Below are 57010 nucleotides of genomic sequence, written 5' to 3'. Positions count from 1 at the left end.
CCCAGCCACCGAGGTGCCATGCATCCGTCAGATCGTCCAGTGCCTCACGGCCGAGCATGGTCGTCCCGTCCTGATCCTCGAGCTCGACCCTCCCGTTACGCGAGATGTAGCGCAGATGACGGCGCACTGCGCCCATGCCCTGTGCGCCGGACGCCTTGTTCGTGATCTTGACCATCACCTCCGGGGTACGCCTGAGCGTGCGGGCAAGCTGCTCGCGCATGCGTCGTACATCGCGTTGCAGTTCGCCGCGTGACATGCGCGGTGCACGCACATGCCGTAGCGCATCATGAAAGAGCCGGTCTCCCCAGTTCAGCAGCATCTGGTCGACCCAGGTTTTCGGGAACGACATGCTAGCGGCTCCAGCGATCGAGGTTGGCGCGCAGCACCTGCATGACCGTGCGCAGGTGCGTATCAATCACGGCACGCGTGTCCTCAAGCACGCGCCCCGCCTCGCGCGCGCCACCGTGCGCCTGCAACCGTCCGAGCAGCGTCACGATCGTGGCCAGATGCTGGTTCGAGTCTGCAAGCAGTCGCATCTCGCGCTCGCCCAGTTGCGGCTCATGCACGAGCTGCGCGCGGATCACCGCAACCATCCAGCGATTGACATTCATTCCACCAGTCAATGCACGTCGTCTGGCCACTTCGAGTTCTTCCTGGGTGAGACGGATCTCGATGCGTTCGCGATGCCCGTCGACCGGAAGGCGAAGATGCCCGGACACAGGCACCCCGTCTTGCGACTCGCCCTGGCTCAGCACACCGTGGACCAGTTGCCGGACAGCGTCGGCCGCCGTTACGCCATGAAGCGCACACCATGCCTCCCAACGTGATTTCGCTCGCCCAAGATCCACACACAGTCGCGCACGTGTGGGCATGCCTGTGCTCCTACAGAGACGGTGGCGCGGGTTCTGTCGGGCCACGCTCTACCTCACGGCTCGGGACGCGCTCCGTAGCCGTGCGGGTCCGGCGGCTGCGCGTAGAGGGCGCCTCGGGATCGAATACGTGCGGTCGTGGAACCGTGACACCCTCGGACTCGAGCGCGCTCAGCAGCCGTTGCGCGCGCTGCTGCACGCGTGCAATGGATCGCTCGCTGAAACCTTGCTGCCGCATCGCGGCGGTCAGCACCGCCATCTGCACGACGCGCTCCCCGGGAGACGCGATGGAAGGCTCGCGCCGACGGGCGGTCTGCGCCTCTTCGGGCGTCGCCGGCATAGCAGCTTCACTTCTTCCGGCTTCGCCCTGTCTCTCTGTCGCCCTAGGGCGCGACGGTGTCCGCTCCTGTCCCACGACATCGACCTGCCAGGTATTGCGATAGACCTCACTTTCCTCTTCGCCGATCACGTTTCCCGTCGCGTCGAGAACCGGGACCTTCACTGTCACGAGACGCCGGCCAAGGTTTTCGAGCATGACCTGCTGTCCGGCGAGCACGCCGGAGTCCGCCACGGCCCGTTCCAGATCCACACCCCAGACAACATGGTCCGCACCACCAGTATCGCGATAGACGACGTAATACGAATCGCTGCGCGCAGGATTGTGCTGATATGGCGCACCGCCATGCTCGACCAGTTCGCCCATATAGCGCTGCCGCTCCTGTCCCTCGGACTCGGCAACGCGCGGCCCCGTTTCGGAGGCTGGAGCGGTTCGGGGCGGCTCCGCCGGCGCGGGCGGAGCCAGCGCACGAGCCTCTGGCTGCCGGGGAGCATCGCGCCTCGCCGGTTGCGCCGCCTGTGATTCGGTGGGGCCAGGCGCCACCTCGGGCGCTTCTGGTCGATTCGCAGGATCCTGCGCGGCCGCGGTCGTTTCCATCACGTCGATGCGGTTCGTCATCCGGTCACGGCGGCCTTCGGCCAGACGGGCGAAGTCGACTGCCTTCGGCTCGTATCCGCTCACCTCGATGCCGAGCAGCGTTGCCTGTACCCACACCTCTCGCCGGAACTGCTCGTGACCCGACACCCGGATCCGCCCCCAGGCCTTCGCACGGGCCATGTCGACCATCGACTCGACGACATCGGGCCGGTTGTGCTCTGTGACCAGATACCGGCCGATGTCCTCGAACGCGAGCTGATGCGGCGCATCCTTCAGGAAATACTGGTTGCCCGCCCGCAGGTAGCGCTTGCGCACCGTCTCCGGCGGACTGCCCAGCGGTGCCCAGCGCGTTGCGGATGCGTCGTCGGTGCCACGGGACGCCGCCTGAGACGCCGGTTGCCGTACAGTGGCCTGCGACGGGGCGTCCGCCTGGATGGCCTGATCGCGCAGCCGCGCCCGCGCTGCATCGAACTCGCGGCGCCGGCGCGCGGCCAGTGCGTCGGCCTCGGTCTGATCGAAACGCCTCGCGCCCGCGGCCCCGCCCTGCGGATCCGGGATGGGTGGCGGGTCCGGCTCGATCACGTTGATGACAGGTTCGTCGGCATGCGGGCCGGAAGAAGTTGCGGTTTCATCCATCATGGATCTCCCTCTGATCACTGCACTGGCGGGCAGAGCGTCGCACGCTCAGCGTTGCTGCCCCTGTCCCTGCTCCTGCTCGCGGCCGGTGCGCTCTTTCGACTGCGCGAGTGCCGCAGCCCGTGCTTCCCTCACCCGGGTCCACGACGTGGCCTGCAGCTGGTCAAGAGTTGCGTCGAGGTCGTTTCCGAAACCCACCTCGCGGGCAGACTTCTTCAGCGATGCCACCGTGCGCTCGAGCTGGTCGCGCGCACGGTCCCACGGATACACTTTCGCCCGTGCGCCGTCGTAGCCGACCTGCACCTCCGCCCCATTGAGGCGCTGGTTCTCGTCCATCCACCGCAGCCGGTCCGAGACGAACTCCATGTCCGACTTCTCATGGAACACAACGCTACGCGTGGACACCTCCTGGATCAGATAGTGCTCCGTGTTGAACACCTCACCGCGGTACGGGCCACCGTTCTCGCGGGGCGTCGCCATACGGATCTGCGCGCCGAAGCGGTGCTGCGCGAGTGCCCTGATCTCGCCTGGTACCTCGTCCAGTCCGTACAGTGGTTCGCCCACCTGCCGGCGCGCCGACGCGTCCACGCCGCGCTCCGGTGCGGGAGCTGGCTTCGACGCATCCACTTCCCGCCGGTCCGGGTCCGGCGGCTGCGACTGTGCCTGGGCAGTTGCCGGCTCTGGTGCCGATGCCGTGCTCTCCTGCCGCGTCGGTTCCAGCGCATCCTGATGGCCGGCCCGACGACGCGAAGTACGGTGCCGACCGGAAACCTCTCCATCTCCCACGAGTTTCTCTTTCACATTGCCCATTGCATGGTCCTCCTTCAGTGCATGATCTTCCTTCAGTGCGCCGTCCGATCCCTGTGCAACCACGGCCTGTCCGTCGGCTACATCCCGTTGCGGTGCTCCGTACAGCGACTCCCGTAAAATCTCACCAACGACACCGGGCCCGGAGAGCACCGCCATGTCGTCGAAATCAGTCGGCACCTCGCCGGCAATCCGTGCCTGCGACGCGAAGCGTGGCTCGGCCAGCAGCGATGACGTGCCGAGCGCGGCCTGCTTCGCATGCTCATACCCGGCACCGAGATCGGCGAGCACCAGCATCTCCGCTTCCGGGTACCGGCCGCGCCACATCGCCGCCACCGGCCTCAGGTTGCCGCTCGACAGTGCGGCGACGCTGAACCAGCCGGTCGACTGCCATGCTGCCAGCGCCGTTGCCACGCCTTCGGCGATCAGGATGGGCGTCACGGCGCCATCACGGAACCGGTCTGGTTCCACCACCCAGTAGCCGCCCGACTTCGCGCCACCTGCGAGAGCCGACTTGCGCCCTTCGGCATCGATCAGTTCCAGCGTCGAGAGGGTGTCGCCGATGCGGACCGGCACGACCAGCACGCGGCCCGTGAGCAGCTCTTCGGCACTACGCGGCGCGTATCCGAGCAGCGCGTGCAACTCTTCGGCCTCCAGCTCGCGCAGCGTCGGAACTGCCCTCACCTGCTTGCGTCCGAGATACGGATGTCCGGGGCTCACCGGCCGCGCCCACTTCCAGATTGCCAGCGCCTCCCGCGCGACCGCAGCCTGTTGCGCGCGCACGCGAGCCTCGACCCTGCCGTCCTGCCCCGCCCCGTCCACGGATTGACGGGGCGGCGACACGCGCAGCCGCTCCGCAGGATCCATCGCTGCGCGCGAGCCCCTGACATCGAAACCGTGCTGCTGTGCGAGCCAGAAGAGAGAGGCAAGCGTCTTGCCGCCTGACTCGCCAGCCGAGCGCCACGTCACCCGCGCCGCACGCTCGCTGTAGTTGTGGGCGGTTCGGCTCCACTCGTCCCAGATGTCGAAGCCCGCTTCGCCAAATCCCTGCTTGAGCGCGAACGCCATATCGACCCACGTCATGTAGTCCCCGGCAGGGATCATGGCGAGTGCCGCACGGGCGCGTTCTTCTTCGCTCAGATATTGGGCATTCATCGGCGTTCTCCGTGAAGCGGCACGACGTTCGAGCCGTCAGCCGTGCGCGATGCCGCTCGCCCACGTGGCGTACGCGGTGCGCCGGAGGCGCGCCTGGTCTTGCGCCCAGGCGCCCTTTCAGTGGGTCGCAACTCCGCGACGTCGAGATCGGTCGGCGACAGCCGCCGCGCCGCCATGGCAACGCGCGTAGCTGGCACACCCAGCAGCATGAAATGTCGCTCGACGTAGGCGGCCGCCTCTTCGTCACTCACGTCGTTGAGATCCCGCGGCAGGTCGCGCGGATCCCAGGCCTGCAGCACTTCCAGATACTCAGGGGGAATGTGCATCACACCGGCTTCGTCCACGTCGTCCGGTTGCACATCCCTCACCCGCCGCTCGACCTGGGTGATGAAACGCACGAGATCCATCGCTGGAATTGCTGGCGCAGCCACCAGGCGTGACGTGAAAACGGGATCACGCCAGTAGCAGATCCGCTCCGCCAGGATCGGCTTCGTGTTTTCGAGCAGGATGATTTCGCTGTCCCGCCCGAGCTCCTTGAGTTCCTGTGGCAGCAGCAGCGGCCGGCGCTGCTCGGAGAAACTCTCGCTCGACCCGCCGCGACCGCCGAAGATCGCGTTCGATCGGCTCACGCTGCGCGAGCGGTCTGTGAAGGTACCGAGCATCTCCGAGTATTCGTTCGCGTCCTTCTGCTCACGCGGCGCGTAGATGATCTGCATCGCGTGATTGGTGACGAACGTCCTGGCATCCGCCCGGCCATAGACCGACTCAAGCTGCGACACCGACTGCACGATCGAGAGCAGCCTCAGGTTGTATCCCGCCATATAGGAAACAGCGCGGGCGATGATGTGGATCTTGCCGACCGACGTGAGTTCGTCCATCAAAAGCAGGCACTGGTACTTCAGCTCCGGGTTGTCCTGCGGCAGTTCCTTCGTGTTCAGGTTGACAACCTGCGAGAACACGAGGTTCACCAGGAGCGCGGCCTCCGTCAGATGGTCCGGTGTAATGCCAATATAGACCGACATGCGGCGCTTCCGGACGTTACGTGGGTCGAAGTCGCTGGCACTCGTCGCGGCGTCGACAATCGGATTGGCCCAGATCGTGAGCGGCGCATTGAACGTCGCGAGGATGCTGGCGAGCACCTTGTCGTCGTTCGCGAGAAAGCGGTTGAGCGCGTCGGCGCACGCGCCACTGAGCAGCCGCCGGTTCTGCAACAGCGCCTGCTGCAGGTATGCCTTGACGGGCATGCCGTTTCCCGATGACTGCCGCAGTACCTCACCCATCGTCACCGGGTAGTCGGGCACATCGGTGTTGCCGGTGCGACGCACATCGCGCCACTCGCACAGCAGCAGCACGATACCGAGAAAGAGGTTGCGTGCCTGGTCCTTCCAGAAGTCGTCGTGACCGCCGACCGGATACAGCGCGTAGCCAATCGCCAGGATGTCGCCAACGCGGAATACGCTGTCCGGGATCGCCGACAGCGGGTTATACCGGTGCGTACGGCCGTCCTCCGCAAACGGGTTGAACAGGTACACATCGTGCCCGTGCGCACGTCGGAATCCCGCAGTGAGATTGAAGTTCTCCTGCTTGATATCGAGCACAATCACCGAATCCGGGTAGCTGAGCAGATTGGGCACCACGATGCCCACACCCTTGCCCGAACGGGCCGGCGCTGCGAGCAGCACGAACTGCTGCCCGGTGAACCGCAGATAGCGGCCACGCCAGATGCCCACGACCAGCGGCGGGTCGCTGTACGCGCCTGAAGTCGCCCTCGTGTTCATAGCAGTCCTGCCCGGCGGATGTCCGCCTCGTTTGCGAACCGCGCGCTGCCGTAGAGGCGCCGGCGCCTGGACTGTTCCAGAAGCGTGTAAACGCCGAGCGCGGGCGCGCCGAACGCCAGCAGCAGGCCGAACAGCGCGGCCCCGGCGAGCCGCCGCCCCTGCTTCGGCAGGTGTCCGTCGTACCAGGCCATCGCCGCATCCGGCCACGCATGAAACCCGGCATGAAGCGGGTTGACGTGCTGACTCGCGACGAAGAAAAACGAAGCCAGCCAGAGGGCAAGCGTCAGCCCGGCCGCCGCAGCGGCCATGACCGCAAGCGTGACCAGCACAAGCATCACGTGGTAGCCGATCGCCTTGCTGGTCGACCGTCCCGTTGCAGTTCCCTTTCCGATGTCCATGGCCTGTTACCCCTTCACCGGAAATCCGCGTGATAGTCCGTCTGATGGCGGCGCAGCGGATCGAACCAGACCTCCGTCATCGACCAGCGTCGGCCGGTCTGAGCGCCAGATTCATCGAAGAGTGCGGTGGCCTCCATGTGCGCCACCACGTCGATCGTCATGAAGAGCAGCCGACGCAGTGCGACGTCGTCCCATGTGGCGGCTTCGGGATGTTCCTTCGCCATCAGCGAGAACCGCTCGATGGCGACCGATGCGCTGGACGCGTGATAGCTCGTGATCGAACCGGAGTGCCCGGTCGTCAGCAGCTTCAGGAAGTCGTACGCTTCGCTGCCTCGCAGTTCGGCGAGCAGCACTCGATCAGGGCGCATGCGCATCGAGCTTGCGATCAGATCCGCAGGTGTCACCCGTGCGTGGCCGTGGCCACCCTTGCTGTAAATCAGGTGGACGCAGTTCTCGATGTGATGGATAAAGAGCTCGCGCACATCCTCGATCGTCACGATCCGTTCAGTAGCCGGGATGGACCGGCACAGCGTCTTCATGAAGCTCGTCTTGCCCGAGCCCGTACTGCCCGCGATCACAAGGTTCAGCCGGCCGCGCACCGCCCGCTCGAAGAACGCAGGGAACTCGCGCGCTTCGAGGCACCTGGCGAGATCACGATCCAGTTGACGCAGTGCCGGCATTGCCTCATCGAGTCCAGCCGGGCGGTGCCACGTGGTCTGCGCGAACAGGCCCTCGTTGCAGTAGGCGTCGAGTGTCTTCTCGCGCGACGACGGACGGCGGATCGTCACCGATACGGTACGCGGCGGCACCACCGGCGGGATCACGATCTGGACGCGCGCATCACCGGGCAGCAGCGCGGAGAGCACCGGATGCAGCGCCGAGACCTCCTGGTTCGTGAGGGTGGCGATCGCCACCGCGAATGACATCAGGCGCTCGAAGTCGAGGTCCGCACAGTCGTGTGCCTGCCATCCGAGATGGGTTTCGGTCAGCACGCGCTGCGGCCGGTTGATCACCAGCTCCGTGAGCGCCGGGTCTGCGAGCAGCCCCGCGAGTGGGCGCATCAGCTCGCGCACCGAAGCATCCTCTGCCAGCCTCGGCAGCAGGCCGTCGGCCGGTACCGGCGCTTCGCTCAGGATATGGGCCGACGCGTTCATCGCGTACCCCCTGGCTCCAGCGCGTAGACCGGACTGAAGTCCAGATCCCGGGCAACGATAATCGCGAACTCGGCCCCCTGGTTCTGTGTCAGTGTGGGCGGAATGTTGATCGTGCTGTCAAGCACGCGCGAGGCCATGTCATTGCCCTGCTGCTGCGTGTTCTCGAATACGACCGAGCCGTTGCTGTTGCCGCCACGCGTCGCGAGATACCCGATCGCATCCTGCGTCATGCCAAGCAGCATGGCCGCGCCGATACGCTCGCCCCAGTGATTGTTCACGTAGCCGCTCACGCCGATGCGCCCCAGCGCGTCCGCCGCGGGAGAATCGATCTCGACGGTCACACCTTCGGGGGTCTTGATGCGTGCCGACAGGATGAATACCCGCTTCTGTCCGGGCGCCAGGTTCGAGCGGTACTCGCTGTTAATCTGCGAGCCGCGCTCGATCAGCACGACACGGCCGTCATCCGAATAGACGTTCTTCGTCACCGTGCAGGTCGAGATACCCGCCTGGGTCGAATCAAATGCCGTATCGCCTGCACAGTCGATCTTGGCGCCTTCCGCGAGGATCAGGCTGCGATTGCCGAGAAAGCCCGCGCGCACTTTGGACGTCACCGTCGGCGTCAATGCCTGGGCCAAAGGACCGCTTCCCTGAGACTGGCTGCCGGATACGACAGTCGCTCCCGGCGAAACGCCTGGCGCAGATGCCGTCGGGCCTGCCCCTTCGTCGGCAGGGCCATTGCCTGCGCCCGTACCTCCGGTGGCGAGTAGCGGTGCGTCGTAGTAGCTGCGAGCTGGTGCAGTGTGTACGGGTGCCTGCCGCGTCGATACCGCAGCGGGAGCCGACGCAACGGCGGCTGCTCCCGCCGGGCTGGTTGCGGCGGCAGCAGCCGATGCCGGTGGGTTCCCGTCGCCGAACACCCGTCCCTGGGACGGCTGACCCTGTACGGCATCCCGTCTGGCCTTCTCCGCCGCATCGTGCCGCACAAGAAACCCGTGGATCGTCCAGGCCGCTCCACCGATCACGAGAGCCACGATGACCAGCGGCGCAAGCCACCAGGCACGGGCTCGGCCACCCTGCTGCCCCAGTTCCGGCATGCCGCGATCGATCGGCTGGTTCGCAAGGTCACCGTTTATGGTATCGGTGACCTTCGCCGGGTCAGTATCAGGCGCAATAACATTGCGCGACGTTTCTTCATTCATGACCGTCGCTCCGCAAGACACGCTTCACACCGCTGACCGTCGTACCATCCGCCGGTGGCACGCCGTCCACATCGAACGCGTCGTTCCACAGACCGACTACCTCGTCACCGAGGCGCAGGACGAAGCGCCGGGCCACCTCGTGCACGACGATCACGTCGTCTTCCATGTGCCGGTCAACCACGCTTTCGCTGCTGTCATCGGCGACGCGGAAGATCGCCGGAATGCGGCGGTTGTTCGGAATGCGGATGTAGGTGAAGCGCCCGTCATCCCATGCCGCCGTCGGCGCGATATCCTCCGAGTGCGGCATCACCTGCATCGAGTAAGCCGTGTTGCGCACCGCCGGCGCCTGGTCGAGACGCTGGCGCACGAGGGCGGCGTCGTCTGCGGCCTTTGTCTTCACCGCCTGTGTGTCCGGATAGACGAACGTGATGCGGTACATCTCGTCGTCGTTGCCGAAACGGGCCTTCAGCGGCAGTGCGACCAGGTCGAAGCTGTAGCTGTGCCGGTCCGTCCGGATTTCGAGGTTCGTGTCGTGCGCAGCACGCTGCGGCTTGAGGTAGACGTCGTGGTCGCCGCGGTTTGCGACCACCTGCCATCCGTCCCGGTCGCCCGGGGCTACGACGAGGATGTGCTCGGACGGATCCAGCGCAATGTGCGTGGCGAAGCCGCGTTGCGCGATGACCCGCACCACCTCGTCCTGCCGGTACACGACCTGCCGTACGCGCGAGTCACCCGACCAGCCAGGCACGTCGTAGGCAAAGGCGCCGGCGCATCCCCCTGCCAGCCCGGTCACCAGCGCGGCGGCCCTCACCAGTGTGTTCAGTCTCATGGCGCACCTCCCGCAGCAGGTGACAATGTCGGCGACGCCGCCGCAGGGGTGTATTCGGGATCGCGGCTATACGCCGTCACCCTGAAGCCGAAGGGATTCTCGATGGCCGTGCGCTCCCGCGTGAAGACGGACGGCCGGTATGTGAAAGCGAGCGTGATGACGAAGCGCTGCGGCGGCTCCGCGTTATCGATGCCGTTCTTCCAGGTCGTGCGTTCGATATGCACGACAGCACGGCCGGGTTCGTCCGGCACGAGCGTCGTCGAGAGGATGCGGATGCGCCGCTGCGTGTTCGCCCCGAGCTGCCGGTCCAGCGCGTCGGGGCCGCTGTAGATCGACCGGTAGTTGCGCGCGACCCGGTCGTCGCTCATGTCGAGCACGCGGTCGTAGTCCATCTGCAGCAGGCCCCAGTCGTAGCGCTCGCGCGAGCGCACGTAGACTTCCACCCAGTGCTTGTCCTCGATGTCCCGCATGTGCATCTGCTTCGCGTCGAGCACGTCGATCATCTGTGCTTCACCGGTCAGACGGTCGACCTCGATCGGCAGCGGCACCACCCGGTAGAACGGGACCATCACGGCCAGTGCGACAGCACACAGGATCGCGACCACAACGGAGCCCATGGCCACGTGCCACGCACGACGCTCCGAGCGCTCCTGCAGGTGCGTGACCGACACCTCGAAATCGAGTGCGCGGCGATAGTCATGTGATTCACGGGAGTCACGCTCACTGCTCATGACCGCCTCCATCGGACGGGGGAACCGGTGCTACGCGGTTCACTGGAAAACGGTGCAAGCCGTCTGGTAGGACAGGTTTGGGCGGGCTTCCCGAGCAGCCATTAATCAGTAAAACTAATTGAATGGTAATGATGGCCACAACAGAACGGATCATGTCAGCCTCCCCAGTTTCCGAACTCAGTTACCAAAGGCCGCAGGCACCATCTGGTCCTGCAGCCGTGCGGTATTGCCGGCGCGCTTGAGCACAAGCTCCTGCTGCTGCTCGGCAATCAGCCGGTCCTCGGAATCTGCGAGCATCCTGAAAAGCTGCAGCTTCGTCATTTCATTGCCAACCGCCGTGCTCTCAATCTGGATGCGCGCCTGCAGTTCCCCGATGCCTTTCTGGTCCTGGGTCACATCGATCTGCTGCATCAGGCCCTGGATCTGGTCGAGTTCCTGGAGCTCCGTCTGATACGCCTGCGTGCCGAAGGCCTTGTCCTGAAACGGCTTGTTCAGCGCGCGCTGGCAGACCTGCAGGTCAATGCCGCGCTGGTCCTCGCAGTTGTAAATTTCGCTCGCCGAGCGCAGCGTCTGCGCGGTGCCCGTCAGACCCGCATATCCACCGTTCTGGATCGCCGTGTAGACTGACTGCCAGTTCGACGGCAGCGAGTTCGACAGGACCGGATTGCTCATCAGTGCGCCGAAGCCGCGCGTACCGCTGAGGGACTGGTACAGCTGGAGTTCCTGCTGCACTTCCTGTTTCAGTTGCCCGACCGTCGCAATGGCCTGAACTACGTTTTGCGCGTCGTAGACCGGAATGCCCTGCGCACGGGCCAGCGGCATCGTTGCGACGGTCAGCACTGCCGCTGCAACGGGGACAAGACCGGTTTGCATCAGTAACCTGATCATGATGGTGACCCTCCTGAGTTGTCCTGGTCGCCGAGGTGCTCGCGGGCGACACGCTGGTAGGCGGGTATCGAGCGATCTCTCGCGCCGCCGTCCGAAATCTTTCCGCCGGGCCGACTCGGACCGTGCCCAAGACTCACGAGCGAGCCCAGGCCCCGAACCGCACCGCGTGACGCAAATCCGGCGACGAAGGCACCAAACCCGGACAGCGTGGCACCGCCAGCGAGCCCCGAGGCGACAGCCGGCAACTGCCAGCCGATGGTTGCCAGCAGCAGGGACGTGATAAACAGACCGAATGCAGCCCCCCACGGCGCAATGGCGGTCAGTACAGCCTGGCCCGCTGCTGATAGCGCCGAAGCGTTCGCGTCTGGCGATGAAGTGGTGACGTTGAACGGCACGAGGTCGGCTGAGAACGCCGTGAGTGCCATGCCAAGAAATGCTGCGATGAGGATCTGCAGCAGCGCATAGTTGGCAATCTTCGCGGTCCACGCCTCGAAGAATCGGGCGGTTGGGCCGAATGCGCCACAGGCAATGAACAGAGGTCCAAGACCGAGCACCAGATCCAGCAGCATCCTCGCCATCGTGACCTCGAAGGCCAGGACCATCAGGAAAATGGCTCCCCCCAGCCCTACGAGGAACCCGCCGACCAGATCACCGATGCCGGCAACAAAGCCACTGATACTCAGGCCTTCGTGCGTCGCCTTGTCGAAGTAGGCATCCATCACGATGTCGATCTGCCGGTCGTAGCAGTCAAGGGTCTGGTAAATGGCGGATGCACTCGTGCCTGTCACGCTGGTGCCACTCACCGTTCCGCAGCCCGCGTTGCCTGCACCGGCATTGGCCGCCGCCGTCTGGATCGTCTGGGCGAGGCCCGTCGTTGCGCCTTCGACTACCGTGACGACCTGGGACTGGTAAATACCCGCGCCGAGCGCAAAGGCAAGCATGATGGCCATCTTCAGGCCACGCCACGCGAATGCAGGTACCGACTCATGGGCCTCGCCGCGTACTACGGCGAACCCGTACGTGAGGATCCAGATCGACAGGGCCGTCGTGACAACAGGTACCAGCGCGCTGGACAGGGCTGAGGACACGCTCGTGACATACGTTGACATGCCGTTCTCGAGCGTGCCGCCGACTGCAGCGAAAAGGCCGCTCATCGTGCTGCCCTCCTCGACACACGCGGGGTCGGTGCATTCAGGGCGCCCCCGGTCGCACGACGCTTCGCCAGCCGCTCATGAAACACGGGGAGCCACACACCGGGATCGTCGCCCACCTCGGCACGGATCCCGTCGAGCAGTTCGACGTTGTCCGTCGTCCCCGACAGGACGTCGAGCACGTCGCCGAGCCCGGCGAGATCCAGCCTGCCGATGGCCGCACGGTGGCCCTGCTTCACAAGGAACAGGCGGCTGTTCTCGCCGAGTGAGCGGACGATGTTGAATTCGGCCTCGGTCAGCTTGAAACCATGCACGTAGTCGTCGTAATCGGCGCGCGGATTCGGCAGGAAGAAGAACGTCGCGGTCTGCTCGACCAGCGCCCGCGCGATGTCGCTACGCAGCACATCGGCCGGGGACTGCGTATCGAAAATACCCAGACCATTCTGCTTGCGGATCGTCTTCTGCTTGTCCTTTGCGAAATCCGTGAAGACCGGATCGCCCAGGCGCTTCCAGAATTCGGTCATCACATAGACAAGGCGGCGCCCGTCGATCAGGCTTTCGGTCAGCTGCAGCAGGTACATCGTGACCGGTGTCGACACCTCCGGGTCGTCGAGTAGCTCCGTATCGTCGAAGCCGAATAGCTGGTTGTGGCTGAAATCCAGCAGGTCCGACGGGTTGTCCAGTACCCACCCGAGCCGCCCGCCCGCGCACCACTTCGTGAGGCGTGCATGCAGGCTGTTTTCGCCCACGGCCGGGAGCAGTTGCCGGACCATCGACAGGCGCCGCAGCGGGCGCTCCATGCGGGAGACTTCTCGGACCGCCCGTGATATGTCGAGTTCGTCCTTCGCCGACAGCAGCGTGCCTGTGTCGACCAGACGGCGCACCAGCCGCTCCCAGAAGTCCAGCACCGCCTCGTCCGGATCGAGCTGAAACGGATTGAGTCCCGTCGGGACACCCCGTCGAAACACCGTGTAACGACCTCCCATCGCCCGGATCGCGATCTCGGTGCCCCGGTCCTTGTCGTAGACGACGCCGGTGAGGCCATACTTCATCGCCATCGCCAGCAGGAACAGTTCCAGAACCGTCTTGCCGGCACCGGCCTGCCCGATGATCTGCGTGTTGGCGAGTGCCTTCTCGTCAGCAGACTCCTTCTTTTCCGGCGTCGCATGGAAGTTCAGGTACAGGGGCTGGCCACTCGGCGTCTTCACGATCGTGATCGCCTCGCCCCACGGATTGCCGTCGCGCTTGCCGGTCGCGAAGTTGTGCAGGCTCGCGAGCCCGCAGAAGTTGCGCGAGGTGAGCTTTGCCTCCCGGGGCCGGTAGCGCCAGTTACCAGGCAACTGCGCGAACCAGGCTGCGTCCGCTACCAGATCGACCCGCGCCGTCTGGAAGCCCACGTCCGCAAGCTGCGTGCGCGCCTTCGCTACGTGCCGCGCGACTTCGTCCGGGCGGTCACCGAGCACGGCGAGCGAATAATGATACTCACCGAGGACGAAATCACCATTGATCAGATCGTCCAGCGCCTGGTCCATTGCCTGAACCTGCGAGACTGCCACGTCCTCGCCTGCAATCATCTGGTTGCGCTGACGTTCGAGTGCCTCTTTCGCTGTGGGACGGTCGAGGATCGTGAAGCTCTGCGTCTCGATGTACTCGAAGTCACCGTAGAGCAGACCATCAAGCATCCCGGGCTCGGTTTCTTCCGGGTAGTCCTTCAGGTCCAGCAGCGCCGCATAACGCGTTGCCCCCGGCATCCGAATCTCAACCTTCTCGGTGTGGAAGAAAAGCCGCGACGTCGGCAATGCCTCGGCAATGCGGCCAGATGGCACCGGCACGGGCTCCCATGCGGCGTTAATGAGATAGCCCAGGAACTCCAGCGCCGCGGAGAACCGGACAGGACGCCGCGTGTAGCGGACCTGCTTCCTGTAGACGCCAAGCGCCGCCGGATCCCACGGCTTAAGGCCGGATTCGACCTGCGCGGCAAGCTCCGCCATCACCTTCAGGGCCTCATGCTGGTCCCGCCGGATATCATCGGAGGTACGCCGCGCCGCCTGGCTGAAAAGACGTCCCAGGCGCGTGCGGCGCGGCCGGTATACGAGCGTCAGGAAGAGTTCGTTGGCCATCATCCGGTAGCCGGCAAAGCTCGCGTAGTAGCGCGTCGCGAGTTCCTGGCAGAACCGGTTGCCGTACGGCGTGGCGAAGTGGTCGGTCACGCGCCGGCGGATCCTGTGCGACCACAGCCCGACGTGCCCGCCTGGCAGGCTGCGCACGAGCTGGTTGAATCCTTCGTGACGCACGAGGATGTCGCCCGGATCAGCAGCCTCGAAGGCAATGCCGGCGATCTTCCAGACACGCAGATAGTCCCCTTCGCGCGTGCGGATCACGTAATCATTCACGTGCGACGAAAACGGCACGAAGTCCGCGAGCACCACCTCACGTTCGGCCACGTCGATGAATTGCGGCTGCGCGCTCATGTCAGCCCCTCCTCTTGACGCGAACCGGCACGTAGGCGTGCGCGCCCCAGAAACGACGGTTGCGCTGGCGGATTGCCATGCGAGCGCACAGGGCACACTGCGCCAGACGCTGGTCGTCATGGCGCGTGATCGAGCGCATCGTCACGAAGACGGGGATGAGGAGCAGCACGATGCCGACACCCACCGGCGGACTCGCAAGCAGCGCCCAGATCGCGGGGATCAGGATGCCGCCGCCGACCATGAGGAACGGCACGAGCGGCACACCCCAGAGCATCGCGGGTCGCGTGCAGCCCTTGAAAACTGGATCCCTGAGTGGATTCACGCGCGGATTCATGTGCGCCTCCGCATCAGCTCGTCGGAATCAGCATCGCCGCGATCACCGTGGCGCAGCCCACGAACAGGCCGCCGATGAACACGTTGGCAATGTCGCCAAAGCGCGCGTGCTGGAACATCATCTTGAAGCCCGCCCAGATGATCGAGATCGAGCACACCACCGCGCCCACGCTAAGGAGCGTGGTCTGGATCGTCGTGAGCAACGTGTTGACCTGCGAGAGCTGCGCGTAGGCCGGTGTCACCGTCAGCATCACCATGGGCACAATCGCGAGGCTGCGCCAGGCATGTCGCGCCGATCCACGTGTCCGAAACTGCGGTGAAATCCGTCTGTATTTGATATGTAGTCCTGATTTCATGGATTGCTCCTGTCACACACGTTGTCCCTGCTTTCTCAGAACACCACAGCGCTTTCCTGTGTCATGTCGTCTGCCTGTCCGGCCTTCTGGTCCGTCCTACCGCCCGTGGGGGACCCGAGGCCAGCGCGACCACGGGACGGGTCAGATCGCGCCGCCTCCGGTCGGGAGGGAATGACGGGAATGGGCGAAACATCGGTGGCAATCGCCGGAACCACCGGATCGGGCCGTGCAGCCTGAGCGACGACCCGCTGCACATAGCCCGTACGGAACCCGCTGGAAAAGTCGCCGCTCGCGTAGCACGAGAGCCCCGCGCGCAACGCGTCTTGCGCCTGGGCGTGGGTCCGTGCATTTGCCCGCGTTTGTGCCTGTTTCGCGCGCTCGAAGCACTCCAGGAGGATCGCTGCGCCGGCGGCGAGATTCCGGCATGGATCGAAGACCGTCTCCGGGGTCAGGCCGAAACGGATCCAGTTCGACCGGTTCACCTGTGCGAGACCCGCGCTGTAATTCCACCCGGCGGCATCCAGCGCGCGTGCTGTCGCTACGGCTTCACCAAGGTTCACTGGTTGCCGCTCGAGACGGCCATGCACCACCCCGATCGCGTACGGGTTGAAGCCTGACTCGACCGGCACGACTGCGGCCATCGTGGCGGGCGCCACGGCAGGCGCGCACTGCTGAGCCAGGACTAGGAATGCGGCGAGCGGAATCATTCGCCACCACCCTGACCGCCCGAGCTTTCGTACTCGCGCTCCAGAAAGAGGCGGGCCGACTGTGTCGGGTCGTACGGGATCGCCGTACCACCAGCCCCGTAGAACTCCGTGATCGTACGGTCTGCACCTCTCGCGTCCCACCACACACGTGTGTACAGCGAGCCGTCGATCTCGACGCTGATTGCACCGCGCGCATTGCACAACAGCTCACTCTGCTCGGAGCCGCCCCGGTACAGCAGGTCCTCGCGGCAGTACCCCGCACTGGCAAACATGTTCACGGCCGAAGTCCCCTGCGAGCCACCCGCTCCGAAATCGCACGTCGGAAAAGGATCACCGTGCCGCAAAGCGGCCCACAGCTTCTCGATCGGCGGGACACACTCGCCGTACTGTTCAGGGCCGCCGGGACTGGAAAGGCACAGGATCACCTGGCAGCCCCAGTCGTCGGCATGGGCTGTGCCGGGCACCAGGATCGATGTGCCGAGGAATGCGGCAAAGACGACCGACCAGCGGCGCAGCGCCCGCAGCAGCCCTCGACCGGCGACGGCAATGTCCGTTGCGACGGCAGCGTTATGCATCGCACACCTCAGCGTGGTGGGCGGCAGGCGTGGCGACGTCCCGGATCGCATCGAGCCGGTGCGTGAGCGCATCGAGACACGCGGCCAGCGCCCGGCTGTTTTCAGGCACATCTCCATCCTGTGCTGGAGACTGGCCACGCGCCAGGGCGGGATGCTCGACACGCCAGACGGACGTCAGGTGCGGCAGATACACGTATCCGTGAGGAGATGCCGGGTCCGCGATCAACCACTCACGCAGCGTCGTCTCCATCACCCTCGCCCACGCCTCGTCCAGTGACGCAGGAGCGGCCACGACTGGCATAAGCCCGACAAAGTGCAGCGCCGGATTCAGTCGCGCCCGGACGTTCCGAACCCCGTACTTGCCGTTGATGACCTCCGAGGCGCAGCCGATGCATCCGGGCGACACGGCTACGGGGCTCACCACTGCGTCCACGAGAGCCTCGGCACAGACGGCACGCAGGTCAGGCAAGACGGGAGCGTCGATCAGACAGACATCGAACCACGGTGTCACCACGGACAGCAGCTGACGCAGGTTGGCGTAATAGCGCGTACGGGCGGGATCGTCGGGCGACTGCAGACCGTCGATGGCGTCGGCGTTGAGCACGTGTATGCGGCCACCCGATGAGGATCGGGGGCCCTCCTGCGGCGCGGGCGCCCGGTTGCCGGACACGATCGCGTCGGAGCGGCAGCGCGCGAGCAGGTGCGCGCAGCGCGGCGGCTCGGCCAGGTCCAGTACCAGCACCCGCCAGTGACACGTGCACTGCAGGTGGCGGGCGAGCAGACAGGTGAGGGTCGTCCTGCCCGAACTGCCCTTCGCCGAAATGATCAGAAGCGATTTCATGGTTCATCGTCCTCAGCCGCACCCGCTGTCGATGAACCTGCGAAGAAAAAAGGAACCCGCGGCGCCGAAGAGGCTGACCGCGGGCTTAACGGGGGATCATTGCATCAGCACCAGAAAACGGAAAAGCCTGCAGATGCAGGCTTTTTTGCGAATGCGTCACGGCACACCACGTCGTCGCACAGACATCGAAACTACGGGGCCGCTAACGCGTACTCGGTCGTGCGTGGCACGTTGACCGGATCAGATTGTTGGCTTCAATCTAGGCGAGTACGCGGCACAATGCAAGAGCCCTCGGGCGCTCCGCTACCGCTCCATTTACTCACGTGTTCCCAGGTGTTCCCACGTGTTCCCAAAAAAATTCAGATAGCGATGTTCAACTGCAAGCTGTCTGTAGCGGCCGCACTGCTCACGCACTGCGGAACAGCACCACATGAACTACAGCCGAACGAAGGCGCGAACTATTGTTCGTCCTCCCGGAGGGGATGGCCACAATCCCCGGCGAGGGCACGTGCCAGCGCTGCGCGTGCGGCCGCAAGTTCCAGGTCAAAGCATTGCGCCGGGCGCCGCGGAATACACAGCCGCCGGCAGACCACTTCCCGACGCGCATGCCAAAGATAGACCATGCGCAGCATGTCGCGATGTCGGAGATGGAGCGTGCGCCAGGCCTTCGTAATCCGCGCCGCATCGACCGGATCGAAGGCACCGCGCGATGCGTTACCCCAGTTCTCCAGCCGCCGGGCAAGTGGTGCCGAAGCGAGATCGCGACTCATGGCGCGCCCCCCACGTCGTCGTCGCGCTCTCGTGCAGGCGCCCGGTAACGCGCCGGACTCTCCAGAAACTGTTCAATGTCCCCCGCACGCCACCCCACCAGGCGGCCGCCCAGCGGTATGGCCGGGGGAAATGTTCCCGCCTGCATGCGGCGGTAAATCGTTGAGCGCGACAGCCCAGTTCTCTCTTCGACCTGCCGGCGGCGCAGGATCCTGTGCGCATCACTGTTCGCAATTGACATGGCCTTCCCCCAAGAAAAGATGCCGGCCTGGCGTTGCCGGTACATGGGGGCATTCAAGCAGCGGTCGAGTCCGACTTCCAAACCCGTCTTATCGACGGGAAGCTCCCGTCGGAACAGGCCGAACGACATACGGGCGAGGCGAAATACATCAGCTATTGACGACGGTGATCATCGCAATCAATCACACGAATGTGGAGCATAGAATGGTCAACACCAGACGTACGGTGGTAATCTCGGCAAGCGTAGTACCAGTCGCGTCAACCAGGAGAGACGGTCATGCGGTCTTCCGATGAATGGCGAAGGCATACCGTTGAAGATGGCGTCGTGCTCTGTCCGGGCTGCGACTCGTTGCACGTAACGATGGGGGCTTGTGCTGTCGGCGCGTACACCGTCTACTAGTGTTCCGTTCTGTTGTTAACTAATCTATGTTCACGTAGCATGCTGGTATCAACGGAACGGGAGATACCGGCATGCCCATGGGACGACCGAAGGCCGAACTGGTGTTGAGTGAAGATGAGCGTTCCCAACTGACTTCGATAGCGCGTTCGCGCTCGATTTCGGCGGCGCTGGTCACGCGTGCGCGCATCGTGCTGGCTGCCGCTGCCGGGGAGCCCAACAGCGCAATTGCCCAGCGTCTTCAGCTCACGCGTGCCACGGTGGGCAAGTGGCGTATCCGGTTCCTGGAGCATCGCATCAACGGGCTGTATGACGAAGTACGTCCCGGCAAGCCGCGCACGATTGACGATGAGCGGCTGGCTCAACTGATTCACAAGACCCTGCACACAAAGCCAGCGGATGGCTCCACGCACTGGAGCGTGCGCACGATCGCCGCCGAAACGGCTATCTCGCCGACGAGTGTGCACCGTTACTTCAAGCTGCTGGGTCTGCAACCGCATCGCAGCGAAAGCTTCAAGCTTTCGACCGATCAATTCTTCAGCGAGAAACTGCGCGACGTGGTCGGCCTGTACCTGAGCCCGCCCGAGAACGCATTGGTACTGTGCGTGGACGAGAAGAGCCAGTGTCAGGCGCTCGAACGCACGCAACCCATGCTGCCGATGGGCTTCGGCTACGTCGAAGGCGTCACGCACGACTACGTTCGCCACGGCACCACGACACTGTTCGCCGCCCTGAACGTACTCAATGGCGCAGTGCTCGCCACCTGCAAGCCGCGTCATCGGCATCAGGAATTCCTGTCGTTTCTGCGCGAAATCGACAAGGCCGTACCGGCTGAGCTCGACGTGCACTGCATCGTGGACAACTATGGCAGTCACAAGCATCCCAAGGTCAAGGCGTGGCTGGCAGCAAAGCCCCGCTGGCACATGCATTTCATTCCTACCTACAGTTCGTGGCTCAACCAGGTCGAACGCTTCTTTGCGCTGATCACCGACAAGGCCATCCGCAGGGGCTCGTTTGGCTCAGTCAAACAACTGATCACACGTATCGATCAGTTCGTTTCCCACTACAACGAAAACTGCAAACCATTCATGTGGACCGCTTCCGCTGACTCCATCCTCGCAAAGCTACAAAGACTTTGTACGCGGATCAGCGGAACGGAACACTAGGAATACGTGTGCGAAGACTACGGGCACGAATTTCAGGCAATGTTTAGCCTGATAGGGTACATGCCCGGAAGCCACATCGAGGACGACGACATCTGATGCATTGTTCCGCCAGCAGGCGAGTGAGCACACCGGCATGGAATCCGTCACACGGCTATATGAGGCCCTGCGTCGCAGACCCGCGGAGCCGTTGAAGCGAGTTCGTCCGAGGTAATTCAGGGGCGCCACGGAGGAAAATGCCAGCGACACACTTCACGCCCTGGTTTCGACGTGTTCGCTGCGCGGCATGCGCGCCAGAGATTTTTTGTCATGCTCCGACTGCTGTCACGGCACGAGGGCGAGGCGGTACGGCGCGCGCTACTGGAAACCGCGGCGTCATCTGCCCCGTTCTCGAGGACCACGATGTATCAACCCGCCGAATGTCGTCGCGGGCATACGATCTTGCGGCAATCCGACTCCTCCGACCATGCAAACCTGATGGACCGGCCCAGCTAGAACTTCATCCTGATGCCCGCACCCAGGCTGTTGCCTGACGACACACGGGTCATGGTGTCGTACCGACACGCGGCGTAAACGTCTGTGCGTTTCGAGAGCGGATAGTCATATCCGAGCACCACAGTCGACCAACGGATATCCGTGCCCTGGGCAGGCCGCCGGAGCGTTCCCGCCCAGGACACCAGTATGCTCCCCGTGCCAACCTGGGCGCTCGCCCCCACCTGAACGGTATCGTCGGTGAGGTCATCGTTGTTGGTCACCCTTTCGTACTGGAGATAGAGCTTCACTGCCTGCAGGCGATACGCCGCTCCGGCCAGCCACGCCGTCTGCTCCGTAGCGCCGTTCAGGAAAAGCGACCCAGTGTGAAGGCTCTGGACTGCGGCGGTCGCAGAGAACGGCCCCGCGAAGTAGAGCACGTTCGCACTGTAGTTCGCCTGCCCGGCGTGGCCCGCGATGCCCGCATTGCTGTACAGGACACTTCCTGTCAGACCGCCAACCTCGGGCGTCTGGTAGACAATCGAGTCGTCAATTGCCGTATCGCTTTGCACCGACGCAGCGCCCATCGCGGAACCCAGAAATGTGTGGACCACCATGGGGGAGAAGACGAACGAGTTGCCGAACGGGTTGAACAGCAGCGTGGAGACGAACAGCAGTGAATCATTACGCCCCAGCGTCAGTTGACCAAATTGCCCGCTCAAGCCAACAAACGCCCTGCGCCCAAAGAATGACTGCCCGTCGTACGCTCCTGACTGCCCACCGCTGATCCGGTAAAAGCTCTCAAGGGTAAAGATTGCCTTCAGGCCACCACCCAGATCCTCAGCGCCCGACATGCCCCAATACGATGTCGAGAGCCCTCCCGAGCCAACTTCCCACGCGTTGCCCGCCGCACCGGGCATCCGCACCACCCCGGCAAATGCATCGGCCAGCCCGTAGAGGGACACCGACGACTGGGCGTGTGCTGCCCCGACTGTGACCCATAACGACAGCGCTGCCAGCCCCTTACTCCATCTTCCCCGCACATCCCTGCCCATGTTTTTCTCCTTCATCGCTTGTGAGTGTTCGCTTGTTCGCCTGACGCGCGCCTGCCTGACGGCACGGTTTGCCGCCATGCGTCACCCCGGCCTGACGCGTGCGAGCGGCCTGCCCCGCTCGGCCAGCGCAATGGCAACCAGCAGTTCATCCGGTTCCGGCGAGTCGGGTATGCACAGCGACACCGTGTCGAAGTGGTCGAAGCTCCACATGTCTGTGACGCTGTGCAGGGGGATGTCGACGCAGGCTCCCGCAGGCCCGCGCTTCGTAACGGACGGCATGATCGAAGACGCGCCAGGCAGGCAGTCGCGCACCGCCTTGCCGAGTCGCGGATGGAGCAGCGCCGCTCCCCATTCGAGCGGCACGCCTGTGCCTGCGAGTGCCGCCTTCCCGTAACCCTGGATGTCTGTCCCCGCACAACCGAGCGCAAGTAACGCCCGTCCGGTGAGCATCCGGCCGAGATTAGCGCCCGTCGCATAGAGCGACTCAAGCTCGCAGGCAACATCCTGGTCGGTCGGCTTCAGCACCGCCGCGGCCACTACCTGACGGTGCGGTGGGGTCACCGGTGTGCCGAGTTCAGCGCGCCGCTCAACGAGATGAACCACGATCCGCGCGATCTGGATCGTCATGGCGCGATCTCCGTGTCGCCCGGAAGCTGCAATTCCGGTCCCGGTGCCGGGAAATCCCCTCTCGCCAGTTCGTACGCACGCGCTGCCCGCAGCACCAAGGCATCGCTGCCCCGACGCCCGATAATCTGCAGGCCCGTCGGCATGTCCCCTGCGAATCCGCACGGCACGGATATGGCAGGCACGCCAGCCTGGTTGCACCATGCCGTCAGAAGCGGTGCATTACGCAGATGGCCGGGCAAGCCGGGAACCGGAGGTGGTCCGCAATGAAACGTTGGCGTGAGCAGCAGGTCGTAACGCTCGAAGAACGTTTCCATCGATGCGCCGAGCGCGTGACGGGCAAGCAGTGCATCGACGAATGTCGCGGTGTCTATCCGTGCCCCTGCATCCGAAAGTGCCGTCAGGTCCGGATCAAGCAGCGTCCTGTCGGCTGCCTCCATATGCCGCACGCGCTGAGCGAAGAACACGGACCACTGGACCGAATGCATGCGGCCATTGCCGTAGTAGTCCGCGATCGGCGCAACGTGGGTCTGGATGACCGTCGCGCCGAGCGCCCCGAATGTGTCCACCGCCCTCTCGATACACTCCGCGATGTCCGGCGCCACCGATACACTGTCCGGGGCAGGACACCAGGCGATCCGCAGACCCGCGACGCCGTCGTCCAGTCCGGAGGAATAGCCGGACGAACTCCCCGCCCCCGGAGGCACGTCGTTGTTCGCGCAGGTCATCGCATCAAGCATCAACGCTGCGTCGCGCACGGTTCGCGCGATCGGGCCGAGGGTGGACAGTGCAGTCCACGACGCCGCACTGCCCGCCGGCACCAGCGCGAACGTAGGCTTGAACCCGACCACACCGCTCCAGCAGGCCGGAATCCGGATGGACCCGCCCCCATCGGTGGCAAGCGACAGCGGACCCATGCCCAGCGCAACCGCGACCGCCGATCCGCCGCTGCTACCTCCCGGCGAGAGCCGCGTATCCCACGGGTTGCGCGTCGCGCCCGTCAACGGACAGTCGGTGACGATCTTGTTGCCGAACTCGGAAGTCGTTGTCTTGCCAAACGGTATGGCGCCCGAGCGCCGCAGGCGCGCCACGGCCGGCGCATCGACGCTTTCGCGGTCCGGCGGCGCAGTCCATGACCCATGCCGTGTCGGAAGACCGGCTACGGCGACGAGATCCTTGACCGATACCGGCACGCCATCAAGCGGACCGCACGGCTCGCCGCGTATCCACCGGCGCTCGGCCTCGCCGGCGGCCGACATCGCCCCTTCCTCGTCGAGAGCGCAGAAGGCGTTGACCACCGGATCGAGCTTCGTGACCCGGTCCAGTACCGCGCACATGACCTCCACAGGCGAGAGGCTGCGCTGCCGGAAGCCGGCAACCAGCTGAGCCGCATTCAGCATGACAATTTCGCTCATTTTGTAGTCCTTATCTCTTGGTGCAAACGATTCCAAAGCGTGGCGAGGACACGTCTATCCTTCACAGACCGGCGTCACCGGGCCCGTGGATTCCAGGATCGAAAAGCTGTTATCGGCGAGCGCCTGGCCGATCCGTGTCTGGCAAAGCACGTGGCCCCCGTCATGGCTCACACCGGTTTTGCCACGCGGCAGCGCAATGGAGACGGCGGGCAGCGCAGCCCTCACGCGCGCGGCGTCGACACTTCCCGCCGACCGGACGGCCTCGGCGAAGAGACGAATGCCTGCATATGTGTTCTCGCCGTGCGGCAGTACAACGGCAAAGCCGCCGAGACGGGGATCGCGTGCACCGGCGTAACGGACCGCATAACGCGTGAGGAACGCCTGGTTTTCCGGGTTGTCGATGCTCATGAAGTACGACGACACGCCGATCGTTCCGGTCGATGCTCCTGTGGTTGCAATCGAGAGGGATTCGTGTGCGATGTCCGTCACCAGTTGCGGTTTCATCGCGAACGACCGGTACTGCTTCACGAACGTCACCGGGTCGTCTCCGATGCTGTGCCATACGATCTGCGGCCTCGCGCTCGCGACCTGTTGCAGTACGGCCCCGTAGTCGCGCGTGCCGAAGGGTAACCAGTAGACGTCGAGGAACTTGCCGCCGTGGCGCGCCACCGCCGCCTGCAACTGCGGGATCAGCACCTTCCGGTTGCTGCCGATGTCCGAGACGACTGCGCAGACGGACTGTCCACCACCGCGCATGAGCCACGCAATGAGTGGCTCGATCCGCTGGCTCGTGGCGAGGCCTGTCGTGAACAGTTGCGGGTCGCACCGCCCCTCGTCGAAGTTCGGATAGACGATGAGCTTTCTCGCTGCCCTTGCGGCCTGAAGGGCCGCCTCGCGCTCAGACGGCAGCACCATGCCCGTGATCATTGCCACGTCATCACGCATGAAAAGCTGCCGCGCCTTCTCCAGCGTAACGGCCGTCGACATCTGCGTGTCCTCGACGCTCAGTTGCAGAGGGCGGCCAAGCAGCCCACCCACCGCGTTGATCTCATCCACCGCCAGCGCGGCACAGTTACGGTTGGTCTGCCCCACGCGCGTCAGGGGACCGCTGAGTGGCGCGAGCAGGCCGATCTTCAACGGCTCGGCGCCACGCGCGAACGGAGAGACCGCCGATGTGGCGAGGGAAGCAGTTGCGCCAAGCACTACGGCTCGGGAAAATTCACGTCGGTTCATGCGTTTTCTCACTAGGTATCACTGGATTTCACTGGATGTTTTCAGGGCGGAAGTCCGGCGCGCCGTCAGTGGCCGGAGAGAGGTAGCGCGCGAGCGGGTGTTCTCCCGTTCCACTACGTCGCGGCTCAACGGCGCCGGCATGCACGAGGCGTCCGTTGCTGAGCACAATGCACCGGCGCGCGCTCTGGAGGACGAGGTCGAGGTTCTGTTCGACCAGGAGCACGGCCAGCTTCGAGCGGCGGCAGAGCTCGGGAATCACCTCGCCGATCCGCTCGACCAGGTTGGGCTGCACACCGTCGGAGGGCTCGTCCAGCAGGAGCAGCTTCGGACGGCCGCACAGCGCGCGCGAAATGGCGAGGACCTGCTGCTCGCCACCCGAGAGCGTGCCGCCCTGCTGCGAAAGGCGCGACTTCAGCACCGGAAAGTAATCAAATACCTCGTCGAGGATGTCGGCTCCGCCGGCGGCCTGCGTGCCCATCAGCAGGTTCTCCCGCACGGTCAGTATCGGGAAGATCCACCGCCCTTGCGGCACCAGACCGATCCCGCGCCGCGCGATCTCGTGCGTGCGCAGGCCCGTCACCGGCTGCCCGAGGAAAGCGACCTGCCCGCTCACGCGAGGCAGCAGCCCCATGACCGCCTTCACCAGCGTGGACTTGCCGGCGCCGTTGCAGCCGAGGACACCGACCACCTCGTTCGGCAGCACGTCCAGCGTGAGGTCGTGAACCACATCCACGTCGCCGTATCCGGCGCACAGGTTTTCAATGTGCAGCATGTGTCGCCCCCCGCCCCAGATAGATGCGGCGGATCTCCTCGTCGTCCGCGATCTCCGCATACGATCCCCGTCGAACCACCTCTCCCCGGTGCATCACCCACGTCTCACACTCAAGGGACTGCACGAAGCCCAGGTCGTGTTCGATGGCGAGTACCGCGCACCGCTCCCGTAGCCGGTGGATGAGGCGTACCAGCCGCTGCGCGTCCTTCGTGGACAGACCGGCTGCAGGTTCGTCGAGCAGCAGCAATGCGGGCTGGCACATGATGGCCATGCCGATCTCGAGCCACTGCCGCTCACCGTGCGGCAAATGCGAGGCGATTTCGCCCGCCTGCCCGGCCAGACCCACCTCCTCCAGTACCGCGTCGGGATCCGGCATTGGCGTCGACCGGTAAGCCGCGACGCCAAGGCCCGCTACCACCAGGTTGTCGCGCACCGTCATCGTGAGGAAGGTGTTGGTCCCCTGAAACTTGCGCACTACACCGCGTCGGCAGAACGCGTGCATCGGGCGGCCGGTCATCCGCTCGCCGTCGAGATACAGTTCGCCGGAACCGGGGGCAATTGCGCCTGAGAGCAGCCCGACAAGCGTGCTCTTGCCCGCGCCGTTCGGGCCAATCACGCACAGCAGATCGCGTGGCGCGATGTTGATGTCGACGCCCGCCACGGCGTTGATTCCCCCGAACGCGCGCGACAGGTTGGTGCCCTGCAGAAACTGGCCGTCCATTACCGTTCCTCCCGGGCGTGTCCCGCGCGGTGAACCGGCGGACTGCTCCATACCGCTCGAGCAGTCCGACGCGCAGCCTCCACCAATTCATGAAGTCGCAGTCCGTTGGGCATGAACAGCACGCAGGCGAGAAACAGACCGCCGAGGATCAGGGGCCAGCCGTCCGTGCTGTAGCTGGAGACGGTCTGCCTGAGCAGTGTCAGAACGACCGCGGCGACGACAGGTCCACCAATTCTTCCCCTGCCGCCGATAGCCACCCAGAGGATCACTTCGGTCGCAAGGAGCGGCGAGAACACGTCCGGTGCCACCACCCCCGAGCAGGCCGCCATCAGCGCGCCGGCGATTGCGGCGAGCGCCGCCGAGGCGACGAAGACGAGCAGCAGGTGAAACGACGTGTGATAGCCGCACGCCTTTGCGCGCCACTCGTTGGTCGCGATCGCATCGAGCACCTTGCCGTAGCGACTGCGGCAGGCGAGCCATATCAGGCCAGTCGCGGCAAGCAGTACAGCGACGACCGTGTACCAGGAAGCGCGAGGACTGCTCATGTCGAACGTGTGGCTGCCCACGCCAAATGACAGTCCCGGGATGCCAAGGATGCCCGTGTCGCCCCCGGTAATCGACTGCCAACTGACGGCGAGCTGCTGGGCGACGATCAGCACGGCCAGGCTGATGATGGCGAAGAAGTGGAGCCTTACCCCCGCAAAGAGCAGAAAATAGCCAATCACGGCGGCGACAGCCACAGCGCAGAAAACACCCGCCGCCAACCCGGTCACGGATGCCTGTCCGAACTGCACGGTCGTGATGGCAAACCCGTAAGCGCCGAGACCCAGGAACGTGGTGTGCCCGAGAGTGAGCACCCCGGCCCGTCCCCAGAGCAGGTCATAGCTCAATGCGAGGATCCCCATGACCAATGCATCGCGTACCGTCGACAGCAGCCAGGGACCGGCAAAAAAAGGCACGAGCGCCGCGGCGGCAACTGCCACGCTCCACATCAACAGCGGCGAGCCATCCCTGGGGGCCAGGACGGGCTGTGAGAACCAGAGCCGCAGACAGCCTGCATGTTTTCCAGACATACGCTTTATCCTTTTCCGAGAAGCTGATGGGCCGCGCTGAATCCTGGGATCAGCCCTTGCGGTCTGAACCGGATCACCACGATGGAGAGGACCAGCACCACCGCCGATGCGAGGGAGGGATCGACGCGATAGCTCAGTAACGTCTCGGCGGTACCGATGACTGCGCTGCCCAGGATGCTGCCCGCGATCGATCCGATACCGCCCAGCACGATCACGAAGAACGCCTTGGCGAGATAGGAGACGCCCAGATGCGACTCCACCGAAACCATGGGGGCGACGAGCACGCCAGCAAGCGAGGCGAGCGCCGCACCACCGCAGAAGGCAATGCGATTCAGGCGCCGGGTGTCGATGCCAGTAGCCTCGGCCATCGCCGGGTGCTGGATCACGGCCCGCAGCCGGGTACCAAAACGCGTACGGGCAAAAAGCAACCAGCACCCTGCCGTCACCATCAGCGCGACGCCGATCACGAAGATCCGGTAGGCCGGATAGCTTCCGCCCGGGACGGGGATGGCCCCGCTGAACGGGGCGTACACGAGCATCGGCTGGGTGCCGAAGACGAGTTCCAGTGCCTTCTGCAGGATCAGGCTGACCGCATAGGTTGCGAGGAGCGTGTCCAGTGGCCGGTCATAGAGCAGCCGGATGATGAAACGCTCGAGGCACCACCCGAGGGCGGCCCCGACAGCGGGCGCCACAAGCAAGGCAAGCCAGAAAGCCTCCTTCCCGCCAACCGCCTGGGCAACGGCTAACGCGTATGCGCCGATCGTGACCCACTCGGCATGTGCAAGGTTCACGATGTCCATCATGCCGAACACCACGGCCAGACCGAGCGCAATCATCGCGAGAACGCATGCGTAGCTCGCAACATTAAGTATTCCTATCATCATCTCCTCGCATACCAGGTGGAACCCGCCAGCAGCCATCTGCCGGTAGCCCGCCGAGGGAGAGAACACGAGCCAGTTGCCACCAACGCCGTCCCCGGCTCGCACTCTCACGTTTACACAAAATATTGTGAATTTTAGATCAACAAAACTCCGTTTACACAATTTATTGTGAATTTCTGGTCGTTCGCTCCCCGATACTCGATTCGCCCAGTTCAATCGAGTACGCATGACCAAGGAAACACTGATCAAGGCTGTTGGGAAGGAGATCCGCGCACGCCGCAAGCTGAAGAAGTGGACGCAGGCCGGTCTGGCATTACGCGCGGAAGTTCACCCAAACACAATCTCACTCATCGAGCGCGCAAAAACGATCGCGGGAATCGACGCATTGATCGACATTGCTGACGCGCTCGGTGTGTCGCTGTCGCAGTTGATCAAGGCAGCCGAAGACCGCGGCGGTGTCCGCTGACTATCTGCGGCAACCCGCACTCTTTTCCCATACCAGCCGCGGTAGCCTCTCCCTGATGATCGCTCATCGCAGGCGATCCGCGCTGCGCCAACGCTCACGACAAATTGCCGTCACGGCACACGGACACACTGTGACTGTCCAGCCGCATCCGGCCGGTCGCGCCCCTGATTTATTGCTATTAAATTAGCCCCGCAAAATGCGGGTGTCAACTCATGTTTTCAGCGTGTTTACCCCGAAACCAATAACTTGAACGGGACCTTGACATCGACCACAATCGGCAATATGGTGTATTTGTTATAATTAATAAGGAGAGGACATGCAGGGCGATCTCTGTGAACTCACTGCACAGGAACTGCAGGAGGTTTATCGCAACGGTAGCGTCTCGCCAGTCGACGTCATGTCCGCCGTGCTTCAACGGATCGAGAGGTTCGACCCCGCCGTGAATGCTTTCTGCCAGATGGCTCCAGACGCGCTCGACATGGCCCGCGCATCGGAAACACGATGGCAACGCAAACGCCCGCTTGGCCCTCTCGACGGAGTGCCAATCAGCGTCAAGGACAACGTCGCTGTCGCCGGACTTGCTACACGATATGGCTCGCGCGTCACGGACGAAACGCCATCACCCCACGACAGCCCGTGCGTCGCGAGGCTTCGCGAGTCTGGCGCCATCTGCTTTGCCAAGACCACCCTGCCTGATTTCGCCCACAAGATCGTCACCGATAGTCCGCTTACGGGAGTCACGCGCAATCCCTGGGATACGGACCGTACCCCAGGCGGCAGCAGCGGCGGAGCCGCCGCGGCGGTCGCGCTTGGCATGGCGCCCGTGGCGATCGGCACCGACGGCGGTGGATCGATCCGGATTCCAGCCGCGTTCACTGGTACGTTTGGTTTCAAGCCGAGCTTCGGACGCGTTCCGCATGCGCCACGCGGTCCGTTCGGGCTGTTGAGCCACGTTGGCCCCATGACACGCTGCGTGGGGGATGCCGCGCGCGTCCTGACCGTCATCAGCCGCCCTGATAGCCGCGACTGGTACGCCTTGCCGTTCGACGCCAGCGACTATGAACTTGGTCTTAAGTGCAAGCCAACACCAGGCGGTGTCCGCATAGCGTACAGTCCGTCCCTGGGCCTCGCTGTCACGCCCGAAACCGCCGTCCACGACGCGCTCATGCGTACAGTCGACACCTTCCGTGACCTTGGCGCCAGGGTTCAGCCGGAAGATCCGCCGGGTATCGCTCGCTGTAACGCGATCCACGCCACCATCTGGCCTGCCTGCTGTCGCCAGCTCACCGAAAGCATGGCTGACGGCGGTGCGGCGCTTGATCCGTCATTGCAGGCCTACTCTGAAGCAGGCGCGACAATATCGCGCCAGGCGTTGCTTGGCGCACTCATCGAGAGAGGGGAGCTCGGAGCCGCGGTCAACGTGTTCTTCGAGCGGTACGATCTTGTCATCTGCCCGGTGTATCCCCGAGTGGCCATGCCGCTTGCGGAACTCCCGGCCAGCGAGGAGCTGTTTCCCCACTTCACCGCGTGGTGCAACCAGCTCGGTCTTCCTGCGGCGAGCGTCTACACGGGCACCACTTCAGAAGGTCTACCGGTCGGGATACAGATTGTTGGCGGCCGTCACGCCGATGCATTTGTGCTCTGGGCAAGCCACATCCTGGAACTCGCGTTCGGACGGGCACCACTCGCGGACGTGGCACGCTCGCTTTCCGCTTCTATACCTAACCGCACAACACACTAAGGTTGGTCAACCAGCGGACACCGAGCGCAGTGTCAACGGTTCGGGCATCCGTCAGTTACCGCCCTTTCTGCCGACGTGCAGACCAAGGTCCGAATCCAGTACCAGCTTCTGGCGCAAGGCTGCGTGCACCTTGCGCAGTTGGGCCTCGGCTTCATCCATGTGCGCCGCCATAAGCTGCTCCACCGCACCGGCGTCGCGCTTCTTCGCGGCATCCAGAATCGCGCGGTGAGCAGCGACAGTCTGCCGCCCGAACGCTTGGTAATCCCGCTGGGTCACGTTGCCGGCCACGATCACGAGGCTGTGCAGCATCTGGTTGATGATCTGGCATACGCAGCGAAGAAAGGCGTTCGGATTTGCCGCAGCCAGCACGTCATGGAAGTGGATGTCCTCGTGGCGCTGGTCGAGCGCACGTTCATGACTCGGGGCAAATGGCTCGCACACATCCACACTGCGCTCGAGCGCCTCCAGATCTGTGTCCGTCAGATGCTCCACCGCTCCCGCCGCAAGCAGCGGCTCCAGCACGCGCCGCACCGCATAAATATCCTCGAGGCTGATGCTCTCGAAAAACAGGTAGTTCTGCAACGCCTGAAATGCCCGGGCGAGTGGCACTCGCGTAATCGTTGCACCACCCTCCGGTCCCGTACTCAGACGCACGAGTCCCTGCACCTCCAGTGCCTTGAGGGCATCGCGCATCGAACCGCGGCTGACGTTGAATATTTCCTGGAGGTCGGCCTCCTTGTTCAGCCGCACGCCCGGCCGCACCTTGCCATCGGTAATCCACGTCTTGATAAGTTCGGCAACCTGGTCCCCTCGCTTGGTCGTGCGGGGCCCTCGCTTGTCTCGCTTCAGCAACGGTTTTTTCTCTGTCGTCTGTTTTCGCGCTGCCATACGTCACACCTGTAGTTAGCCATCATCGTTTGGTCTGAATGTCATTATCGGTCATCCACTGCCGCGTGACCGCCACAACGTCCCCACGAACGCCCCCGATACAACAGCCTCCCAATGTTCGGAGGTGACGACTCCCCGCCCTGATGCCTACGCTCATTGCCAGACGACACGCAAACCTCATCCGTGGGTTCGCGTGAATATCGGTCCTGGGCGCAGATGCGCCCACCTGGGAGAAGGCGTCATGACGCGACACGAACCAACGTCGCAGCAGGCTCACACGATCGACGACATCGGCGCAGCGCTCGCCGATCGCGGGCTCGATCTCGACCTGCTTGCCAGGCGTATGCGCGCTGTCAGTCCCGAATCGGACGCAACCGGCGAGATCGTCGGTCCTCCCTGGCGTGCAGCTGACCTAAGCGCTCTGAACATGAACCTCGTGCCCACCCGGTACGGCGGCTGTCCGACACTGCAGTCCCTCGTCGCGCAGACAACTCTGATGGCCTACCTCGGGGAGGCCGACGCAAGCATCGCGCTGGCGCTGCCGGGCCCCGGGCTGGCCATGCCGCCTGTCGTTGCGCTCGCCTCGACGCAACAGCAGGCCGGGTTCTTCGAGCGGTTCCAGGCGGGCTCGCCGCGCTGGGGCGCTTTCGCCATCACCGAGCCGGACTGCGGTTCCGACGCGACTGCCATGCGCACGAGTGCACGAAAGACCGGCCGCGGCTGGGTCCTGAACGGCACAAAGTGCTTTATCACGAACGGCGCACGCGCAGACTGCGTGATCACGTTTGCAACGATCAACCGAGACATGGGTCGCTACGGGATCCGCGCATTCCTTGTGGATTGCAATACGCCAGGATTCACGGTGTCGCGCATCGAACGGATGGCAGGTCTGCGCGCGACCCAGCTCGCCGTGCTCTCCTACGCAGACTGCGAGCTCACCGATGATGCGCTGCTTGCCCGCGGCGACGAAAAGCCCCTCGATGACGCTTTCTCGGGTGCGCAGCGGTCCTGGGACTATTTCAGGCCACTGCTCTCCGCCGTCATGGTCGGTACCTGCCGGCGGGTGCGCGCGGACCTTGCGGCCTGGCTCGGTGCGGGCGGCACACCCGCAGACAGGCATCGCAGCGTGGCGAGCGTGGAAGCGTCCCTGCTCGACATCGACCGCCAGATTGCGGCCGCGTGGCTGCTCTGCCACTGCACGGCCTGGAAAGCAGATCGCGGCGTTGCAACGTCAATGGATTCATCCATGACCAAGGCGTTTGCCTCGCGCGTAGCCGCACGGGTGACGCGTGCTGCCATCGACCTCGCCGGTATCGACGGCATCGCCGCCTGTCCGTCACTTGAGCAGGCTTACCGGGACGCCAGGGCTTTCGACATCATGGAAGGTACCGGCGACCTGCAGCGACTCATGATTGCACGGGCAGCGCAGCGATCAGCGTCACGTCCGTGGGACATCACGGCACCGCCCTCCGGCTGCCCCACCCAGCCTGACCCATCACCCGACATCGCCAATGCCCACCGATCCGGGCAGGAGACATCTCATGACGCATAACATGCACGACCCGGGCCGCGAGGAAATCGCCACCGCCGTCAGGTCATGCCTGCTGTCGGCTATCGGCAGCACCGCGGCAGCGGACCTCATTGCGGACGACACGAACCTGTTCGACGTCGGCATCGACTCAATGAACATGACAGACCTGCTTCTTCAGCTCGAGCAGCGCTTCGGCTTCACACTCGCGCCGGAAGATCTCTCGTCCGACCTCTTTCTACGTTTCGGCAATCTGGTCTCCTTCGTGGAATCCCATGTACGTCGCAACTGACCACGGCCACGGGCAAGTCTGCATCGCAGCGACAGCGCGCTATGTACCGAAGGCACATGTGCGCCCCGAAGCGCTGGCACAGGAGCCAGCGGCCACACCCAACTCCATGCGCGAAGCCGTCATGCGATCAGTCTATGCCGATACGCTGCGCTGGCGCCAACTGGAGACACCGCCCGTCGCCGCAAATCATCCGTCCCGGCCCGTCCACCCTGCGATGCCGACGCATGTCGCCAGCGAGCTACGCCTCAGCCTCTCGGAAATGACATCCGCCGTAGCCAGCGAAGCTATCCGACGGTATCCCTCGAAAGACAACCATGTGCCAGACCAGATCATCGTATGTGGAACCAGTCTTGAACACGATCTCGCGCTATCGTGCGCGGGTCGCCTGCACAGCGAACTGGGATCGACGGGTGCCCCGTTCGCAATCGGACAGATCCAGGGCGTGTCCTTCTTTCTTGCGCTGCAGGTGGCGGCCGACATGATGGCCAGTGACGACCGCATGCACACGACACTGATCGTCGCGGCTGAACGCTGGCTCCCGCCATTTTCACGTCAGACCGGTTCGCTGACCGTATTGGCTGATGGCGCAGCCGCGATACTGGTCAGGCGTGAGGCTTGTCCCGGATGGCACGTACGCAGTCTCACGGTACGGACGCCCTCCACCTCCGTGTCCGTCCCGCCGCAGGATATCTGTATCGACGAAGAGGTCGTAGTCGAAGTCATTGAGGAGACGTGCGCGCAGACTGGCCTGAAACCCACTGCATTTGACTGGATCGTGCCTCCGCGCATCAACACCACCCTGGCATGCAACGTCAGTGCAGAGGCCCGACTGCCAGTCGGGCGAATGTGGTACCCGGAGTCAGGCGATATCGGGTATCTGTGCGCCGCAGACGCGCCGGCGCAGCTCCACGTGTTGCTGCAAACGATTGTTCCGGCGGACGGACAACGCATCCTGCTGTGGTCAGCAGGCTTCCAGGGGCAGGCGGCATGCGCCGTTCTCGAATACCGCGGGAGCTAGCGATGTCTGCGTCTCCAACCCCTCCTGTACTGTCGCTGTCCGGCATCGCATCCAGCCTGCCGGTACGAACGGTCGATGCTGACACCTGGGCCCGTCGCTGCGGATTTCCCGAGGCACGCGCAAATGCACTGCTGCGCAACGGTGTGCAGCAGTTCCACGACGCTGCAGCGACATCACCCGTCGCATTCGCGTGCGAAGCGGTTTCCGCCCTGCTCGAGGACACTGGCACGTCACCGGCAAGCATCGATGCCCTCATCTATACTCACACAATCCAGAGCAGCGTGCTGGCGCCGCCTGCCGGTACTGCGGCGCTCATCCAGTCCCGCATGGGCCTTGAGCGCGCACTCGCGTTCTCGGTGATGCAGCAGAACTGCGTGTCGCCGATGACCGCCATCCGGTTGCTGCGCGTGCTCACCGTCGCAGGTCGCACCATCCAGCGGGCAATCGTTGTCTGCGCAGATGTGATGGGATCGGGCTGCGATCATCTGCGCGCCATCCAGGATCTCGCGCTACATAGCGACGGCGCATGCGCGCTCCTGCTGGAGCGCCGCGCCGACCGTAACAGCATCGTGGGGCTGCACCTTTATACAGACGCTCGCTACTTCCGCGGGACCGACGATGATCTTCAGCCCGTCCCGGATGACCGTTACTACTGGTCGGCATTCACGACGATGCGCGCGGCGCTTCGACAGGCAGGCATCACGGGCAATGAACTCGTTCATGTCCTGCCTCACCACGTCAACCTGCCTGGCTGGTCGCGTCTCATGACCATGCTGTCCGTACCGCAGGAACGTCTTTTCACCACGAATTTCGGACGCCTCGGGCACGTGTTCGGCGCCGACCCGTTCATCAACTTCCACTCGGCGCCTCGCGGGAAACCGGACTCCTGTTCCCTGCTGTTCTCCAGCGGACTTGCCGGTTGCTTTGGCGCCATGGTGATCCGCCACTGACCCTGAACCTGATCGCTATCCGGCCATGAGAAACCTCCTTGATCTTGTCCAGTCGGCAGCGCGCCGCACACCCGATGCGGAATCGCTCGTCTGCGGTGACGTCCGCCTCACCTACGGCCAACTGCTGCAACGCAGCCATGCCTTCGGACAGGTATTGCCTTCCCTCGGTGTGGCTCCGGGCGAACGCGTCGCCATCTTTCTCGACAAGCGCGTGGAGACTGTCGTGTCGATGCTCGGCGCCTGTGCCGCAGGATGCGTTTTCGTTCCGGTGAATCCGCTCCTGAAACCGAACCAGGTGGCTCACGTGCTTCGCGACAGCAGCGCCCGGTGCCTCGTGACCACCGCATTGCGCGCCCGCTCCCTGGCCGCTGAGGGCGTTGCGCCGGTGTCCGATGTCATCCTCGTAGACGAACCAGACCAGGCTTCGTCTGATCAGCCGACCGGGGTCAGGATTCTCCGCTGGCCAGACTCCATCTCCAGCCCCCACGACGCGCTGGTGCCGGTCTCGGCCGTAACATGCATCGACACAGACCTCGCAGCCCTTCTCTATACATCCGGCTCGACGGGATTGCCCAAGGGCGTGATGCTCAGCCACCGGAACCTGCTCGAAGGTGCCTGGAGCGTCGCCGAGTATCTGCGGCACGATCCGTCTGACCGCATTCTTGCCGTCCTGCCCCTGAGCTTCGATGCGGGCCTCAGCCAGCTAACCTCGGCGTGGTCGGCAGGCGCGACAGCAGTGCTGCTGAACTACCTCACGGCGCACGATGCTGTCCTCGCGTGTGAGCGCGAACACATCACCGCGATCACGGGTGTCCCGCCATTGTGGATGCAACTCACGGGCGCAACCTGGCCAGACTCGGCGCGCAATAATCTGCGTTACTTCGCGAACACAGGAGGGCGTCTTCCGCTGCCTGTACTGCAGAAACTGAGGGCGGCGTTTCCGCAGGCCACGCCGTTTCTGATGTACGGGTTGACGGAGGCGTTCCGCTCCACATTTCTCGACCCCGCGGAGGTTGACAGCCGCCCCGACTCGATCGGCAAGGCCGTGCCCAATGCGCGGGTGCTCGTCGTCCGCGAGGACGGCACACCGTGCGCTCCGGGCGAAGCCGGCGAGCTTGTACATGTCGGCGCATCCGTCACGCCAGGCTACTGGAACGATGCTGCGCGCACCGCGCAACGCTACCGCCCTTCGCCTGAAGCAAAGCCGGGCGGCGCGCCGCGTGATATGGCGGTGTGGTCCGGGGACCTCGTGCGGTGCGACAGCGAAGGTTTTCTGTATTTCATCGCCCGCAACGATGCGCAGATCAAGAGTTCAGGCTACCGGATCAGCCCGGAAGAGATCGAGGAAATGGTCCATGCGAGCGGCCTTGTCGTGGAAGCCGTTGTGCTGGGCATCCCGGATGACGAGCTTGGTGAAGCGGTTGTGCTGCTCGTCGTTCTCGCCGGTGATTCAGACGTCGAAGAGTTACGCGACTGGTGCACGCAGCGCCTGCCGCGTTACATGGTTCCGCGACATATTGCTAGTTATCCGGATATTCCTCGCAACCCCAACGGAAAATTCGACCGGGCGGCACTGCGCAGCGAGGTCGCGTCGTCCGGCCTTGCCTCCCTCGCGCGCGATTCAGGGGAGAAACCATCATGAGTCTCACCTTCATCAGGCGTCCCCCCGGGCTGCAGTTCGGCGGCCTCGACGTGCGCCAGCTGGCCGACCGCGCCGGGCGTACGCCATTCTTCGCCTACGACCGCTCTGCGATCGATACCCGCGTGCGGGAACTGCGCAGTCTGTTGCCCTCCGGCATGCACCTTCACTACTCGATCAAGGCGAACCCGATGCCCGCCGTGATCCACTACCTGGCCGAGCGGGTCGACGGGTTCGACGTTGCCTCCGCGCAGGAGATGGCGCTGGCGCTCGATGCGGGTACCTCCCCAAAGGCGATCGGCTTCGCCGGGCCGGGCAAGTCTCACGACGACCTACGGCGCGCGGTGGCCAGTAGCATCAATATTCACGTCGAGTCGGAAACCCAGTTGCGGCTTGTCACCGCCCTTGGGTGGGAGCTGGGCGTGCAGCCCAACGTGGTGATCCGCGTCAATCCCGATTTTCAGGCCGGACACAGCGGCATGCGCATGGGGGGCGGCGCCGCGCCGTTCGGCGTTGATGTCGACCAGGTTCCGGCACTGCTGCGCGAACTCGAAGCGCGGGAAGTCGCTCTCGCGGGCTTTCACGTCTTCTGGGGCTCGCAGTGCCTGCATGCGACAACCATCATCGAAGCCCAGCGCCAGAGTGCTGATCTCATCCTTCGACTTGCGAGCAGTCTGCCGCAACCGTTGCGGTTCGTGAATCTCGGCGGCGGCTTCGGCATCCCCTACTTTCCGGGCGATACCCCGCTCGATGTAAAGGCTGTCTGCAAGGCGATGCAGGACTGGCTGCCGCCGCTTTGCGAACGTCTGCCCGGAACGACGCCGATCCTCGAACTCGGTCGTTACCTCGTGGGCGAGGCCGGCATCTACGTGTGCCGCGTCATCGACCGGAAAGTGTCGCGCGGCAGGACGTTCGTCATCACGGATGGCGGACTGCATCATCACCTGGCGGCCTCCGGCAACTTCGGCCAGGTCCTGCGCCGTAACTTTCCGGTCGTGCTCGGCAACCGTCCCGACAGCGCGCCACGCGAGCAGTGTCACGTGGTCGGCTGCCTCTGCACGCCGCTCGACCGTCTTGCGGACGAGGTTGAACTTCCCGAAGCGCACATCGGGGATTTCGTGGTGGTGAAGCAATCGGGTGCCTATGGCCGCTCGGCGAGTCCTGTGCATTTTCTCAGCCACCCGGAACCCGTCGAAATGCTCGTGTAACACCTCACCATCCGGAGAAACGTCATGCCATTCCGTCAATCCGTGGTCACAGACCTCGCGCCCGGATCCTGGGCACTCAACGACGGGCAGCAGGGGCTGGTTACGGCCGCAAGACAGTTCGCGCGTGACCGCCTCGAGCCACTGCTGGGTGGCGCGCCTGACTCCGCCCGGTGGGACGAAACGGTCCGACTTGCCGCGGCACTCGACCTCGCGACCATGATCCTCCCGGAACAGAGGGGCGGCATGGATATCAGTCGGCACGACCTTGCACTTGTCATTGAGCAGTTCGCAGCAGGTCCGCTCGAACGGGCCGCCGAACTGACACTCAGCAGCGCCGCACTGATGACGCTGCGCAAATACGGTGCACTCGACCTGCTACCCGATCATAATATCCAGCATTACCTTGATGGCACAACGTCGATCGCACCGGGCATCCCTGACGTCGACGCTTCGGGTTTCTGGGTGTTGCGCCGGCACGCATGCTCGCAGGCAATGATGGTCCGGATGGACGGTGAACGTCCGCAGCTCGTGCTCGCTACGCTGACCGAGAGGCGGGACACCGGGCGTTGCTCCTCCGTTGCCCTGCCAGGGCCGCTTTCCATCGAGCGATACACCACTGTGCCGGCAGGCGATACGCCGCTGCGGGTTGTGTCCAACGGCGCGACCGCAGAAGGCAATCTGGTACGGCAGTGGCTTGTCGACGCAGCCACCTACTTTGCTGCGCTGCTGTCGGGCGCCGTCCAGCAGGGCGTGACCTTCGCCCTTGCCTACAGCGCCTACCGGCAGACGTTTCGCAAGCCAATTACCGCGCACCAGCTCGTCGCCGTACGGCTCGCCGACATGCTGATATCGGCGCACACCATTCACCTTTTCCTCAGGTCCATTGCAGCACGCGATCCGCAGCCGGATATCGCGCCCGTGCGGTCCATGGCTCACCACATTGCCACCGAGGCATTGGACGTTGCGCGCGAGCTTGTGCAGCTTTGCGGCGGTCATGGCTATGTGGAAAGCCTGCCGCCCGCTGCACGGTTCCAGACGATGCACTGGTTTGCGATGCTGTTGATCAAGCTCGAAGCCGGACTAGGCGCGCTCGCTGCGCCAGACGTCCACCAGCGGGAGAGTTGACGTGAGCAGCCAGGACCCGGCTGCCGAACCCGCACATCGCACTGACGGATCCCACCAGACGGGCGGAGAATCCGGTTCATGCTGGCTTCGGGAGCCCGACTCGGACGATGTCAATGACATTGCTGCCTGGCTCGCCGACCAGCACATCAACCAGTGGTTCGATTTCGGGCAGGGCCGACAAACGCTTTCCGTGCCGGCCGTGCGGTTCATGATCCAAGGCGGTCGGCACCGCATACGCATGTTTGGGCCCGCGGGCCACGAGGCCGCAAGCGGCCTCGTGGCCGCCAGCGACCTGGCGCATGCATTCGGCACCGGCTCATTTTGGGTGCTGCGCGACAGCCGCCGACCAGCCTGCAGGGACATGACATTTACCGCGTCCACCAGGCTGCTGCGCGAGGCGTTCGAAGCCGACCGGCTGCATTGCATCACCGCGTGGGCCGTAGAGTGCAACGTGCGCTCGCGACACCTGCTCGAGCGGATCGGCTTTCGCCTCGTCGGGCTGCAGCGCGATTGCCACGTCATGCATGGCTCGCGGTATGGACGCGTACACTATGACCTGCTGCCGGCCGATCTCGCCGCCGACACCGGCTCACCCCAGCGTGGCGCATGAAGCCGCCCGTCATCACCGCAGTGACGGCCTGGGTGCCAGACGCCCTCCCCCTGTCCCGATGGACGGCAATAGAGTCGTCGCTGCGCGCGACCGGGCATCCCGGCTGGGACGCCTGGATGCGGTCCTGGCACCCCGACTACGGGCACTGGCTGGAGGCATGGCCGGGTGTGGAGAACGCCGGTTCGCCCCCCGTGCACCTAGCGGGTCTGGTAACGCCCGAGATGAACTGCAAGGTGCCGGTTGAGACCGTTACCGATCTGTCAGGGCTCGCCGCAAAAGTGACAAAAGCGATCTGTCACGCACGCCCGCCGCACTCACGACCAGTGGAGGTCATAGTGTTCTGTCACAGCAGCCTTGATGAACACGTTTCAACCACGATTGCCGGACGCCTGTGTGCCGAAGTCGGTACACCATGCTTTCCTTTTTCGATCTCGCAGCAACACGGTGTATCGCCATTCACAGCATTGCGGATCGCATCCGACCTGTTCATCGCCGAGCCGGACATCCACACGATACTCATTGTCGCCGCGGAAAAGTGGCGTCCACCGTTTTCCAGAATGTGCGGACCCGGCATCGTGCACGGTGATGCCGCAGGTGCGCTGCTGATCGAAAGGAACCACCAGGCAGGAGCTAACCTGCAACTGCTCGATGCTGTAACCCGGCAGGTTCCCGTTGACATCGGGACCCTTGCATCTGGGATCCCCGATGCACCCAGATTCGCCCTGGTTTCGATGATCGAATTCCTGCTCGCCCGGCACGACCTCCGTCACGAGGATATTCACGAGGTCATTGGGCATCCGGGCACTCCGTCGCTCACACGTGCAGTAGGGGAGCTTCTCAACCGACCCGATGCCCGAGTGGAGCATGCGGTTTGCGTTCATCTCGGCGCGGCCGAATCCATCGTAAGACTTGCGCAGGCGCTCACCCGTGCCACCGGTCGCCAGCGACGCCGCCTGCTGCTATGGAGCTACGGCACCCGCGGCTTTATCGGCACGGCTCTGCTGGAATTGTGCGGAACGCCCTCCCTCTATTGGCGGGACGGTGTCCGGTCCGTCTCATGATCCCCGATCTCGGGATACCGCACGTCGCCTTTCATCTTCCCCAGCGTGTCGACGACGTCCGGGACTGGGGAAAGCGAACCCGGCAGAAGACCGCCACCGTGCAGAACCTGGAGCGGGCCGGGATGCGTTACTACCGCAATGCGAACGGACAGACCGCAATTGGACTTGCGGCCAGCGCTATCCAGCGTCTTCTGCTCGCCTCCAGTATCTCACCTCGTGAAGTCGACTGCATCGTCTACGTGCACACGCTCCAAGGCAGCATCGCGCCACCACCGCAGTCGCTGCCCGGCCTGCTCTGTGACCGGTTCGGCTTCACGAACGCGGAAGCTTTCTCGTTCGCGCAGCAGCACTGTGCATCCGCACTTGGCGCATTGCGCGTGATTCGCGCGATGTTCATTGCGCGGCCCCACATGAAACGGGTCCTGCTTGTCGGCGCCGACGTGATGCCGCTCGACTCTGAGAGGTTAATGAAAGCAGAAGGAATTCTGGGCGACGGTGCGTTTGCTGCATTCGTGGAGCGCGACGCCGCCGTTAACCGCCTGCTCGCGATCGCGACACACGCCAGCGGCCAAGGTTGGCGTGGGGTACTGGCAAATGACCAGCCGCGCCTGGCGGCGCAGAACTTCTTCACGGCGCGACGACTGATCACTGACACAGTGCAGCTGACACATTTCAAACCGGGCGACATTCAGAAGATCCTGCCCCACCACCTCGATCTGCCTGCGTGGCACGGCCTGCTCGATTCACTTCGGATCCCACAGGACCGGCTTTTCGCAGAGAATTTTGCCCGTATTGGCCACGTCACCGTCAGCGACGCGTTCATCAATCTTGCCCAATGTCATGGACTGGTGCCAGATAAGCCGCTCCTGCTCTTTGCACGGGGCGTCGGAGGGTTTTCAGCAGCAGCGCTGCTGGTCCATTAGCCGACCAACTCAGCCCCACTTCGTCCGCTTGCCCCAGTCGCGCGGAAATTAGCCGCAATCGCTTGCATGAACCATCCGGCGGCAATCTGCAGACTATAATAAAAGTTGAATGCGCCCGGACGAATGCACGTCCAGTTGGCCATTGTTGGTGCCGTAATCTGCGGCAATCGTATGCGGGCTTCTGACTGGCCTCTGACCGCCGGAAACGCGTGTCGCATGAACCGCACCGTCGTTGCGCGCAGGCCGCGTTCTCATGTGACCCCTGGCGTTCCAGACGCTGTGGGACAGCGCCAAGGTAGCGAACATGGAACATGTGTCTCGACGCCGTTCAAAAAAGGGACAGCACAGGCCCTCACCCAGATACGATCGTCTGCAAACTGGCGCGCCGGCGCCGGTCGTGCGTCTCGCACGTGCCACCGACATTCCTTCCCTCGTCGAATCTTTCGGCAATGTGGCTGGGAAACTCGGCTTCCCGAATTACGTGATCAGCCGCGTTACACGGAGCCGTTCGACAAGCAACCGGCGAACGGTGCTCGAGATGATCGGCTCACACTATCCGCAGGAGTGGGTGCGGCACTACCAGCGTCGGGACTATGCGTCTACCGACCCCGTTCATCGGGCCGCGTTTTTCCAGTCGGTGCCCTACCGGTGGCACGACATCGCCGGGTTGAACAAGGCCGAGCTTCGTCTGCTCGACGAAGCGAGAGAGGCCGGGCTACCCGCGGGACTCAGTATCCCGCTCCACCAGTCGGATGGCAGTATTCTTCTGTTCAACCTGTCCGGCCCTCCGCATTCCGTCAACGACGCAATCAACTCCCGGCTGGCATACCTGATCAGCGCGCAGTTTCACTTCGAACTGCATCGCCTTGCGCAGATACCTTCAAGAAGAGCGGCACACCTGCTTACACCACGTCAGCTCGAATGCCTCACCTGGGTCGCCCGGGGGAAAACCTCGGCCGAGATTGGCGAAATCCTCGGGCGCTCGCGCTATACCGTTGACTACCACATCGACCTGGCGATGGAGGCTCTCAACATCCGCAGCAGGACGGCCGCTGCAGTCCACGCGACCGTACTGGGCATCATAAAACCCTGAATCTGTCTGTCCTGCAATTCCAGCGCACGTTCAGCCCGTCGCCGTATATCCGGCGTGCGTTCGTGCACGCTCGCACGTACTTGTCGACACCCTCCCAAAGCTCCGAGTTTCTGGGCCACATACACGCTGATAGCGTCGCATCAACGGCTAACATCAGGAGAAGCCCATGTCACACATCCTTGCAGGCAGGCTTGATGACCTGCCATCGGATATCCGTCACCATCTCGGAGCCTTCCGCCACAAGGTCTTTGTCCAGCGTCTGCACTGGGAAATACCCGGCGTGTCCCACGATGCGACGAGCGAATGGGATGAATTCGACGGAGGCAGTACCGTACACCTGGTCGCACTGTCCGCAGACGAAGAGGTTTGCGGTTGCGCGCGGCTCATGCCGACTACGGGGCGCTATCTGCTCCGCGACGTGTTTCCGGAACTTACTGGCCCTGGCTCGCTGATTTCGTCACCTTCGATCTGGGAGCTGTCGCGATTTGCTGCGTCAGGACTGGCAGACCCTCGAACCGGCTTAAACTCGGGCATGTCGTTGCTCCCATACGCGATGGCGCTTGCCCGCTCGTTCGACGCCAAGCGCCTGATTGGCGTGGTCTCGCGCCCCGTTGCACGTCTGTACCGGCGCTTCGGACTCGATCTGCGGGATATCGGCGCTCGCACGGCCCCGAGCACCGTCGATATCGTTGCGTGCTCAATCGATGTGGAAGCTGCCACGTTCCACAAACTCCGGTGCGATCCTGTCACGCTCCTGGACTCTATCACCCGTTTCGGCCAGCTTTCATCTCCTCACACCGGTTTGTCGTTTGATTCGCGTCGCACCGACGCGGGTGCGCATTCTCCGTACACCAATGGCGATGAACCTCTCACAGCAAGCGGTAGCGAAACAATGCGCGCGCAGGCGACAATCCGGACGACTGGCGTCTAACATTAGCGCATCCCTGCAGGGCGGCAATGGTGCCGGTTATCGCCCTCCTTGATCCAGTCCGGTCTGATCGCCGACGCGTAGGCTTGGGCGCTACGCGAGGCCTCTCCATTCGCCTGTGAGCTCAGGCCCAGGCGCTCGTCGATCGCGCGCGCGACGGTCGCAGACTTCGGGAAATGATCGTGATCGCATTCCGCCCAGAACATATGCATTGCGTCGAACAGGACCGACAGTATCGAAGTCATGTAGGGCAGTCTGACGACGATGCCCTCCGCCGTAGAGCCACCACCGGCTTCATCCCGTTCGTCCAATGGATTGTCCACAAGCATCGCGATCCGCAGCGACTCGAGTTCACGCTGCAGGCGATCTTCGAATGAATAATGAACAGTCGCCGAATGCGCAAGTGCTCTGCGCAACTCGCAAAGTTGCTGGTCCTTCATCGCCATGCATCGGGTTAGCCGATGGACCTCTGCTTCGGCCCGCCGCAAACGCTGATCGGGAGCAGCGTTTGCAGACGAAATCGGTGGGGCGCTCTCCATCGCAGCGACTGTCCATGCATCGACCTCTTTCATGATATTCCTTGTCTCAAATGCACATGCCTATGAGGTTGCCGCTACCCCTTTTCTCTATCCCGTGCGAATGGGAAAAGGCCTGGCTTCTCCGGCCACGGGTCAATCATGATGGACATCCGTGACGGAGTTATCGGGCTCCACCCACGTATCTTTTTTCGGTTTTCTCAGACGAAATATCAACTGCGAAAAACGGCAGGGTCCGCCTTATCTGAGGCTGCCCGATGCTCTCAAGATCCGGCGACCCGTCGCTCCTTTGCGCACCCCGACACCGGGGTCCGATAATTCTCCGGCCTCGTAATTCCCACGGCGACGCCTGCGACCACAACTCGCAAACAGCAGCGACTGCCATTCGCAAATCCGAGCTCGAGACAGACCTGCACCAACCGATCCTGCCCGAAATCCATAAGAATCCCAGCACAATCCACGCCGCACCCAGCGCGTATCCGGTAAACAGGTCGATCAGGGCAAGTGACTACCAGCGCAGCGACCGACTATGCATTGTGAGTAATCCCCACACGCCTTGCTGAATTCGCTAAAGCTATTCCATGGGCCTGCCGAAAAAGCAGTTACAAATCTGCCTGACAAGGACCAGACCAGAAAATGAAAATACCTGAGTTCGCTTTTCCCACCGGCCTTGACAGTATGGCCAGGACTGCAACTACCCTCACCAAGCTTGGTATTTTTACTGGTGGTATTTGCATCGTTGCGTACTCACTGAAAATCGGCTACTTTCCGCAGGATCTGTCCATTGGAGACGGTGCGCTATTTCTCATGGCAGCGGGTTGCTTTGGCATCGTCTACGCCTTCTTTGTAGCCTGCCTCGTCTCGTTGGGTATATTCTTTTCGCCATTAGTACGCATACCGTTTAATGCATTCATTAAAACCCTGAATCGATTCAGCAAACGAAAAAGGCCTCCCGCGCATGAATTGGCGCCCTTTGACTGGATCACCCTTCTGTTCGCGATCTTGGCCGTCATCCTGATCCTCGCCTTCGGAAAACAGGAACAGACTGCATACTGGAACCTTCCGCTGCTGTCGATCGCGCTGTATTTTTTTTATTCCATCTTCCACTCTTCAGGAAAGAAGCTGCGTGCCATCCACTCCGTCCAGAACGCCATCCTGCATACAGAAGAGAAGGACAAGCTCTCGAAGCTCGGCAACCCCGAGCATCTGCGGCGCAGCCAGTGGTTCAGCCTCGCTGCCATTGTCGTCATGCCGCTTCTTCTGGGTCATGTATCCGGCCAGCTTCTGGACGCAGCCATGCGCTTCGGCAAGATACGGATCGAGCACCCCACGATCTACGTCAAGTCGCCGTACGCACTGATGTTGCCGAAAAACCTGGTGCCCGCGGAGCACGCGAGTCTCGCTGACTACACGAGGTTTGACGGCACTGTCGTGCTGTTCAACGGATTCGGCAAGAACAGAGTCATATCATTCCCCGACGCCGGGGCAGTCAGGACAATACGGATTCCAAACGAATATATAATCGTCGAATAGCTCATGAGGCCGTCGGGCCGCGCCTGCGGTAACAACCCGGCCTCGGGGCTGCATGGACCATCCACGGCTGTGCCCTACCGCATGTTCGGGCCGGAGTCAGCCCACGCCCACCGCCCGACTCGACAGAGCATGAAGCCTGCCATGACGTAGCGAGCGTGCGTCGGACGGATCATCTTGACACACGGGTGCCCGCCACCTTGCGGCTTGCGATCCATGCGTCAATCTCGCTTTCATACCACGCTACCCTTCCGCCGCCAATCTCGACTGGCCTTGGAAACTTGCCTGCTGCCAGATACCGGTAGACTGTGCTCGCCCCCAGGCTCACTCGCATGCGCACTTCAGGGAGGCGAATAAGGCGCGACTTCGCGCTTTCGTGGCCGCCAATATGCTCGTCGTTCATCACGCTGGTCCTCCTGACGATGTCCAGGTGCCGCCGGACAGCCCCAGACTAGCGTGCTGCCGTAATCACATCAAACATACGGTCAGGAGAAACATTGCTACGGTGCAGGCTGGCCCACGGTCGCGAACGTCCCGTGGTTACCCTGCAGTTCCCACCCGCCAGCAACCACCGGTCGATTCTTGCCCCAGCATTCGGCTCCCGGAAAAAACCTCACTATTTCGGAGGAGCAGCTCCGACACGACCAGAGCCACGCGACCGTGAATCACCGACACCGCCCGTCACATCCGGCGTGGAGTCAGCCCTGCGCTGGCATTCGAGCGGAGTCCCAATTCAGCTACCCCTTCACCGCACAGAAAGCCGCCCAGTCGTCCATCATCTGTCTGCGCCGCTGGAACATGTCGCCGCGGCGATAGGCGGCCTCAACCTTGTCGTCCACGGTGTGCGCCAACGCCATCTCCGCCATCTCGTTGGGATAGGTCGTGCATTCCGCCGCCCAGTCACGGAATGTCGAGCGAAAACCATGCACGGTGAGGCCCGTGCGTTTCATCCGGCGCAGAACCGTGAGCATGGCCATGTTCGACAGCGGCCTGCCCTTCTTCGCGCCCGGAAACACCAGGTCACCGTCCGCCTCTTCAAGCAGCCTGCGCACCAGTGCAAGCGCGCAACCAGACAGCGGAATCCGGTGTGCCCGTTCGGCCTTCATCCGATCTGCCGGCACCGTCCATGTAGCCGCATCCAGATCGAATTCATCGCGGACCGCACCAATGACCTCGTTTGTCCTGGCTGCGGTCAGGATGAGCAGTTCGAGCGCCCGTGCAGCGAGCCCGTCCTGCGTCCGCAGTGCCTTCATGAAGGCTGCCGATTCCTTGTACGGCAAAGCGGCATGGTGCTGGACCTTCCGTACTTTTGTGCGTGCAGGCAGGATCTTGTCGAGGTGACCTTTCCACCGTGCGGGGTTCTCCCCTTCGCGGTAGCAGTGCACAGTGGCCCAGTCGAGCACCGACTCAATTCTTCCGCGCACACGACTGGCCGTCTCGGGCTTCGTCCGCCAGATCGGCTCGAGCACGCTCACGATGAGCGCCGTTTCGATGTCCCGTGCGGGAAGCGATCCAATGATAGGTGACGCATAGGTGGCCAGCGTGTTCTCCCACTGCGCGACATGCTTTTCGTTCTTCCACCCTGCACGGTTTGCCTTGATAAATGCCTTGGTGCATTCATCAAATGTCCGGCTGCGCGCTGCGGTCGCGAGCTGCTGCGCCCGCTCGGCACGGCGGGCCTCGATCGGATCGACGCCCTCAAACAGCATCCTGCGACAGCGCGCGGCGAGTTCGCGTGCGTCGGCAAGCGAGATGACATGCAGTGGGCCCAGGCCCATCTCGCGCAACCGTCCCTCGCGCCGGAAGCGGTAGACCCATGAGCGCGTACGCGCCACCGATACCTGAAGGTACAGACCACCACCGTCGCAGTAGTGGCCTGGCTTCTTCAGGCGCGCGACGCCGAGCGCCGAAAGACGGTGGATGGAACGCGGGTTTGTGCTCATGGCGACCTCCTCTGTACCCATACTACTACCCATACTTCTGGTTGCAATCGGGAGGTATGGAGCGGGAAGGTCCGGCACAAGAAAAAACCCCGGAAGGCCCATGTGGCAGCCTTCCGGGGTCTGGTCCGGGACATTGTGGAATGCCCCGGGGGGTGCTCCTGGCGGAGACGGAGGGATTCGAACCCTCGATCCAGGTTTTGGCCCAGATGCTCCCTTAGCAGGGGAGTGCCTTCGACCTCTCGGCCACGTCTCCCAAACTTTCGGTTGCGCAGGGAGTCAGCGCAACGAAGCCAAGATAATAGCGGGCCGCACCGCGAAGGTCAATGTCTACCGGACATTTTTTGTGCCAGTTTTGTCACCGCCGACGCAATTTATTCACATTGGCCGCGCATACCGTCGAGCATTCAGAGCTGAGACGCTCTTGTACGTCCCACCTCGTGCAACACATTACGCCTGATCCAGTTCGAACGCTTTATGCAGCGCGCGCACGGCGAGCTCCATGTACTTCTCGTCGATCAGCACCGAGATCTTGATTTCGGAAGTCGAGATCATCTGGATGTTGATGCCCTCCTCCGACAGCGTGCGGAACATCGTGCTCGCAATACCTACATGCGAACGCATGCCGACACCGACCACCGACACCTTCGACACCTTCGGATCGCCCAGCACCTGCTCAGCCTGCACGTGGCCCTTCACCTGGCTCGTGAGGATGTCCATGGCACGCTGATAATCGCCGCGGCCGACCGTGAACGTGAACGCGGTTTTGCCCTCGACGCTCTGGTTCTGGATGATCATGTCGACGTCGATATTCGCGTCCGCCACCGGGCCGAGAATCTGATACGCGATGCCCGGCTTGTCGGGCACACCCATCACGGCGATACGAGCTTCGTCGCGCTGGAACGCGATGCCCGAGATGACTGCTTTTTCCATGGTCTCGTCTTCTTCAAAAGTAATCAGGGTGCCCGACTTCATTTCAGCGTCGAGCGGGATGAGCGGATCGGTCAGGCTCGACAGCACACGCGTCTTCACCTGATATTTGCCGGCGAATTCCACCGAACGGATCTGCAGCACCTTGGAACCCAGGCTGGCCATTTCCAGCATCTCTTCGAACGTCACGCGATCGAGGCGGCGTGCACCGTCCACCACACGCGGGTCGGTCGTGTAGACGCCGTCGACGTCCGTGTAAATCAGACACTCGTCGGCTTTCAATGCGGCAGCGACTGCGACCGCGGACGTGTCCGAACCGCCGCGACCGAGCGTAGTGATATTGCCCTCGGGGTCGATGCCCTGGAAGCCCGTGATCACCACGACTTTGCCCGCTTCGAGATCGCGCAGCACGCGCTCGCCGTCGATTTCGCTGATGCGCGCTTTCGTGAACGCGCTATCCGTTTTGACGGGCACTTGCCAGCCGGCATAGCTGACCGCGTCGACGCCGGCTTCCTGCAACGCGATAGCGAGCAGTCCTGAGCTGACCTGCTCGCCGGTAGCGGCAATCATGTCGAGTTCGCGCGGGCTCGGCTGGCCCGTGATTTCTTTCGCGAGACCGAGCAAACGGTTGGTTTCGCCGGACATCGCCGACGGCACGACGACCATCTTGTGGCCGGCCTTGTGCCATTTCGCGACGCGCTTGGCGACGTTCTTGATGCGCTCGACCGAGCCCATCGAAGTGCCGCCGTATTTATGTACGATGAGTGCCATTGTCGTTCTGAACTGGAGGATAAACCGCGCTGGCGCGCTGGAGACAACCGCACAAAAGCACAGGGAGCGCAACGTCTTGTGAACGACGGCAAAGTGTGTGGCGGCGTAAATGCAGCACGCGTGCAGCACGCGCGGATTTGCCCGGGAATGATCGCTAGTGGCTGACCGGATACGACGGATCACGCTCGCAAACCGGCTATGGCGACGACAGCGAAGGCGAAATCGGGTCGGGCAAACGAGTTAAATTACCCGATCGAGCGCAAAAAGACAAGCCAAAATGGCCGTCGAATGCTCCGTATTTTCGGCTGGAAAGGCGTATCCGGCGCGCTTTTGCGCCCTTTTTGCTCCCGTCCCCGGAGATTCACCGGATTGATAAGCCGCCCGTCCGACTGGCCGGTCAGGCGATCAGCAAGTCGTCGCGCCAGATGATCCTGATGCGCGCCTCCATCGCATCGACCTGTGCGGGCAACGCTGCGCGGTTCAGGCCGAGTAAGGGCACGAACAGCAGGTCGCCCCCCACGTAAAGCAGCGGCACGTCGCGCTTCCATGCGGGAATGCCCCGCTCCTGGAACAGATTTTTCAGCGTTCGGCTTGGGGCGCCTCGCGCAGCGCTGGTACGCATCCGTTCGCCGCCGACGCGCGAGCGCGCACTCAGCAATGCCCGGCGCAGAACGCTGACAGGAAGCGTATCGGGATCGTTCGGCGCCGGGTCGGCAGGGTCACCGGTTTCTCCATCGGCCCCATCAGAAACCGCGCCGGGCCCCGCTCCCAGATTCGCCTCGACCGCGGCGAACACAAACGTGCCCCGCCATTGAGGCAATCGCCACACCGCTTCGCCGTGCCATGCAAGTTCGCTGATTGCACGCGCGGCGAGCGCGGTTTCGTCGGCGAGATCGCGGCTATCGCCCGCCTCCCAATAGACGAGGCCGCGATAACTGCGCAACGCCTGCCCCGCATGATCGATACGCAGACTATGGCCCTCGCCTGCCGCTCCGACTTCGCGCAACTGGCGCAACGCGTCGGTAAGACGCGCGGTCGATGCGGCAACGAGACCCCTGGTACGCATCCAGTAGCGCAGCAGATTGAGCGCACGATCGTCGTCGAGAGCGAGCAGCGCGTCATGCGATAACGCGTGGCCCTCATCGCGCCCCGCCGCATCCAGATCGACGCGCGCGAGCTCGTCGAGCAGACGTTGCGCCGATGCCGCATGGGCCGCGGTGCGCGCGAGGGCGTCGCGAAAACCAGGAAAATGGACGGCCAGCGCCGGCGTCACCTCGTTGCGCAATGCGTTGCGCGCGTAACGGGTGTCGGCGTTCGACTCGTCGTCGATCCAGCGCAGCGCGCGGACGCTTGCATACTGTTCGAGCTGGACACGCAGCAGATGCAGCAAAGGTCTCACGCGCACCGCGGCGGCACCGGCCGGCAAGTATTCGGGCGCCATCGCGGCAAGGCCCGCGAGGCCCGCGCCGCGCAGCAACTGCAACAGCACCGTCTCCGCCTGATCGTCTGCGTGTTGCGCGAGCCAGAGCATATGAACGGCGTGTGTTGCGCACATCGCGTCCAGCGCGCGATAACGCGCATCGCGCGCCGCCGCCTCGACACTCACCCCCGCATCACGCGGCACCTCGACGCGCTGCGCGGCGAACTCGACGCCACGTTCACGCGCGAATGCTTCGCAGTGCGCGAGCCATTCGTCGGCGCGAGCACTCAGCCCATGATGCACATGCAACGCGACACAGCGCGACGCACCCGCGACCCGCACCGCCGCATCGAGCAGCACAGTCGAGTCGACGCCGCCACTGAACGCCACCGCAATGCGCGCATCGGCAGGCAGCGCGGACAGCGCCCCGCCGACCGCCTCGAGAACGAGGCGGTCGGCGGGGGAATCGGCGGTGGGAGTCACGTCGTTAGCGCGCGAAGCGCCGAAGGACGAAAGAAAACGCGCGCGGGTTCAAGCACCCGGCGTGGTTTCCTTGAATTTGCCGTACGCCATCAACCGTTCGAAACGGCGTTGACGCAGGTCGTTGATGCTCATGCCCTGGAACTGGCGCAGCGAATCGGCGAGCGCACGGCGCAACATGGCGGCCATGCCCTTCGGATCGCGGTGCGCGCCGCCGAGCGGCTCGTTGACGATCTTGTCGATCAGACCGAGCGCCTTCAGACGATGCGCGGTCAAGCCGAGCGCTTCCGCGGCTTCCGGCGCTTTCGCGGCGCTCTTCCACAGAATCGACGCGCAGCCTTCCGGCGAAATCACCGAATAGGTCGAGAACTGCAGCATCAGCACGCTGTCGCCGACGGCAATCGCGAGCGCGCCGCCCGAACCGCCTTCGCCGATAATCGTGGCGATCAGCGGCGTCTTCAATTCAGCCATCACGTACAGATTGCGGCCGATCGCTTCGGACTGGCCACGCTCTTCGGCGCCGATACCCGGGTACGCACCCGGTGTGTCGATGAACGTGAAAATGGGCAAACCGAACTTCTCGGCGAGGCGCATCAGGCGTTCGGCCTTGCGATAGCCTTCCGGACGCGGCATGCCGAAGTTGCGCAGCGCGCGCTCCTTGGTGTCGCGGCCCTTCTGATGGCCGATCACCATGCAGGCCTGGCCGTTGAAACGCGCGAGGCCACCGACGATCGACAGGTCGTCCGCATAGTTACGGTCGCCGTGCAGTTCGTGGAAATCGGTGAACAACTCGTTCACGTAATCGAACGTGTACGGGCGCTGGGGGTGTCGGGCGATTTGCGAAACCTGCCACGGGGTGAGGTTCGCGTACAGATCTTTGGTGAGCTGTTGGCTTTTCTTGGACAGCCGCTCGATCTCTTCCGAAATATCGACGGCCGAATCGTCCTGCACGAAGCGCAATTCTTCGATCTTCGCTTCGAGTTCAGCGATCGGCTGTTCGAAATCCAGAAAGGTGGTCTTCATTGGTTGTAATCCTTGGACTTACCGGCAGCGCGTATTCTAACCGCGCTCGCCGATGTCGAAACCGTCTCTCAACTATCAATTTTTAACAATTGATAGTTTTTGAAACGGCATGGCTTCTTGTTCTTCAGTAGTCGACCGTCAACGGATCGAGACTACGCCACATATACCAGGTGGCGACGGTACGCCACGGCTCCCAGTTTGCCGCAACCTCCCGCGCTTCGCTGCGCGTAACCGGCTCGCCGCTAAAGTAATTGACGCTGATTGCACGGATCAGACCGAGGTCGTCGAGCGGCAGCACATCCGGGCGCGACAGATTGAAGATCAGGAACATTTCCGCGGTCCAGCGGCCGATGCCGCGAATCTGCGTGAGTTCGGCGATCACCGCCTCGTCGTCCATCGAGGTCCACTTGCCGACGTGCAGCGCGCCCGACACGAAGTGCTGCGCGAGATCGAGCACGTATTCCGCCTTGCGCCTGGAAAGCCCGCACCCGGTCAGCTTGTCCTGACCGAGCTTGATGAACTGCTGCGGCACGAGCTTCGGGCACGCTGCCTCGACTTTCGCCCAGACCGCCTGCGCGGACGCCACCGAAATCTGCTGCCCGACCACCGAGCGCGCGAGCGTGACGAACGGGTCGCCCCGGCTCAGCAGGTGCACCGGGCCGAACTTCGGAATCAGCTTCTTCAGAATACGGTCGCGCTTGACGAGGTCCGCGCACGCCTTGTCCCAATACGCCGGGCGGCTGACTTCGGGCGTGAGGCCGCCGATCTGCACCGGCACCGCGACTTCTGCAGCACCCGCCGCTTCGCCGCCCGCACTCGATGACGCGCGCGTCTTGCGCACGACTTCGCCTTCGTGCCCTTCATGCGTAACGCGCTCGAGCGCCTGCACCTCGCCGGCGAGTTCGGCTGGCAACGCGCCATTGCTTTTTGCGCGCGGCGCTTTGGCCCGTTTTGAAGCACCCGCGGGTGCCGACGCACCGTTCAGCGCGCGCTTGACCGCAGGCTTCTTCGCGGCGCCTGCCGCGACACGTTTGCCCGTCTTCGCCGCCACGCCGGCGGCTTTCGACGATGCTTTCTTTACCGCGCCGCTGTCCGCACGAGCCGACGTTCGTGTCGACTTTGCTGCGGCTGCCGCGTTTGTTTGAGACGTGGCTCGTTTAGCCGGCGTCTTCGTGGCCGTTGCCATCCTGCCTCCTGCCTGGCGAGTCGATCAGAGGGAAGTACGAGGTGCGCTCACACGCGCCGCCACTCGGTCAACCCGCCGGGTTTGTCTTCAAGTGCAACGCCGGCTTCGAGCAATTCGGCCCGGATCCGGTCTGCTGCCGCATAGTCTTTCGCCTGCTTGGCTGCCACGCGCGCGGCGATCTTCGCTTCGATCGCGGCGGGCTCGAGCGCGCCTTGCGCAGCGGCGCCCGCAGCCTGTTGCAGGTAGGCACGCGGCTCCCGGCCGAGCAAGCCGAGCACTTGCGCAAGCAGGCGCAATTGGCGGGCCAGCGCGGGGTCGCGCGTGCGGTTCACTTCAGTTGCCAACTCGAACAACACCGACACTGCAACCGGCGTGTTGAAGTCGTCGTTCATTGCTGCCTGGAAACGTTGCGCATGCGCTTCGTTCCAGTCGAGCTCCGCGCTGTCCGGCGTGACGTCTTTCAGCGCGGTGTACAAACGTGCGAGCGCGTTGCGAGCGTCGTCGATATGCACGTCGCTGTAATTCAACGGCGAGCGGTAATGCGCACGCGCGATGAAAAAACGCACAACCTCGGCATCGTACTGCGCCAATACTTCGCGGATCGTAAAGAAGTTATTCAACGACTTCGACATCTTCTCATTGTCGATCTGCACGTAGCCGTTGTGCATCCAGTAATTGACGAAGGTTTGTCCGGTGGCAGCTTCGCTTTGTGCAATCTCGTTCTCATGGTGCGGAAACTGCAGATCCTGGCCGCCGCCATGAATGTCGAAATGCTCGCCGAGCAAGGTGCAGCCCATGGCCGAGCATTCGATATGCCAGCCTGGCCGGCCGCGCCCGTACTTCGATTCCCAGCCGGTGTCCGCCGGCTCCTCCGGCTTCGCCTGCTTCCACAGCACGAAGTCGAGCGGGTCCTGCTTGGCGTCGTTCGCCGCGACGCGCTCACCGGCGCGCAGATCCTCGAGCGACTTGCCCGACAGCTTGCCGTAGCCCGCGAACTTGCGCACCGCATAGTTCACGTCGCCGTCGGCCGCCTGATACGCGTAGCCGTTCGCCTCGAGCTTCTCGATCATGCCGAGCATCTGCGGAATGAAATCGGTGGCGCGCGGCTCCAGATCGGGCCGCTCGATGCCGAGCGCGTCCGCGTCTTCGTGCAAGGCCTTGATGAAGCGATCGGTCAGCGCCTTGATCGTCTCGCCGTTCTCGAGCGCGCGGCGGATGATCTTGTCGTCAATATCCGTGATATTGCGCACGTAGGTCACCTCGTAACCGAGCGTGCGCAACCACCGTTGCACGATGTCGAACACGACCATCACGCGCGCGTGACCGACATGGCAATAGTCGTATACGGTCATCCCGCAGACGTACATCCGTACGACGCCATCCTGCAGCGGCACGAAAGTTTGCTTGTCACGCGCGAGCGTGTTGTAGATGCGCAGTGATTCCATAGAGAACGGTGCGTTGGCCGAAAGAAATCCGCAATGTGTTTCGTGCTGTTTCGCGCATGAAGCGCCCCGCGGGAAGACAGCGGGTGCGTTCCTTAACGAAACAGGCAACAGCAGCAAACCGGTGCACCTGGTGCGGCGGTCAGGCTGCGGTCAAGGCGGAGACGACCACGAGTGGCGAAAAGACAGTTTGCGGTTCGACGGAACGCGCAGACCTTTTGTTAGAATGGGTCGGAGTATAACATCCAGACCTGAGCCTATGAAACCTTCCAGCGGCCGCGCGCGCAGCGCTGCGACCCTCGCCGCGACGGCATTCTGCGCCGTCGCCCTCACGGTCTTGCCGGCTGCTGCGGCGTACGCGCAGAAAGCCTCCACGCTGCCGCAAGGGCCCGCCGTGCGTGACAACACGCCGGAGATCGACGCGTCGATTACGCAGAAGAACTGGCAAACCGCGCTCACCCAGCTCGACGCGCGCATCGCCTCGAATCCGCGCGACGCGCAGGCAAAGTTCAAACGCGCCACGGTGCTGGCGCACCTGAATCGCGACGACGAAGCAATCGCCGCCTTCACCGAACTCACGCAACTGTATCCCGAGCTGCCCGAGCCGTATAACAACCTGGCGGCGCTCTATGCAAAGCACGGCCGTTACGCCGAAGCGCGCGCTGCGCTCGAAACGGCGACCAAGGTGAATCCGGGCTACGGTCTCGCCTATGAGAATCTCGGCGACCTGTATCTGCGCATGGCCAACGAAGCCTACCGCCGCGCGCAGAGCCTCGGCAAAGCCAGCGCCACAACCAGGCAACGTCTCGTGGACATCCAGAACGTCATTTCGCCGCCCAAGGGCAAAACACCGGCGAAGCAGGCCGCCGCGCCTGTCGAGGCCAGCGCCCCGCGCTCGAGCGCGGACATGACGCAAACGCCGAGCTTCCAGTACGGCGGCGCCAATGGCTCGTTTGCCATGCCGCCCTACATGGCGCCGTCGCAGTAACACGGTCATCGTTTTCGGCAACACGTTTTTTCCAACCCTGAGGACTTTCATGAAATGGTTGATGTTGGCGCTCGGCAGCGCCGCCCTGATCGCAAATGCCCCCGCCTTTGCCCAGTCCGGTTCGCAGGCCGCGCACCCGTCCGTCCTCTTCAAGACCACCGAAGGCGACATCCGTGTCGAGCTGTATCCCGAGAAGGCGCCGAAAGCCGTCGCCAACTTCCTCGACTACGTGAAATCCGGCCAGTACAGCGGCACGATCTTCCATCGCGTGATTCCCGGCTTCATGATTCAGGGCGGCGGTTATACGCAGAGCTTCGCTGAGAAGCCCACGCGCGCGCCGATTCCGCTCGAAAGCCGTAACGGTCTGAAGAACACCGTCGGCACGCTCGCGATGGCGCGCACCAGCGACCCGAATTCGGCCACCGCGCAGTTCTTCATCAACACCGTCGACAACGCCGGCCTCGACTATCCGAATCCGGACGGCAACGGCTACGCGGTATTCGGCAAGGTCACGAGCGGTATGGACGTCGTGAAGAAGATCGAAGGCACGCCCACCACCACGCGCGGCCCGATGAGCGACGTGCCGCAAAAGCCGATCGTGATCGAATCGGCCACGGTTGTCGGCAAGTAACCGAACACACCCGGATAAAGCAGAACAAAAGAGCAGCA

The 57010-nt window shown here is 63.5% G+C and carries 55 protein-coding genes and 1 tRNA gene (1 of these 56 only partly in view); 18 read left to right on the top strand and 38 right to left on the bottom strand.

Translation table 11 applies throughout. The features are described 5' to 3' along the window. From HWX91_RS37125 to HWX91_RS37030, 20 genes are all read right to left on the bottom strand, one after another. Positions 1–349, bottom strand: partial view of a relaxase/mobilization nuclease domain-containing protein gene (locus tag HWX91_RS37125; RefSeq protein WP_028200417.1) — the beginning only. Its footprint begins 701 nt before the window's first position; the window shows 349 of its 1050 coding nt (coding positions 1–349); the start codon lies at positions 347–349; its stop codon lies off the left edge, out of view. A 1-nt stretch (position 350) separates the two neighbouring features. After that, the gene (locus tag HWX91_RS37120; RefSeq protein WP_028200418.1) at positions 351–872 is read right to left on the bottom strand and encodes a hypothetical protein; all 522 of its coding nucleotides are present in this window, start codon (positions 870–872) and stop codon (positions 351–353) included. Between the two features lie 10 nt (positions 873–882). Further along, positions 883–2442, bottom strand: coding sequence for an LPD7 domain-containing protein (locus tag HWX91_RS37115; protein ID WP_028200419.1), 1560 nt, complete (start codon positions 2440–2442; stop codon positions 883–885). Positions 2443–2487: 45 nt separating this feature from the next. Continuing rightward, the gene (locus HWX91_RS37110) at positions 2488–4401 is read right to left on the bottom strand and encodes a PriCT-2 domain-containing protein (protein WP_028200420.1); all 1914 of its coding nucleotides are present in this window, start codon (positions 4399–4401) and stop codon (positions 2488–2490) included. Next, positions 4398–6179 carry a type IV secretory system conjugative DNA transfer family protein gene (locus tag HWX91_RS37105; protein WP_102857452.1) on the bottom strand — a complete coding sequence of 594 codons (1782 nt, stop codon included), beginning with the start codon at positions 6177–6179 and terminating at the stop codon, positions 4398–4400. The genes HWX91_RS37110 and HWX91_RS37105 overlap by 4 nt, the downstream gene beginning before the upstream one ends. Continuing rightward, positions 6176–6577, bottom strand: coding sequence for a hypothetical protein (locus HWX91_RS37100; protein WP_028200423.1), 402 nt, complete (start codon positions 6575–6577; stop codon positions 6176–6178). The genes HWX91_RS37105 and HWX91_RS37100 overlap by 4 nt, the downstream gene beginning before the upstream one ends. Before the next feature lie 14 nt (positions 6578–6591). Continuing rightward, on the bottom strand, positions 6592–7731 hold the full coding sequence (virB11, locus tag HWX91_RS37095; protein ID WP_028200424.1) for a P-type DNA transfer ATPase VirB11: 1140 nt from the start codon (positions 7729–7731) through the stop codon (positions 6592–6594). After that, positions 7728–8930, bottom strand: a complete 1203-nt coding sequence (virB10, locus tag HWX91_RS37090) for a type IV secretion system protein VirB10 (RefSeq protein ID WP_028200425.1) — start codon at positions 8928–8930, stop codon at positions 7728–7730. Before virB10 ends, virB11 begins: the two co-directional genes overlap by 4 nt. Beyond that, positions 8923–9759 carry a TrbG/VirB9 family P-type conjugative transfer protein gene (locus tag HWX91_RS37085; protein ID WP_030101808.1) on the bottom strand — a complete coding sequence of 279 codons (837 nt, stop codon included), beginning with the start codon at positions 9757–9759 and terminating at the stop codon, positions 8923–8925. The genes virB10 and HWX91_RS37085 overlap by 8 nt, the downstream gene beginning before the upstream one ends. Then, entirely contained in the window at positions 9756–10490 is a 735-nt protein-coding gene (locus tag HWX91_RS37080; protein ID WP_028200427.1) for a VirB8 family type IV secretion system protein, read from the bottom strand. The genes HWX91_RS37085 and HWX91_RS37080 overlap by 4 nt, the downstream gene beginning before the upstream one ends. Before the next feature lie 177 nt (positions 10491–10667). After that, positions 10668–11312: a TrbJ/VirB5 family protein gene (locus HWX91_RS37075; protein WP_245621034.1), complete on the bottom strand. Its 645-nt coding sequence runs from the start codon at positions 11310–11312 to the stop codon at positions 10668–10670. A gap of 62 nt (positions 11313–11374) precedes the next feature. Then, entirely contained in the window at positions 11375–12532 is a 1158-nt protein-coding gene (locus HWX91_RS37070) for a TrbL/VirB6 family protein (RefSeq protein ID WP_028200429.1), read from the bottom strand. Further along, entirely contained in the window at positions 12529–15000 is a 2472-nt protein-coding gene (locus tag HWX91_RS37065; RefSeq protein WP_028200430.1) for a VirB4 family type IV secretion/conjugal transfer ATPase, read from the bottom strand. Before HWX91_RS37065 ends, HWX91_RS37070 begins: the two co-directional genes overlap by 4 nt. Before the next feature lies 1 nt (position 15001). Then, a complete protein-coding gene (locus tag HWX91_RS37060; protein WP_028200431.1) occupies positions 15002–15334 on the bottom strand; it encodes a VirB3 family type IV secretion system protein in 333 nt (110 codons plus the stop codon). A 13-nt stretch (positions 15335–15347) separates the two neighbouring features. Next, positions 15348–15689, bottom strand: coding sequence for a TrbC/VirB2 family protein (locus HWX91_RS37055; RefSeq protein ID WP_025496128.1), 342 nt, complete (start codon positions 15687–15689; stop codon positions 15348–15350). 35 nt (positions 15690–15724) lie between these two features. Next, positions 15725–16396: a lytic transglycosylase domain-containing protein gene (locus HWX91_RS37050; protein ID WP_025496127.1), complete on the bottom strand. Its 672-nt coding sequence runs from the start codon at positions 16394–16396 to the stop codon at positions 15725–15727. Beyond that, the gene (locus HWX91_RS37045; protein WP_028200432.1) at positions 16393–16971 is read right to left on the bottom strand and encodes a hypothetical protein; all 579 of its coding nucleotides are present in this window, start codon (positions 16969–16971) and stop codon (positions 16393–16395) included. Before HWX91_RS37045 ends, HWX91_RS37050 begins: the two co-directional genes overlap by 4 nt. Then, entirely contained in the window at positions 16964–17812 is an 849-nt protein-coding gene (locus tag HWX91_RS37040; protein WP_028200433.1) for a ParA family protein, read from the bottom strand. The genes HWX91_RS37045 and HWX91_RS37040 overlap by 8 nt, the downstream gene beginning before the upstream one ends. 458 nt (positions 17813–18270) lie before the next feature. Continuing rightward, positions 18271–18582: a hypothetical protein gene (locus HWX91_RS37035; RefSeq protein ID WP_025496123.1), complete on the bottom strand. Its 312-nt coding sequence runs from the start codon at positions 18580–18582 to the stop codon at positions 18271–18273. Next, entirely contained in the window at positions 18579–18821 is a 243-nt protein-coding gene (locus HWX91_RS37030; RefSeq protein WP_028200434.1) for a helix-turn-helix transcriptional regulator, read from the bottom strand. Before HWX91_RS37030 ends, HWX91_RS37035 begins: the two co-directional genes overlap by 4 nt. Positions 18822–19291: 470 nt before the next feature. On the opposite strand from HWX91_RS37030, the gene HWX91_RS37025 reads away from it, so the two are divergent. Then, positions 19292–20383: an IS630 family transposase gene (locus HWX91_RS37025; protein ID WP_028200435.1), complete on the top strand. Its 1092-nt coding sequence runs from the start codon at positions 19292–19294 to the stop codon at positions 20381–20383. A gap of 488 nt (positions 20384–20871) precedes the next feature. On the opposite strand, the gene HWX91_RS37020 is transcribed toward HWX91_RS37025, so the two are convergent. The 8 genes from HWX91_RS37020 to HWX91_RS36985 form a co-directional block, all read right to left on the bottom strand. After that, positions 20872–21906, bottom strand: coding sequence for a porin (locus HWX91_RS37020; protein WP_028200436.1), 1035 nt, complete (start codon positions 21904–21906; stop codon positions 20872–20874). A gap of 81 nt (positions 21907–21987) precedes the next feature. Next, entirely contained in the window at positions 21988–22533 is a 546-nt protein-coding gene (locus HWX91_RS37015; protein ID WP_028200437.1) for an amino acid synthesis family protein, read from the bottom strand. Further along, a complete protein-coding gene (locus HWX91_RS37010; protein WP_028200438.1) occupies positions 22530–23945 on the bottom strand; it encodes an amidase family protein in 1416 nt (471 codons plus the stop codon). Before HWX91_RS37010 ends, HWX91_RS37015 begins: the two co-directional genes overlap by 4 nt. A gap of 54 nt (positions 23946–23999) precedes the next feature. After that, positions 24000–25178 (bottom strand): ABC transporter substrate-binding protein, encoded by a 1179-nt coding sequence (locus tag HWX91_RS37005; RefSeq protein WP_028200439.1) that lies wholly within the window; start codon positions 25176–25178, stop codon positions 24000–24002. A 28-nt stretch (positions 25179–25206) separates the two neighbouring features. Continuing rightward, positions 25207–25950: an ABC transporter ATP-binding protein gene (locus tag HWX91_RS37000; protein WP_028200440.1), complete on the bottom strand. Its 744-nt coding sequence runs from the start codon at positions 25948–25950 to the stop codon at positions 25207–25209. Further along, the gene (locus HWX91_RS36995; protein ID WP_028200441.1) at positions 25937–26671 is read right to left on the bottom strand and encodes an ABC transporter ATP-binding protein; all 735 of its coding nucleotides are present in this window, start codon (positions 26669–26671) and stop codon (positions 25937–25939) included. Before HWX91_RS36995 ends, HWX91_RS37000 begins: the two co-directional genes overlap by 14 nt. Continuing rightward, a complete protein-coding gene (locus HWX91_RS36990; protein WP_028200442.1) occupies positions 26671–27744 on the bottom strand; it encodes a branched-chain amino acid ABC transporter permease in 1074 nt (357 codons plus the stop codon). The genes HWX91_RS36995 and HWX91_RS36990 overlap by 1 nt, the downstream gene beginning before the upstream one ends. Positions 27745–27749: 5 nt before the next feature. After that, positions 27750–28625, bottom strand: a complete 876-nt coding sequence (locus tag HWX91_RS36985) for a branched-chain amino acid ABC transporter permease (protein ID WP_028200443.1) — start codon at positions 28623–28625, stop codon at positions 27750–27752. Positions 28626–28851: 226 nt separating this feature from the next. Here HWX91_RS36985 and HWX91_RS36980 point away from each other — a divergent pair, with 226 nt between their 5' ends. Beyond that, complete coding sequence (locus HWX91_RS36980; protein ID WP_028200444.1) at positions 28852–29091, top strand: helix-turn-helix domain-containing protein; 240 nt, start codon at positions 28852–28854, stop codon at positions 29089–29091. A gap of 316 nt (positions 29092–29407) precedes the next feature. After that, positions 29408–30832, top strand: coding sequence for an amidase family protein (locus HWX91_RS36975; RefSeq protein ID WP_028200445.1), 1425 nt, complete (start codon positions 29408–29410; stop codon positions 30830–30832). Between the two features lie 51 nt (positions 30833–30883). Here the strand turns inward: HWX91_RS36975 and HWX91_RS36970 are convergent, their stop codons facing one another. Further along, positions 30884–31720 (bottom strand): FadR/GntR family transcriptional regulator, encoded by an 837-nt coding sequence (locus tag HWX91_RS36970; protein ID WP_028200446.1) that lies wholly within the window; start codon positions 31718–31720, stop codon positions 30884–30886. 241 nt (positions 31721–31961) lie between these two features. Here HWX91_RS36970 and HWX91_RS36965 point away from each other — a divergent pair, with 241 nt between their 5' ends. From HWX91_RS36965 to HWX91_RS36910, 12 genes are all read left to right on the top strand, one after another. Beyond that, positions 31962–33272 (top strand): acyl-CoA dehydrogenase family protein, encoded by a 1311-nt coding sequence (locus tag HWX91_RS36965; RefSeq protein WP_028200447.1) that lies wholly within the window; start codon positions 31962–31964, stop codon positions 33270–33272. Beyond that, on the top strand, positions 33262–33540 hold the full coding sequence (locus HWX91_RS36960; protein WP_028200448.1) for an acyl carrier protein: 279 nt from the start codon (positions 33262–33264) through the stop codon (positions 33538–33540). The genes HWX91_RS36965 and HWX91_RS36960 overlap by 11 nt, the downstream gene beginning before the upstream one ends. Next, on the top strand, positions 33524–34558 hold the full coding sequence (locus HWX91_RS36955; protein ID WP_028200449.1) for a beta-ketoacyl-[acyl-carrier-protein] synthase family protein: 1035 nt from the start codon (positions 33524–33526) through the stop codon (positions 34556–34558). The genes HWX91_RS36960 and HWX91_RS36955 overlap by 17 nt, the downstream gene beginning before the upstream one ends. Before the next feature lie 2 nt (positions 34559–34560). After that, a complete protein-coding gene (locus tag HWX91_RS36950; protein ID WP_028200450.1) occupies positions 34561–35508 on the top strand; it encodes a ketoacyl-ACP synthase III family protein in 948 nt (315 codons plus the stop codon). A 25-nt stretch (positions 35509–35533) separates the two neighbouring features. Further along, entirely contained in the window at positions 35534–37150 is a 1617-nt protein-coding gene (locus HWX91_RS36945) for an acyl-CoA ligase (AMP-forming), exosortase A system-associated (protein ID WP_028200451.1), read from the top strand. Next, positions 37147–38355, top strand: coding sequence for a pyridoxal-dependent decarboxylase, exosortase A system-associated (locus HWX91_RS36940; RefSeq protein ID WP_028200452.1), 1209 nt, complete (start codon positions 37147–37149; stop codon positions 38353–38355). The genes HWX91_RS36945 and HWX91_RS36940 overlap by 4 nt, the downstream gene beginning before the upstream one ends. A gap of 24 nt (positions 38356–38379) precedes the next feature. Next, positions 38380–39480, top strand: a complete 1101-nt coding sequence (locus HWX91_RS36935; protein WP_028200453.1) for an acyl-CoA dehydrogenase family protein — start codon at positions 38380–38382, stop codon at positions 39478–39480. A 1-nt stretch (position 39481) separates the two neighbouring features. Continuing rightward, positions 39482–40090 (top strand): GNAT family N-acetyltransferase, encoded by a 609-nt coding sequence (locus tag HWX91_RS36930; protein ID WP_028200454.1) that lies wholly within the window; start codon positions 39482–39484, stop codon positions 40088–40090. Further along, positions 40087–41151, top strand: a complete 1065-nt coding sequence (locus HWX91_RS36925; protein WP_028200455.1) for a beta-ketoacyl-[acyl-carrier-protein] synthase family protein — start codon at positions 40087–40089, stop codon at positions 41149–41151. The genes HWX91_RS36930 and HWX91_RS36925 overlap by 4 nt, the downstream gene beginning before the upstream one ends. Then, complete coding sequence (locus HWX91_RS36920) at positions 41148–42074, top strand: 3-oxoacyl-[acyl-carrier-protein] synthase III C-terminal domain-containing protein (protein WP_028200456.1); 927 nt, start codon at positions 41148–41150, stop codon at positions 42072–42074. The genes HWX91_RS36925 and HWX91_RS36920 overlap by 4 nt, the downstream gene beginning before the upstream one ends. Positions 42075–42471: 397 nt before the next feature. Further along, a complete protein-coding gene (locus HWX91_RS36915) occupies positions 42472–43167 on the top strand; it encodes an autoinducer binding domain-containing protein (RefSeq protein WP_028200457.1) in 696 nt (231 codons plus the stop codon). Between the two features lie 166 nt (positions 43168–43333). Continuing rightward, positions 43334–44098, top strand: a complete 765-nt coding sequence (locus tag HWX91_RS36910) for an acyl-homoserine-lactone synthase (RefSeq protein ID WP_081833266.1) — start codon at positions 43334–43336, stop codon at positions 44096–44098. 2 nt (positions 44099–44100) lie between these two features. Here the strand turns inward: HWX91_RS36910 and HWX91_RS36905 are convergent, their stop codons facing one another. Further along, positions 44101–44541, bottom strand: coding sequence for a hypothetical protein (locus tag HWX91_RS36905; protein WP_244144185.1), 441 nt, complete (start codon positions 44539–44541; stop codon positions 44101–44103). 726 nt (positions 44542–45267) lie between these two features. Between HWX91_RS36905 and HWX91_RS36900 the strand changes: the two genes are divergently transcribed. Then, positions 45268–46164 (top strand): hypothetical protein, encoded by an 897-nt coding sequence (locus HWX91_RS36900; RefSeq protein ID WP_028200459.1) that lies wholly within the window; start codon positions 45268–45270, stop codon positions 46162–46164. A 169-nt stretch (positions 46165–46333) separates the two neighbouring features. On the opposite strand, the gene HWX91_RS36895 is transcribed toward HWX91_RS36900, so the two are convergent. The 8 genes from HWX91_RS36895 to cysS form a co-directional block, all read right to left on the bottom strand. Beyond that, complete coding sequence (locus HWX91_RS36895; protein ID WP_025496093.1) at positions 46334–46564, bottom strand: helix-turn-helix transcriptional regulator; 231 nt, start codon at positions 46562–46564, stop codon at positions 46334–46336. A gap of 334 nt (positions 46565–46898) precedes the next feature. Further along, positions 46899–48104 carry a tyrosine-type recombinase/integrase gene (locus tag HWX91_RS36890; RefSeq protein WP_028200460.1) on the bottom strand — a complete coding sequence of 402 codons (1206 nt, stop codon included), beginning with the start codon at positions 48102–48104 and terminating at the stop codon, positions 46899–46901. 159 nt (positions 48105–48263) lie between these two features. After that, positions 48264–48357 (bottom strand) — tRNA-Ser (locus HWX91_RS36885). A gap of 194 nt (positions 48358–48551) precedes the next feature. Beyond that, entirely contained in the window at positions 48552–49802 is a 1251-nt protein-coding gene (locus tag HWX91_RS36880; RefSeq protein ID WP_028199562.1) for an aspartate kinase, read from the bottom strand. 397 nt (positions 49803–50199) lie between these two features. Further along, complete coding sequence (tilS, locus tag HWX91_RS36875) at positions 50200–51705, bottom strand: tRNA lysidine(34) synthetase TilS (RefSeq protein WP_028199561.1); 1506 nt, start codon at positions 51703–51705, stop codon at positions 50200–50202. 48 nt (positions 51706–51753) lie between these two features. Continuing rightward, the gene (locus tag HWX91_RS36870) at positions 51754–52725 is read right to left on the bottom strand and encodes an acetyl-CoA carboxylase carboxyltransferase subunit alpha (protein ID WP_028199560.1); all 972 of its coding nucleotides are present in this window, start codon (positions 52723–52725) and stop codon (positions 51754–51756) included. A 124-nt stretch (positions 52726–52849) separates the two neighbouring features. Continuing rightward, positions 52850–53911 (bottom strand): endonuclease III domain-containing protein, encoded by a 1062-nt coding sequence (locus HWX91_RS36865; protein WP_028199559.1) that lies wholly within the window; start codon positions 53909–53911, stop codon positions 52850–52852. A gap of 47 nt (positions 53912–53958) precedes the next feature. Beyond that, a complete protein-coding gene (gene cysS / locus HWX91_RS36860) occupies positions 53959–55356 on the bottom strand; it encodes a cysteine--tRNA ligase (protein WP_028199558.1) in 1398 nt (465 codons plus the stop codon). Positions 55357–55612: 256 nt separating this feature from the next. Here cysS and HWX91_RS36855 point away from each other — a divergent pair, with 256 nt between their 5' ends. Both HWX91_RS36855 and HWX91_RS36850 read left to right on the top strand, forming a co-directional pair. Further along, the gene (locus tag HWX91_RS36855) at positions 55613–56341 is read left to right on the top strand and encodes a tetratricopeptide repeat protein (RefSeq protein ID WP_028199557.1); all 729 of its coding nucleotides are present in this window, start codon (positions 55613–55615) and stop codon (positions 56339–56341) included. A gap of 49 nt (positions 56342–56390) precedes the next feature. Then, a complete protein-coding gene (locus tag HWX91_RS36850; protein WP_028199556.1) occupies positions 56391–56972 on the top strand; it encodes a peptidylprolyl isomerase in 582 nt (193 codons plus the stop codon). Positions 56973–57010: the final 38 nt, after the last annotated feature.

The sequence above is a fragment of the Paraburkholderia fungorum genome (assembly GCF_902833645.1).
In the GTDB taxonomy this organism is placed as follows: Bacteria; Pseudomonadota; Gammaproteobacteria; order Burkholderiales; family Burkholderiaceae; genus Paraburkholderia; species Paraburkholderia fungorum.
This window is presented reverse-complemented; position numbering and strand designations above follow the sequence as displayed.

Coding starts and splice junctions, on each gene's coding strand:
- HWX91_RS36890 (WP_028200460.1), bottom strand. CDS start 48,104: ATGAGCACAAACCCGCGTTCCATCCACCGTCTTTCGGCGCTCGGCGTC.
- HWX91_RS36945 (WP_028200451.1), top strand. CDS start 35,534: ATGAGAAACCTCCTTGATCTTGTCCAGTCGGCAGCGCGCCGCACACCC.
- HWX91_RS36995 (WP_028200441.1), bottom strand. CDS start 26,671: ATGGACGGCCAGTTTCTGCAGGGCACCAACCTGTCGCGCGCGTTCGGG.
- HWX91_RS37065 (WP_028200430.1), bottom strand. CDS start 15,000: ATGAGCGCGCAGCCGCAATTCATCGACGTGGCCGAACGTGAGGTGGTG.
- HWX91_RS36905 (WP_244144185.1), bottom strand. CDS start 44,541: ATGGCGATGAAGGACCAGCAACTTTGCGAGTTGCGCAGAGCACTTGCG.
- HWX91_RS36940 (WP_028200452.1), top strand. CDS start 37,147: ATGAGTCTCACCTTCATCAGGCGTCCCCCCGGGCTGCAGTTCGGCGGC.
- HWX91_RS36900 (WP_028200459.1), top strand. CDS start 45,268: ATGAAAATACCTGAGTTCGCTTTTCCCACCGGCCTTGACAGTATGGCC.
- HWX91_RS36855 (WP_028199557.1), top strand. CDS start 55,613: ATGAAACCTTCCAGCGGCCGCGCGCGCAGCGCTGCGACCCTCGCCGCG.
- HWX91_RS36960 (WP_028200448.1), top strand. CDS start 33,262: ATGACGCATAACATGCACGACCCGGGCCGCGAGGAAATCGCCACCGCC.
- virB11 (WP_028200424.1), bottom strand. CDS start 7,731: ATGAACGCGTCGGCCCATATCCTGAGCGAAGCGCCGGTACCGGCCGAC.
- HWX91_RS37110 (WP_028200420.1), bottom strand. CDS start 4,401: ATGAATGCCCAATATCTGAGCGAAGAAGAACGCGCCCGTGCGGCACTC.
- HWX91_RS37120 (WP_028200418.1), bottom strand. CDS start 872: ATGCCCACACGTGCGCGACTGTGTGTGGATCTTGGGCGAGCGAAATCA.
- virB10 (WP_028200425.1), bottom strand. CDS start 8,930: ATGAATGAAGAAACGTCGCGCAATGTTATTGCGCCTGATACTGACCCG.
- HWX91_RS36975 (WP_028200445.1), top strand. CDS start 29,408: ATGCAGGGCGATCTCTGTGAACTCACTGCACAGGAACTGCAGGAGGTT.
- HWX91_RS36880 (WP_028199562.1), bottom strand. CDS start 49,802: ATGGCACTCATCGTACATAAATACGGCGGCACTTCGATGGGCTCGGTC.
- HWX91_RS37020 (WP_028200436.1), bottom strand. CDS start 21,906: ATGGGCAGGGATGTGCGGGGAAGATGGAGTAAGGGGCTGGCAGCGCTG.
- HWX91_RS37115 (WP_028200419.1), bottom strand. CDS start 2,442: ATGATGGATGAAACCGCAACTTCTTCCGGCCCGCATGCCGACGAACCT.
- HWX91_RS36850 (WP_028199556.1), top strand. CDS start 56,391: ATGAAATGGTTGATGTTGGCGCTCGGCAGCGCCGCCCTGATCGCAAAT.
- HWX91_RS36935 (WP_028200453.1), top strand. CDS start 38,380: ATGCCATTCCGTCAATCCGTGGTCACAGACCTCGCGCCCGGATCCTGG.
- HWX91_RS36965 (WP_028200447.1), top strand. CDS start 31,962: ATGACGCGACACGAACCAACGTCGCAGCAGGCTCACACGATCGACGAC.
- HWX91_RS37100 (WP_028200423.1), bottom strand. CDS start 6,577: ATGGACATCGGAAAGGGAACTGCAACGGGACGGTCGACCAGCAAGGCG.
- HWX91_RS37060 (WP_028200431.1), bottom strand. CDS start 15,334: ATGAATCCGCGCGTGAATCCACTCAGGGATCCAGTTTTCAAGGGCTGC.
- HWX91_RS37045 (WP_028200432.1), bottom strand. CDS start 16,971: ATGCATAACGCTGCCGTCGCAACGGACATTGCCGTCGCCGGTCGAGGG.
- HWX91_RS36955 (WP_028200449.1), top strand. CDS start 33,524: ATGTACGTCGCAACTGACCACGGCCACGGGCAAGTCTGCATCGCAGCG.
- HWX91_RS36895 (WP_025496093.1), bottom strand. CDS start 46,564: ATGAACGACGAGCATATTGGCGGCCACGAAAGCGCGAAGTCGCGCCTT.
- HWX91_RS37070 (WP_028200429.1), bottom strand. CDS start 12,532: ATGAGCGGCCTTTTCGCTGCAGTCGGCGGCACGCTCGAGAACGGCATG.
- HWX91_RS36985 (WP_028200443.1), bottom strand. CDS start 28,625: ATGATAGGAATACTTAATGTTGCGAGCTACGCATGCGTTCTCGCGATG.
- HWX91_RS36925 (WP_028200455.1), top strand. CDS start 40,087: ATGAAGCCGCCCGTCATCACCGCAGTGACGGCCTGGGTGCCAGACGCC.
- HWX91_RS37035 (WP_025496123.1), bottom strand. CDS start 18,582: ATGAGTCGCGATCTCGCTTCGGCACCACTTGCCCGGCGGCTGGAGAAC.
- HWX91_RS37050 (WP_025496127.1), bottom strand. CDS start 16,396: ATGATTCCGCTCGCCGCATTCCTAGTCCTGGCTCAGCAGTGCGCGCCT.
- HWX91_RS37085 (WP_030101808.1), bottom strand. CDS start 9,759: ATGAGACTGAACACACTGGTGAGGGCCGCCGCGCTGGTGACCGGGCTG.
- cysS (WP_028199558.1), bottom strand. CDS start 55,356: ATGGAATCACTGCGCATCTACAACACGCTCGCGCGTGACAAGCAAACT.
- HWX91_RS37040 (WP_028200433.1), bottom strand. CDS start 17,812: ATGAAATCGCTTCTGATCATTTCGGCGAAGGGCAGTTCGGGCAGGACG.
- HWX91_RS37075 (WP_245621034.1), bottom strand. CDS start 11,312: ATGCCGCTGGCCCGTGCGCAGGGCATTCCGGTCTACGACGCGCAAAAC.
- HWX91_RS36920 (WP_028200456.1), top strand. CDS start 41,148: ATGATCCCCGATCTCGGGATACCGCACGTCGCCTTTCATCTTCCCCAG.
- HWX91_RS36970 (WP_028200446.1), bottom strand. CDS start 31,720: ATGGCAGCGCGAAAACAGACGACAGAGAAAAAACCGTTGCTGAAGCGA.
- HWX91_RS37080 (WP_028200427.1), bottom strand. CDS start 10,490: ATGAGCAGTGAGCGTGACTCCCGTGAATCACATGACTATCGCCGCGCA.
- HWX91_RS36990 (WP_028200442.1), bottom strand. CDS start 27,744: ATGTCTGGAAAACATGCAGGCTGTCTGCGGCTCTGGTTCTCACAGCCC.
- HWX91_RS36950 (WP_028200450.1), top strand. CDS start 34,561: ATGTCTGCGTCTCCAACCCCTCCTGTACTGTCGCTGTCCGGCATCGCA.
- HWX91_RS37055 (WP_025496128.1), bottom strand. CDS start 15,689: ATGAAATCAGGACTACATATCAAATACAGACGGATTTCACCGCAGTTT.
- HWX91_RS36865 (WP_028199559.1), bottom strand. CDS start 53,911: ATGGCAACGGCCACGAAGACGCCGGCTAAACGAGCCACGTCTCAAACA.
- HWX91_RS36980 (WP_028200444.1), top strand. CDS start 28,852: ATGACCAAGGAAACACTGATCAAGGCTGTTGGGAAGGAGATCCGCGCA.
- HWX91_RS36910 (WP_081833266.1), top strand. CDS start 43,334: ATGTCACACATCCTTGCAGGCAGGCTTGATGACCTGCCATCGGATATC.
- HWX91_RS37010 (WP_028200438.1), bottom strand. CDS start 23,945: ATGAGCGAAATTGTCATGCTGAATGCGGCTCAGCTGGTTGCCGGCTTC.
- HWX91_RS37000 (WP_028200440.1), bottom strand. CDS start 25,950: ATGCTGCACATTGAAAACCTGTGCGCCGGATACGGCGACGTGGATGTG.
- HWX91_RS37030 (WP_028200434.1), bottom strand. CDS start 18,821: ATGTCAATTGCGAACAGTGATGCGCACAGGATCCTGCGCCGCCGGCAG.
- HWX91_RS37015 (WP_028200437.1), bottom strand. CDS start 22,533: ATGACGATCCAGATCGCGCGGATCGTGGTTCATCTCGTTGAGCGGCGC.
- HWX91_RS37005 (WP_028200439.1), bottom strand. CDS start 25,178: ATGAACCGACGTGAATTTTCCCGAGCCGTAGTGCTTGGCGCAACTGCT.
- HWX91_RS36870 (WP_028199560.1), bottom strand. CDS start 52,725: ATGAAGACCACCTTTCTGGATTTCGAACAGCCGATCGCTGAACTCGAA.
- HWX91_RS37105 (WP_102857452.1), bottom strand. CDS start 6,179: ATGAACACGAGGGCGACTTCAGGCGCGTACAGCGACCCGCCGCTGGTC.
- HWX91_RS37025 (WP_028200435.1), top strand. CDS start 19,292: ATGCCCATGGGACGACCGAAGGCCGAACTGGTGTTGAGTGAAGATGAG.